The organism is Moorella sp. E306M (assembly GCF_006538385.1).
Taxonomy (GTDB): domain Bacteria; phylum Bacillota; class DSM-521; order Neomoorellales; family Neomoorellaceae; genus Neomoorella.
Map to the genome: position 1 here is coordinate 998841 of NZ_BJKO01000001.1, position 41490 is coordinate 1040330.

The following is a 41490-nucleotide window of genomic DNA, read 5'->3' on the forward strand; positions in this document are numbered from 1 at the left end:
TCTAGGACAATCAATTCCGCCTGCCACTCCTGTAGCCTGGCGGCTGCCTGCCATATGGCCTCTACAGGTCCATAGGGCGAAGCGGCTTCTACTGCCAGGGCGCTACCCATTCCGGCCCAGCGCACCCCGGCCTGCTCTACCTGGCCCGGATCAGGAACTATTATCCCCAGCCGTCGCCCGGCCGCGACGGCAGCGGTGAAATGATGCAGGATTAGCTGGGGCTGCAAAATTAACCGCCGACAGGAAAAAGGAGGAAACTCTCCTGTACACAGCAATAAAACAGCCTCGGCGCCCGCAGCAACCACCTCGTCAATCCGGGCCTGCATTAACGATAAAATACGCTGCTCGGCAAGCTTTACCGAACTGCCATCCCGCAACCTGGTCACCAGGACGTAGTCCCCCGGTCCCGGCGCCAGGGCCGCTATTTCTTCATGGCTTAAACCGTCAAGGGCTCCCGCTTCGATTATTTCTATTCTGTCCCCAAGAATTGCCTCTATTTCCGGCACGACATCAACGCGGGGCGACTGCCCGATGGTAATAGCGCCTACTTTACGTACCATTCCAGGACCCCTCCCTTGCCCTTTTTCCAGGCACAGGCCCGGTGCCGATGACACCCTGCGGCTCCGGGCGCATACTCTACCAGGCTTGCTGTACTACCACAGGTCTTTTCAACTACCCTCCGGGACGGTAACCCGTTATATACGCGGGCATACTTTAGCTTTTACCCAAAGTCTGCAGGTGGTCCATGGGACCGTAAAGGGCCTTCAACCGCTCAAATTCTTCCTCATCGTAAATGCGGCACTTACCCTGGCCGAAGGCCTTGGCCACTTCGATACAGAAGCGAACGGCAGCTTCAATATCTACCAGGTGACTGGCGCCGGTGGCGCAGCCCGGGACCGGCACTTCGGCTGTAATGGCCACCCCCACTACCGGCGCCGCCGTGGCTACGCAAGGTTGCAAAATGCTGTTCAGGTGATAAAGGCCGTTGCCGTAGGGCGTAATGTCCTGGGTAGTAACCGGGAAGACTACCGGTAACCTGCCGGTTGCAATCTGCATCAGGTCGAGCAGGTCTTCACTAACCCGCAGGATATACCCCTCTTTAACCGTCGGCGAGATAGCAAAACCGCGGTGATTGATAACCCGGTTGCCTTTGGTTGTATCAATGGAAAGAATGGCGTCCATGGCCGGGTCGACTTCATGGCGGTTCATTGCAGCAATATCCACCGGCGAATCCATGAAGGGCACGGGATCATGAGGCCTGGTCGGCGCATTGGGACAGATATGGGTAGCAATAATCACATCCCCGGCCAGTATATCCCCCTTCTTCTGCATGGTCCCCAGTTTCAAGGCGGCAGCCACCGCAGCCAGGGCGCCGTCGCCGTCGGACACAAAACCTATCCTTTCCGGCCGGGCGCCCAGGCCACCCAGCCGGCCGATTATCCCCAGGGTCGGCGCGCTGCCGCCTTTAACCTTACCACTGCTTCCCGGTACCCTGACTTTGATAAAGTCCGTAAAACCCTTGGCGCCGGCAATCCGCTTTACCTCTACGTCTTCCAGGCCGGCCTTTTTAAGTAAGCCTGCCACCTCATAGCCATCAACATAAGCGCTGTCAAGAAGTTCATAAGCTTCTATTACCTGTTTAAGAGCCATCCTGTTACACCCCTCTTCCAGCGAATACGTATTTGATTACTTCTTTTCCGGTAGCCTTTTCTACCACATGAAAAAGGTCAGGATCCTTCATGCCGCTTCCCAGAATTAACCTGTCACGATGAACGTGCAAAATGGCTATCTCCTGCCCTTCCTGGATTTCTGCCGAAGACAGGGGCAAACCGCTACTGAGGTCCATAGTTGCCAGCAGGTCTGGAAAAGTGCCTTTCCTTTCACCTTCAATTTCTAGAGTAATATATTCGTTCCAGAAGGTAAGTTCCGCCATCTGCCGTTCGCCCTGGACTACTACTTTACCAACATCAAAGCCGCCGGTGGTCTCCAGGCTAACGGCAGCCACTTTCCCGGTAAAAATTATGGCACCGCCTAAAACTTCCGCTGCCGCTTCGATTGCCGGCAGGGGGCCTTTAGCGCGATTGGTCAGGATGGCTCTGCCCACAGCGATACACTTGCCTATGGCGCCGGGGGCAGCATTTTCCTTCGCATACCCTGCCGTAACCGGATTCCTGGCTACGGCCACCAGCCCGCCGGCTTGTATTGAAGCCTGCCTTACCATACTGGCGGTTGCCTCCAGGGAACCGCTGGCAAAAACCTCAATATAGCTATTCGTTTGGGGACTGCCGCCGACTGCCACCTGCCGGGAGATATACCCGGCAACTCTATGCAGCCCCATGGAGCCCATGACCCCGGTGGGATGGGCCCTGCCGTTACAGGGGGCATCGATCACGGGTATGCCCAGGGCCGCGGCCTGCAGCCACCCGTTAACGCTGGCCAGGCCGCCACATTCATTGGTAATTAAACCGTGAATCTTTTCGCCTGTATTTTTGCTGAACAACTCCACGGTACGTATATAATGCACCGGCTTGACAAAGGCCGTCCTGGCCGCCGGCGCTCCAACGGCAGAAACGGTAAGCAGCATGGCATCGTCAGCAAGGGCATCAATTGGTATTAATACAGGGGTGCCCAGCTCTAGAGCCAGGCGGGCGGCCTGGCGTCCCAGCTCCATGGAACCACCACCGCCGCCCCCCAGAACAGCCCCGCCCAGTACGGCCGCTTCCATAACTTCGTAATCAAGCGTCATCTTCAAGCTCATTGCCGGGTCTCTCCTCATTACTTCCATTTAGCCTTGAATACCGAGTTGAAGAAGCCATAGAGGGCATCGCCGGCGATAAAACCGGCGGCCAGGATGGTCATGGGCGTTTCGGCTTCCTTGCCCATAAACTTGAGAACCAGGACGCGGATAATAATGCCGGCCAGTACGGCATAACCCGCCATGGGATTGAGGATTAAGAGACCGGTAGCTAACATTATCCCTATCTGTCTGTCGGAGCCGCCCAGGGCCTGGATCAGGGCTCCGGGAATGGCCCACAGCACCAGGTTTTTGATAATAGCAGCGTCTACGCCCGCCTTAATGGTGGCCGCATACACCCGGTCGACGGGAGGGAACAAATCCTGGCGAAAATATACATCATGGAACAAGGTGACCATTACCCAGGCCACCGCCAGCCCTACCAGGCCGGCCAGGAACTGCTGCCAGCGCCCTTCCAGCTCAAAGTCGCGGTTACGTCCTTCACCCCTTAAAATCCAGCCGGCCTTCAAGTCATAGCCGGCGTCGGCAAAGGCCGGTCCTCCCGAGGCGACAAATCCCACCAGCAGGGCCAGGGCCGGGGCCGGGAACCCCAGGGCCATACCTAGAACGAGAAAAATCAGTGCCGTAGCAAAAGCCGGGAACCAGCCGGCGTGCATGGCGGAAAGGCCAACGATGAATTCTGCCAGGATACAGGAAACGGCAGCAAAGATGGCCCAGAAAACAAGCTGCCAGGCCGGCATTTCCGTATAGAGGCCGCCCAGGAAGGCCAAAATAAGGGCGGCAGCTACATAAAGGCCAAAACCGCGGACTAAACCTTTGCTGACATGTTCTTCGCTCCGGGTGTAATCGCCGGGTGCATCAGCGCTTGCATGAATCCTTCCTTCTTTTCTTCCCCTAAGAAGAATGAAGAGGATCTGGATGCCTGCCACCAGGCCAGCACCGATCATCATCCCGTGGGGAATATAGAGCTTGTTGATATCCACGCCAAAAAGGGTGGTAGAATAACCCCTGAGCAGCAGGCCAACACCAAACATGGCCAGGGCCCAGACATTGCCGATGAAGGCTACGCCAAAAGCAGACATGGAAACCTTAAAGTAGGAGCCAATAATACCGATAATAGTCCCCCAGACCAGAAGCCAGGCCCTCCTGCCGCCTTCGTCGCCGGCGTAGATGGCTTCGGCTGCAGCCACGCCGGGCGGCCAGGCCGCTTTGCCGGGGAAAACACGGGAATCGAAGAACCAGTACAACATAGCCAGGTCAATAAGCATACCCATGGTCGCACCAATCAGCATCGGGACAACCAGGTCGGGCCGGCCAAACAGGTAAGGAATACCTATTGGAAGCAGCAAAGAATTGGCCGCCCCAAAGGTAGCGCTGGAGATATTCGACTGGACCAGATTCTGGCGGTGAATGGATCGGTATCTGGCCAGCCACCCTGCCGGAATCCGGGACAGGGCAATAGCCACCAGCACACCGATAATGGAAGTATTCGGGGTCACCCCAAGGGTTGTTAATATTTGCAGGCCGATAATTGCCCCGAGAACCGAAAGAATAATATTTAAAATAAGAACGACGGGTTCAAAAGCTCGGGGATGTTTTTCTGTTAACAATTTTTCTTCCATAATTCCCCTTCTCCCTTGCTAATTTTGTAAAGTATACCTGGCAACCACTCCGCCGGCTTCTACTGCATCCACAATCCTTACCCTCAGGCGTTCTCTGATTTCTCCGGCCAGGCCGATGGTAGAGTAACCCGTGCAGGCGAAAACAATGACGTCGGCCCCTTTACTAACCAGTTCGCCGGCAGCCTTAACGGCTTTTTCTTTTCCCGCCGGAGTCAGCAGATCCCTGGTATTTTTCACCCCCTCCGGCCTGGTTTCGGCAACCATGTGGGAGCCGAGGACGGTAGCTACCGCCGCCGGAGTAGCCTCGGTCAGGTTTAAGACGCCAATCCTCCTGCCAAGGGCCAGTGCTACGGCGGCGGCCGCTGAACCGGCACCAATGACAGGTATTTTGCATTCCGCCCGCACCTCTTGCAGGGCCGGGTCGGCCGCACAGCTAATAAAAATCGCCTTAGCCCCTTCTTCCTCCGCCTGGCGAGCCAGGCGCACTATTTTGGGAACGGCAATTCTTTCAGTTTCTTCATTATATATGCCCTCCGGCTGGTCAGGTATACAGTAGCTCCGGGTCGGCAGCCCATATTTTGCAGTGATTATGCGCCCATGGGCATTAAGTAAATTTTCGTCCTGGGTAGTGAGGACACGAATAACTGCCAGCACGTTAAAGCCTCCTTGATAATGCTCAACATAATACCTGAGATGAGATTATATAAAAATAACCGCCTGGTATCTATGGCCAAGCGGTATGAATATATCGGGTTCATTTTTATGCAACCAGCACAATTTATTTATCAGATTTGAGGAGTGCCCGGGCCTTCAGGGCCAGCCAGATGGCTAGTCTTTCGTCAGGCGAATCCAGATCGCGCCCGAGAAGTTCTTCAATTCGCTGCAGCCGGTAACGCAGGGTATTACGGTGCACGTACAGCTTTTCGGCTGCAGCCATTACGTTTCCCTCAGACTCGAGATAAACGCGTAAAGTTTCCAGCAGGACTTCACGGTTTTTGACTTCCGGACGATCCAGCGATCCCAGAATCGAGTGGTAAAACCTGGCCAGGGCCCGGCCCGATTGCCCCAAAACATGGTATAATTCTACATCCTCCCAGAACGCTACGGCGCCTCTTCCTTTGATAAGCCTGGCCGTCCTTATGGCGTTTCTAGCCTCCTGGTAGCGCTTGCTGATCTCCATAGGGTCCTGGGCTACAGAGCTTATACCCACGGATACAGTTACGCCGTTCAACTCCCTGGCAATTTGCTGTTGAATTTCCACAGCGAGTTCCTGGAGCTTAATTCTTAAGTTGCTCCAGCCCACTCTGGCTTGCCCTTCCTCCGCTGACGCCGGTAAGATGGCTACAACGCTGTCGCTGCGCTGGACCGTTAAAACCCGCCGTTCTAAGGCTGCAAGGCAGGAATTTACTGACCGGTGAAAATTGCGTTTTAGCTTTTCAGCGTTTGTTTCATAGGCTTCGGGCCGGTGCAAGAGATAACCGCTAAAATCATCTATGTCGATGGCCATGATCACCTTGGGTTCCTCTAGAAAAATACCCAGGGCTTCAGCCCGGCTGACGGCCAGTTCGCGATGGCGAAAGGCCCCGGCTATCAGGTCCTCCAGCAGATCCCGCTGCAGGCTCCGCTGGACTTCGGCCACAGCTTCTTCCTTGACCATTTGCAGGGCAGTTACCGTCACGGCATGCTCCAGGGCGATATGGTTTAATTCGCTCAAGGGCGTTTGCCCTTCTACCATTACGTAGCCATAGCGCCGGCCCCTGACGTCAACAGGAGAGGCAAAATACCGCCGCCGTGTCCCTTTGTACCAGAGGGCTACTTCTACCGCTTTCTGCGTCAAATTGAGCCTTTTGGCTTCTTCAGGCGGCAGCTGAAAGGTTTCCGAAGATGGGCCCTTACCCGCCTCTGCCAGGGGCTTGAATTCCTCATTGCAAATAACTACTTCCCGCTCCACCAGGGCGGCCAGAGCTGTGGCAACGGCCTGGAGATTGCTGGCCTCCAGGGCCACCTGGGTAAGCTTACGGTGGACTTTCTCCGAATACTCAAGCTGCCTTGCCTGTTCATTGACAATGGCCGCCATCAGTGGATTGGTGATCTCCACATACGGGACGTCATCAGGCACACTCAAGAGGGGCAGCTTTAACTCGCCGGCCAGGCGGCACATTTCCTCCGGAACAGCGCCGATAAACCGCCCGAACTTTATGGCCAGGCCGGCTCCGCCCGCCCCTGCCAGCTCCCGTAAAAGATTCAACTGCGCTTCCAGGTCGTTCTTTACCGCATATCCTGTTGTAATAATAAATTCATTGGGCCTGAGCCACCCGCGGGGATCAGGTATCTCCAGGATATCTACAAATTTTATAACATTATCTAGTCCTGCTTCGCCAGCCAGCAGGGTGGCCCTCTGCAGGCCCCCCAACTTTAAAGCCTCTCTGACGGTTATGCCCATAAAGCTTCACTCCATATTCCTCCGGGAACAGATATAAATAAGCTGCAGAGTCCGGCCAGCAATTATAATAATAACATAAACAAAAGGCGGTTCCAGGAGTAAAAAAGCGGTAAAATGGCTCTATTTTACACCAGGCAGGGTAAAAGAAAGGGTGCTCCTTTACCCCGGGTATGACCGGGCCGCCGTGACAGGCCAAGAGCTATCTTGACAAATCTGAATTCCTGGCGTATAACCAAAGCTAGACCTATATACAGACAAGCGGAGGTGGTAACAATGCCTATCTACGAATACAAATGTGCCAAATGCGGGGTATTTGAACAGGAGCAGCGCATTACCGCCCCTCCCCTGGAGAAATGCCCCACCTGCGGCGGGCCTGTACACCGGCTGATCGGGCATAATATCAGCGTCATCTACAAGGCCGGCGGTTTCTATACCACCGAAAACCGCAGCCAGGAATATAAGGATAAGGCTAAAGAGGAAACGAAGACGGAAAGCAAGGCCAGTTAAGACCGGGGCCGGCCCCCTGACGGGGACCGGCCCTTAAAACTGGCGTTATACCCGGCGACCTGTTCAGCCCGCGCCTTTTCCTCCCCTATTACATATACTGGCAGCAAAGGAGGTGTCTCCCTTGCTGCCGGAATGCCCGCTGAATACCGATGAAGTTGAGCTCCACGTAGATAATGCCGTCATCCGGATAATCCGCCGCCTGACTTACGACCTGCCCCATGAAGTCTCCGCCTTTATCCCCAGAGCCGAAATCCGCCGCCGCCGCTACGAAAACGGCCATCTTGCCTGGGAAGAAGAGGTAATCTTAAACAGCCTGACTGTCGTCCACTCCCCCCTGCGCCCCCCCACCGGCGAAAGGCCGCCGGCTGCCGGTTCCAGCCCCGGGACACCTGCTGCCACTTCTTCAGGAAATCCCCGGGAAGGTGGACCGGCCCGCGTCCGCCTGAGTTATACTTAACCGAGCTTCCTGGAGAGGTGCCGGGCCCGGGAAAGCTGCCGGTGGACAGTAGCAATAAAATTAGAATTAAAAAAAGAGAGAAAGGGTCCCGCCCTCTCTGTTTATCATCTCATTTATCACCCGGTTTTTTTGCCTTCGCCGCCTGCACTGCCATTTTGTACTCCTGGCGTAAACTCTGTAATTTTTCCTGGACCCGCCGGGCCTGTTCACTGGCTAAGATCTCGAGCAGCGTTTCGGCCACTTCGGTACACTGGAGAGCCCGGCTGTTCATATAGGGCTTCAGGCTCTGGATAACGGCCAGGAGATTGGGATCGACAATATAATCGGCCATCTTGCTCCCTCCCGTTTCAATTTAATGAGAAAAGCAATCCTCTATAGTTAAAAATATGCAACTAAAACAATGTTGGTGCAGCGCTTGATTGATTACCTCCCGCATATATTAAAGGGAAGGATTTGTGGAGGTGGCCGCAGTGGAAAAGACCAATCTGCTTGAAGTCCTGCACCAATTACTGGGCCCCCAGCAGCAGGCCCTAAACTTTAATGAGATAGCCGGACTGTTAGGCCTGGTCGATCTGCTGGGTATCTTAAATCTCCTGCACGGTAATGTCGCCATACCGGCCAAGGCGGAGGGCAGCAACGTCATCCAGGAAGCCTTAAATGCCGTCCTGGGCCAGGGAAGCGGCGGCAATGTCAAACCGCCAGCCGACCTGGCCGGCCTGCTGGGCAAAAACCCGGCCTTACTCACCAGCCTCATGAATCTGCTCATGAGTGCCAAAGAAAGTAGGGGCGTCAAAGAAAAAGAAGCCCAGGAAACAGTACCTAAGCAGGAAAATCCCCCGCCCCAGCAAACCCGCAGTAATCGCTTTCGCAGTAACTAAAAAGAGCGCTATCCAGCGCTTTTTTTACGTATAAGGCCCTGGCTGCCCATCCACACTAAAGGCGGAATAAGGAAACAAGGAGGAAAATCTATGTATCCTTCCCGCCGCCGCTTAATCATACCGGTTCTCCTGGTTGTCATCTTAATCAGTGCCGCCCTGTGGCAGTTTTATCGCCAGGGGCATGTCCCCCGAGCCCTCCCCACCCAGGCCGGGGTACCGGTTGCTGTGGGGGATGAACTTAACCTCCTGGCACGGTTAATTGCTGCCGAAGCCGGCAACGAGCCTTATGAGGGCCAGGTAGCCGTAGGGGCCGTCGTCTTGAACCGGGTGCGCAGCCCCCTCTTCCCCACCAGCATCAGCGGCGTGATTTACGAACCCTGGGCCTTTGAAAGCGTCCACAATGGCCTTATCTGGCAGGTCACCAACCTGGCTTCACCTACCGCGGCTGCCGCCGATGCCTTGAATGGGTGGGACCCCACCTACGGCGCCCTTTTCTTCTGGAACCCGGCCAAGCCCGTCAGCCCCTGGATTTGGACCAGGACCATTATTACCCAGATCGGTAACCACGTCTTTGCCCGTTAAACCCCGAAAGGATGGTGCTTTAACTTGAAACGCAGGATTTCTACCATTGTCCTGACCCTGGCCCTGTTAATGGCCGTCGGCTGGGGCCTGTGGGAGAGGGCCAACCGTTTAACCCTGGCCAACGCCGTAGAGGCCGGCGGCCAGCGCGACTTCTATAACCTCTTGAGTTACGTAGAGCAGGCCCAGGTCAGTATAGGTAAATCCCTGGCCAGCAGTTCTCCCCGCCAGCAGGCCGTCCACCTGACGGAAGCCTGGAACCAGGCGGCTGCCGCCCAGCTGTCCTTAAGCCAGCTGCCTACCCCGGGCATAAAGCCCATCAATACCAGCAAATTCCTGGCCCAGACCAGCGACTACAGCAACTACCTGGCGCAAAAGCTAGCCCGAGGCGGGGAAATAAGCCCCCAGGAGAGGGAACAGCTGGCCAGGTTACGCGATGAAATGAAGCGGCTAGCCCTGGATCTCCGCCAGACGGAAAGCCAGGTAGCCAGCAAAGGTTTGCGCTGGAGCAGTTTCTACAGCACGCGGATGCCGCAGCCCTTAAGGACCATTGCCAGGCTGGCCGTTCCCGTCCAGGCCCAGGCCGGGCCCCTGGAGGGCTTCGTTAACGCCGACCGGCGCCTGCAAACCCTGCCCAGCCTGAACTACGACGGTCCCTTTTCCGATCATCTGGAAAAGCCGCGCCCCCTGGGCCTTAAGGGCGGCGAGATCTCCCAGGCTGAGGCTGAACGCAAAGCACTTGCCTTTGCCAACGACGCCAGCAACAGCAGTTACCGCGTCCAGGCCACCCGGACCAGCAACGGCCTCCTGCCCACCTTTGCCCTTAACTTAATAGACAACCGGCGTCCCAATGTGATAGTGCACATTGATGTCAGCAAACAGGGCGGGGAAATCATTTCCCTCCTCAATACCCGGTCGGTTGGCGCTCCCACCCTCGACGCTGCCAAAGCCCTGGAGCGGGCCACGGCTTTCTTAAAGGCCCACGGCTTTGCCAATATGCAGCCCACGTATACCGTGCGCACCGGTAATAGCCAGGTGATTACCTTCGCCGCTAAAGAAGGCGATGTCCTCCTTTATCCCGACCAGGTAAAGGTCAAGGTAGCCCTGGACAACGGGGAAATTACCGGCTGGGACGCGACACCCTACTATATGGCTCATCACAACCGCCAGCTGCCCAAACCAAAGCTAACCCCAGCCGAGGCCCGGGCCAAAATTAACTCCGGCCTCAAGGTTGAAGGCGTCCGGCTGGCCCTGATACCCCTGCCCGGGGGGATAGAAAAGCTCACCTATGAAGTTAAAACCAAGCTCGATGATACCTATTACCTCTCATATATCAACGCCATCACGGGTGAAGAAGAAAAGGTGCTGCAAATAGTTGACGTGCCTGGCGGCCAGTTGACTATGTAGCATAAATTTAACCCCGACCCAGGAGCCATGGAGGCTTGAGCCGGGGAAAGCAGCGAACCGCGGAGCTAAAATTCAACATCCAGCTGCTCCAGGACATTTTGAATGCGATTGCCGACCGAAGTCTGGTCCGAACCGGCAAAAAGGAGGCCGACGGCGTAATTTTCCTTGTCCAGGATCAGAGAGCCGCTGTCCCCCGGCTGGGCAAGAGGGCCGGTAACGAACTGGTCGCTGAACATACCGGTTAACCCTTCTTCCAGGAGTACCTTGACGGTGGCCTGGAGAACCTTAATGGTGGAGCGGGTGATGCCACTGGAACGCCCGCTCTTTACTACGTCCATGCCCAGCTCGGGCTCCCGGACACCCTTCACCGGCCCCAGATCCAGGATTTCCGTTTGGATAACATCTTTACTGACCGGCCGGGCCACGGCGCAATCAACAATATTGGTGGCCGCCGTCATTTTTTGCATCCTGACCTGGTAATTGGGCCGTACCAGGTGCACCAGGCGGTTGAGGATTTCCTGGAAGCGCAAAGCTCGACTGCAGGTAACCTCCTGAACGACAGGATGAATAGGTACAAAGCGTTCCAGGTAGCCGATTACCTGATCCCTGGTGCCGCCGTCATAGGGACCGGGCTGGAGGATGGGATCGCCGATGCTGGCCCGGCCGTCGCGGCCGCTTGTAATGTTGGCCAGGATGTGGTTATTGGAAAGGATGAGGGGTTCCCCCGTCTGCCGGTCTTTCACCACCGCCCCGAAGGTACCGGCGGTAATTTTATAATGGCCGATGCTCATCCCCGGCCGGGCCGGCCGCTGGTAATCGGTACGGCCCAGGAGCCGCAGTTCCCCTACCTCCAGGACATCGGTGTCCGCTTCATCCAGTACCCGGGGTATCCTGGACCCCCGCTGTAATCTAGCAACCGGTAATTTCTCCTTGACTAAGACTACAACTGCCGGCTTCTTGGTTATCTCGCCCCGGACGCTCTTAAATCCCTTCCCTACACCCACCACGTTAGGCAAACTCAAAAGATCCTCCCGGTACCTCGATAGGGCTCTATCTACCCTTTGCATGAGCGCCACTCCTCAAAGGTGACAATTTTAATTTACAATATGCTTGCACCCCAGGAGTGGTGCCACGGGCCTTTAAGTCGCGACCATTTGTTGTATAATACTAGTGAGAAACAGCCATTGCCAAGGGAGGATTTGCCGCCTTGCAGCCAGCCATCTACCTGGATAACAGTGCTACCACACCCGTTCTGCCCGCCATCGCGGCTGTAATGCATAAAATGCTGGTGGAAAATTACGGTAACCCCTCTTCCCTCCACGGCCTGGGTATTGCCGCTGAAAAGGCCCTGGCTCACGCCCGCCGCCAGGTAGCCGGCCTGATAGGCGCCCGGCCCTCGGAAGTCTACTTTACCTCCGGCGGCACCGAAGCCAATAACTGGGCCGTATGGGGTATCAGTCGCGCCCGCCGGCGCCAGGGTAACCACATTATCACCACGGCCGTCGAGCACCCCTCCTTGCTGGCCGCCTGCCGGCGGCTGGAGACCGAAGGTTTCGAGGTTACCTATCTCCCGGTAGACTCCCGGGGCGTCATCAGTGCGGCCGATCTGGAAGCCGCCTTAAGGAAAGATACTATCCTGGTAAGCGTTATGAGCGTTAACAATGAGACGGGAGCGCTGCAGCCTGTCGAGGAGGTTGCCCGCCTGGTCCGCAGCAAAAGCCGGGCCGTCCTGCATGTCGACCACATCCAGGGGTACGGCAAAATTCCCTTGAACTGTCAGCAGCCAGGTATTGATCTTATATCCCTCAGCGCCCATAAAATCCACGGGCCCAAAGGTACCGGTGCCTTGTATATAAAGGAAGGACTGCGCCTGGAGCCTTTACTCGTTGGCGGTGACCAGGAAGCCGGCCGGCGGGCGGGAACAGAAAATACGGCGGGTATTGCCGCCTTTGGCCTGGCAGCCGAGCTTGCTGCCGCTCACATGGAGGAACGGGTGGCCAGAATGCGGGAAATAAAAATCGAGCTGGCTACGAGGCTCTTGGAATCCATCCCCGGCGCGCGAATTAACGGGCCCCCTCCGGAGGAAGGCGCCCCCCATATTTTGAATGTCTCCTTCCCCGGCGTCCGGGCGGAAGTCCTGGTCCACATGCTGGAGCAAAGGGGCATCTACGTCTCCACCGGTTCGGCCTGCCACTCCCGCAAGCAGGAGGCCAGCCACGTCCTCAAAGCCCTGCACCTGGAACGCTGGCGCCTGGAAGGGGCCATCCGCATCAGCCTGGGGGCCCTAAATACTCCTGATGAAGTAACCCCTGCTGTCGAAGCTATAAAGGAATGTGTAACGGAACTGTGGGCTTTGTAGGAAAAAAGACTGTTTACGAATAGCAAGATAGCTATGTGCGGAGGAAATTTTCATGTATACATCCTTACTGGTGCGTTATGGCGAGATCAGCTTGAAAGGCAATAACCGCCCTTATTTTGAGGACAAACTCCTGGACAACATGCGCCGGGCCCTGGGCGACCTGCCGCCCCGCCGGATGCGCAAGACCTTCGGCCGCGTCTTCGTTGACCTGCATGACGACCTGGAAGCCGTAGCCCGGCGCCTGCAGCGAGTGTTCGGCATCGTCTCCATGAGCCCGGTAGCTACAGCTCCTCTGGAGATGGAAGCCATCAAAAAAGCCGCCCTGGCCGTTTTAAAGGATTCCCCCGGCACCACCTTTAAGGTCCAGACCCAGCGGCCCAATAAACGCTTTCCCCTCGCCTCGCCGGAGGTCAACCGGCAGCTGGGAGCCTATCTCCTGACCCACAGCCAGGGCCAGAAGGTAGACGTTCACCATCCCGACCGGATTATCCATGTGGAAATCCGCGACGAAGGAGCCTACATCTACTCCCGCATCATCCCCGGACCCGGCGGCCTGCCCGTGGGGGTCACCGGTCGGGGGCTGCTCCTGATCTCCGGCGGCATCGACAGTCCGGTGGCCGGCTACATGGGTATGAAACGGGGCCTGGAGCTCACGGCCCTCCATTTCCACAGCTTCCCCTTTACCAGCGAACGCTCCAAGGAAAAGGTCATCGACCTCTGCCGGGTCCTGGCGGGCTACAGCGGACCTTTCCGCCTGGTGGTAGCCCCCTTTACCAATATCCAGAAGGCCATCCGCCAGCACTGCCCGGAGGAATTTTACGTCACCATCATGCGGCGCATAATGTTCCGCATCGCCGGGGCGGTGGCTGCCAAAGAGGAGGCCCTGGCCATCCTTACGGGAGAAAGCCTGGGCCAGGTGGCCAGCCAGACCCTCCAGAGTATGGCCGTCATCAACAAGGTGGTCGACCTGCCGGTCTTAAGGCCCCTGGTAGCCTGGGACAAAAGCGAGATCATCGAGGTAGCCCGCCGCATCGGCACTTACGACATCTCCATCCGGCCCTACGAAGACTGCTGCACCCTTTTTGTCCCCAAACACCCGGCCACCAAACCGCCCCTGGCCCGGGTGGAGGCGGCCGAAAGGAACCTGGCCGTGGCGGAGCTCGTCGAGGAGTGCCTGGCAAGCCTGGAAATCCTAACAGTAGAGCCCGAAGATACTGGATTGTAAGCCGACGTGCCGCACCAGCGGCATGGGTGTCTTGTCTCTGACTTCTAATTTACGGGGGTATACCTTTGCGGGTCCTGTTAACCACTCTCAACGCCAAGTACATCCACGTCAACCTGGCCCTGCGCTACCTGCGCGCCTGCTGCCGCGACCTGCCCCACACCTTTATCCTGGATGAGTTCACCATCAATGACCACCCGGAACATATCGCCGCCGCTATCTACCGGTACCGGCCCGACCTGGTGGCTTTTTCCTGCTATATCTGGAATATCGACCCCACCCTGGCCGTGATCCAGATTCTCAAAACCGTCCGCCCGGACCTCCCTATCCTCTGCGGCGGCCCGGAGGTTTCCTTCGACACGGCCGCCTTTCTGGCGCAAAACCCCCAGGTTGACCTGGTGATCACCGGCGAAGGGGAAATCCCCTTCCGCGCCCTCATGGAACAACTGGCCGGGCAACAGCACCTCCCGGCAGGGGGCCGGGAGGAACCCATTTCCGCCTCCATAGCCCGGCCGGCCGCGGGGAGTTCTGCCGCGGGGCCCGTACCCGACCCGGCAACCATCCCCGGCCTGGCCTGGCGGCAGGGCGGGGAGGTTGTCGTCAACCCGCCGGCGCCGCTTCCCAGCAACCTGGACGCCATCCCCTTCCCCTACCAGGAAGACCTGCACGCCGCCGGCAACGACCTCCGCCAGCGCACGGTATACTACGAAACCTCCCGCGGCTGCCCCTTCGCCTGCGGTTTCTGCCTCTCATCCGCTACGGAGGGCCTGCGCTATTTCTCCCTGGAACGCGTCCGGGACGACCTGGAACGCCTGCTCAAGGCCGGCGTCCGGGAGATCAAGTTCGTCGACCGTACCTTCAACGCCCACAAAAAACGGGCCCTGGCCATCTGGGAGTTCCTCCTCTCCCGCAGGCCCCGCGCCCGTTTTTACTTTGAAATCGCCGGCGACCGCCTGGACGAAGAGATGCTGGCCCATCTCAACCAGGTACCGCCGGGTCTGTTCCAGTTCGAAATCGGCGTCCAGACCATTGACGCCGGGGTAAACGTCCTCTGCAATCGCCGCCAGGACTGGGAGCGCCTGGCGGCCAATGTCCGCCGCTTGCGGGAAATGGAGAACATCCGCCTGCACCTGGACCTCATCGCCGGCCTGCCCGGGGAAACTTACGCCGGCGTGGGCAAAAGTTTCGACGCCGTAGCGGCCTTAAAACCCCACGAGATCCAGCTCGGCTTCCTGAAACTCCTGAAAGGCACGAGCCTGCGCGCCCGGGCCCGGGAATTCGGTTACCGTTTCATCGACCGGCCGCCCTACGAGGTACTGGCCAGCAGCACCATTACCTACGAAGAAATGCTCCGCCTCCACAGCGTGGAAACCTTGCTCCGCCATTACGGCAACAGCCACCTGGCCGACCACGCCCTGGCCTACCTGGCTGCGACCGCCTTTGACGGCAGCTGCTTCACCCTATACGAGACCCTGGCCGCCTGGTGGGAGGCCCGTGGCCTCCTGCGCCGCGGCCACCGCCAGCGGGACCTTTTTGAGCTTCTGGCCGCCTTTGCCGCCGGCCTGTCCGGCCCCGCCGGTATGGCCCGGCCCGCCGCGCCAGGAGAACCGTACCTGGAAGAACCGGGCGCGCAAAGGGAGGCGGGACACCCTACTCCACCGGGCGCGGTATGGCCGGAACGCTTTTACCCCCTTACCGCCCGCCAGTTGGACCGTTTCTACCAGCTCCTTAAATTCGACTTTCTCTGCCGCGACCGCAGCCGGAACTACCCGGGCTGGATGCCGCCCTCGCCACTGACACAGGAAGAGCGCTCAAACTGCATGGCGCAGATAACCGCTCCCCGGTCCATAGAAAAATATATGCCGGAGCTCGCGAAAGAAACCCCGGCAAACCTGCGCCGCCACGGCTTTATCGAACTCTTCCCCTGCCACCCGGAGAGACCGGAACAGGACGAATCGACCCTCGTCTTCTTTTACTACGGTCCCCCTGGAAGTGAGACAAGGGTATATTGTTTACCCCTCATTGAAATAGAGCCGCAAATTTTTTAAATCAAGTATCGCGCCTGCTTGAATAAGTAAATCAAGGCTTACTCTTCCCTATCATTGTTCACCTGGCGGTGGAAAATATCCTCCAGGCTCATTTCCTCTTCCCCTACCTTAACCTGGCTCACCACCCGGGTCACGCCCCGGGCTTTAGCTGCCGCCTCCCGGGCCGCTTCCACTTCGACCGGCTCTTCCGCCCGGCCCTTTAAAACCACCGTGCCGTGGCCGTCAACGCTTTCGGCGCCAATATGGCGCAGGTCAACGCGCGGATCTAAGTCCAGTTCTTCATGGACCTCCATGGTTACGTCCTCGTCCCTGATGGCCCCGTCGGTGCTGATAGCCACGGCATTGGCTACGCCTTTCACCCCCGGAACCTGCCGCACCAGCCTTTCGGCCCGCTCCTTCTCCTTCAGGGTATCGACGATCCCCTGGAGCTGGACCTCGCCCGCTACCACGTCGGCGTTCAGGCCGTAACCGCGCAGATCCTTATCCTCGCGCAAAATCTGCCGCACCTTTTCCCGTAAAGAAGTATCGTCCATCATGCCCACTCCCTTGCTGTCAGTCAAATCTAGTATACCCCGGCAACAGCAAGTTCATGGGTGTGGGGCACCATTTAGATCAGGCAGGGGCAGTGTCAACACGCGGGCCTATCTCCAGCCTACTTTATCCATCAGCGCGCACCGGCGCTTTTTTCAATTCTCAAAAGGGGAATCAAAAAGCACCGGCGCACCGGCACTTACTGGATCTCCATACTTTTAAGAAACCTCTCAACCAGGCCTTCTCCCAAACGGAACCCTTTATTTTTTAAAATATCAATCATTGCTGGCGCTTCTTTACGATTAATTAGACCCTTGCTTACCGCTAAGTTGATTACACCTAGCACTCCTAACACCTCAAACCCGGCTTGAACTGCAATACGCCGCGCCTTCTTTTCGTCAATTATAAGCAGGTCAGCTTCGAGCTCATTCCCCAATACCAAAACCCCGGCTTCACCTGGTCCCAATACCGTCATCAAGAAGGCCACTTCTCTATTTGACTGCACTTTATGAACTATCAACCACCCAGCCTTCACGGCGTTTTCTACTTCTTGAACACCAGGGCCTCCAGGACCTCCTTGCAAAACTTCCTCATAAACCATTTCCGGTATAAAAATCTTATTCCACAGCTTTTTTACCAAATCTAACTGTCGCAAATGGGACAAGGCTATTAGCGTGGAAGTATCAGCTATTACCTTCACGCGCCAATAGCCTCCTTACGGTTTCCAAATCATGTTCTAATTCTTCTTCATCATAATTCAATGTAATGCCCATTTCAGCAAGGACATCTAAAAAAGCGCTATAAGACACCCCGCTCATTTCAGCAGCCTTGCCCAAAGAAACCTTCCTTTCGGCGTATAATGCAGCAGCCAGCCTCTTTAATATTTCCCCTGCCAAATCTTTTTTCCATCCTAAACTTTCATAGACATCGTCAGGTATTTTCACAACAACCTCTTTCGCCATTTCAGTCACCTTCCTCTATCCCATTTTACCCCAGGACTGCCAATTTATCAATATTGCCTGTGCTACTATGCAGAAGCTGTGTTACCTGATGTTCCAGATAGGTGAGCTGGCGCGGGATATCGGTACCATCCTCAGCACCGACCCGGCCGACTACCTGGCCGACCCATACCAGCCGGGTAACGCGTCTTTAACCCTGCATAGATTTATGACCAGGGACTATCCGGAAGGAACTTTAGCCTACAATCCCGGCGCAAAACCTTTATCCATCAATCTCTTCAGCATAACTACGGCTTCGGCCCTGGTGGCGTGCTCCAGGGGCGCCAGGCCGTCATCGCGGCCGCCGATAATCCCGGCCGTTACTGTTGCCGCCATGGCCGAGCGAGCCCAGGAGGGAACAACCGCCTGATCTTTATAGTTCTGCAGGACGGCTTCCACCCGGCCGGGCTCCTGCTGCACCGCCAGGCCTTTCAAGGCCAGGGCGTTGGCCAGCATGGCCGCCATTTCCGCCCTGGTCACCGGATTGTCGGGCTTAAAGGTCTTATCCTCGTACCCGTGCACCAGCCCCGCCCGGACAGCGGCGGCAACGGAAGGAGCGTACCAGGCTTCAGGCGGCACATCGCTAAAGCCGGCTGCCGCCCCCGGCGTCGGCAGATCCAGGACCCGTTGCAGGAGGCTCGTAAATTCGGCCCGGGTAATCTCGCGGTCAGGCTCAAACCGCCCCTCCCCCACGCCGGCGGCGATATGCCTGGCCGCCATAATCTCTACATCCCTGGCCGCCCAGTGGCCCGCCAGGTCGGCAAAATCAGCCCGGTACTCCAGGACGATGTAACTCCCGTCCCCGGGGAGGGCAAATTCCAGGTAGGGATTCCCTTCCACCCCATGACCGCCGCGATAAACCAGGGAACCATCGCTTTGCACCTGGTAAACGCCCAGGAGGTCCCGGTCCAACCCCTGCCGCTCTTCATATTTTATCCTGGCAGGGATGCCGGCCGGGAGCCCCGCCTTATCCCCGGCGGTGAGGGTATAAACCATGCCTGCCGCCCTGTAGCCCGGCCCGTTGATGCCTTTTACTTGCGCCGGGTCCGGGCTCTCCTGCCGGCACGTCAGGTCTACTGCTCCGAAGTCGCTCAAAGTCGCCAGGGAGGCCGGCGGCAGGGTCAGGACCACCGGGCCGTAGTCCAGCTCCAGCTCCGCCTTTTTCTGCCCCAGGTCCCGGAGCAGATCAGACGGCAGAGAAAAGGTCCGGGTAGGAACAGTCTCCCCGGCCAGGGAAAGGACCAGCTTGTTATCCTTTATCCCGGCGGCCGCCTCCGGGCTCACCCGCCAGGTAACAACTCCCGCAGCAGCGTCGCGCTGGATCTCTTCTCCCGTACCGGCCGGAGGCACTGCCGCCCCGCCCCCGCCGGATACGGCCTGCCCGGTGCTCCCCAGCAGGGCGGCTACAATCTGCTCCCGGACGGCTTCCAGGGCCGGCGGGAAATTGCCCTTCAGGATGGATTGAATGTCAGAAGTTGCCGCCAGGGCACTGGCCAGGGTACTGTAATTACCCGTCAGCAGCACTTCCGCCGCCGTTTCCATGACCAGGGCGTTCACGTCGTCTTCATCCTTGAGGCTGCTCGTATCGGCATTAGCAAGCCGATCCTGCACATCGGCCAGGAAGGAACGGATGTCGCTGTCCATGGCCTGCTCACTGCTATTCAGCTTCCGGTACTCTTCCAGCAGTTCCTGGCGATAGGGCTGGTAGGCGGGATCATCCTTCAGCCGGTCATACAGGCCGGGGAGATCCAGCCCCGCGGCCGGGGCGGCCGGCCCTCCCACCAGGGACAGCAGCATAAGGAACAACAGCGTCCAGCAGGTAAAAACCCTCGTAGAAACCCTCCGCAGCAACCTTCTCCCCTCCGATTAAAAAATAGGGGGCATGCCCGCCTGCGGCAGGGCATCCCCCGTACCTTTTTTAGCAAGCAAGTTAGACTTAGATGCGGTCCTGCAGCCGCTTGAGCATGACCACCGTTTCCGCCCGGGTGGCATTGCCCAGAGGCACAAAGGTGGTGGCCGTCCGGCCGACAATCAGCCCGGACTCTACCGCCACAGCCGCGCTCTCCCTGGCCCAGGCCGCAATGCTGCCGCTGTCGCTGAACCTGCTCAAGATATCATCCATCCGACCGGTAACGTCCACTTTCCGGCCGGCGTAAGCCAGGGCCCTGCTCAACATGGCGGCCATCTCCTGGCGGCTGATGGCCCGATCGGGACGGAAGCTGCTGTCCTCATAGCCGGCCACCAGGCCGGTCCTGGAGGCAGTCACTACGGCGCCGTAGTACCAATCGTCGGGCTGGATATCAGTAAAGGGATTGGCAGCGGTTCTATCCTCACTGATACCCAGGGCGCGGAGCAGGAAGGCCGTAAATTCCGCCCGCGTCACCTGGCCTTCCGGATTGAATTCGCTGGTCGTGATGCCGGCCGCAACGTGGCGGGCAGCCATGATCTCGATATCCCGCTGGGCCCAGTGTCCCTGAATGTCGCTGAAGGTTTTATCGTAGGCCAGCACCGTGTACTTCGAGAAGGAATTGAGGACGGCGCTGATAGTATTGGTGGTCTTATCGACCCGGCCGCCCCTGTATTCCCAGGCGCCGGCAGCTACATTGTAACGATAGATGCCCAGCTTGTCGGCGTCCACACCCTGCGGGCGATAGGTCAAGGTAAGGGTTACCGGTTTGGCCGGGGTTACCGCCTGCTGGTCGTCGCCCTTAACACTATACAGGTCGATCTCGATAACGTCCGCCGCCTGGCGCATGCCGGCCGGGAGGCCGCCGGTAAACGCCCGGGCCTCTGCTTCATCCAGGACCTGGAAGGCGAAATTAATTTTTGTTTCCGGGTCGGCCAGGATCTCCGGCGGTATCACTCCTGCCGGGAGAAGCGCCTTGACGCCGGCCACTTCCAGGGAAAGGGCCTTACCGGCTTCCGCGGCTTTGGTAAAGACGGCGGCCGGCAGTTCCACCGTAGCGGTCTTGACGGTCACGTCGGCCGGGATGTCGGCCTTAAAGACCACCGGGCCGGAAGTCTGGGCGATCAGCTCGGCCGCTTTGGCCGCATCGATTGTGGTCGTCACGCTGCCCGTCGATTTGTCGACCGTTACCTGGCCGAAGTCGGTGGTAGTGGTGGATTTCCCGGTCTGGGAGGTGCCGCCGCCACCACCGCCTCCGCCGCCGGAAGCAGCGCTAGTGGTTACAATAAGTTCAGGGCTTGCGGCCGTATTCTCCAGATTATCATAGGCTATTACTTTATAAGTATAGGTTGTTGACGCGCTAAGGCCGGTGTCAGTATAAGTGTTGCCTGTTATCAGCTGGGCGTTAATTTTATTGTTGTTGCGAATAATGTCGTAACCCTTGATCCCCGAAATGTCAGTAGCGGAAAAATTCAATACCACACTGGAACTGGTGACATTCCCCTTGGTCAGGGTAACATTAGCCGGCGGGGTGGTATCCTGCAGAACTGCGTAAGTCGAGAAGTGTTCAACTTCCGCTTTAACGATATCCCCATCCAGCCAGCTCGGCTGATATTCCCATTTGTTGTTATTTAGGTAGAAAATGGCAACTTTATCTGTATCGGTTTTTCTTTTTAGGCCGATGGTCACCTTTTGGCCTGCCGGCATTTTGGGAAAGGAAATATCAACAACCTCGCCGCTGATTGCAACGCCAGACGGTGGTGGTTGTACGCTATTAGCATCTTTTTTCTCAACTGTTAGTTTGGCATCGGCTGGCAATTTAAACCCTGCTGGCAGAACAATCTGGATGCTAGCATCATCGCCGAAAGTCAAGGTAGCAGGTTCCTTGAGTTCGCCAGAAGATGGATCGACAAGGTCACTTAACTGAGTTCCTAAATTAACTTCTACCGGTGTTCCAATTGTTACAGGTATAGGTGGCTGAACTGTCACGGTAAATTCAGCCAGCCAGGCATTGTCGGCCATGTTGCCAGGGTGGAACGCCCGTACCTTGACCGTTCCCCCTGCTTTGGCCCGGAGGATATTACTATAATTATCAAAATCGGCAATACTGGTATCTAATGATTTCCATTTCAACACGCTGCCTGGAATATTGAAGGTCGTGCTCCCGCCAGGTACCTGCACCTTAAGGTTGTAGGCCTTGGTGCTGCCGGCATAAATAGGCACGCTAGTATTCTCCTGCGGTACCGTCACCGAGCGTATGTAGCCTTTCAACAGGGCCTGCTCGGCGGCTTTACCATCTACTGTATCACGCAGGGCGTCCTTTACATTGACCAGCTTTTCGACGCTCCAGCCGAGCTGCTCAATACTGTACCGGAAGGGCGACTGGACGCTGAGGGCTGCCTGCCGCAGGTACTGCTCGAAGGCTTCTAAAACCTCGTTGTAGTTTTTATCCCGGATGAATCCAGACAGGTCAGTCAGATTGTTTTTAAGCACCCCCGGCATCGCCCGCTCCGTATCTATTACAAACTGCCAAGCGTCGTCCAGGGTGACACCTTCTCCCAGAAGATTGCTCACCGTCGAACCCCATGTACTGCGAAAAGCCTGTAGTCTATTTTGAAGTTCGCCTGCATCTGTGGAATATTGAATGGCTGCTGCTTCCTTAAGCATTTCAGCTAGAGTAGAGACGGCATTATCACCAAGGCGCGAAGTCACTGCCTGGGTTATTAGCCCATTGCTAGCTATAATACCCTCAATGACGTTTTTATCAAGCCCCGCAATCTCATTCTTCGCCTCCTGGATAACAGCCTTATCCCCGTCATCCAGGCAGTTATACACCGGCTGGAGCCTCTCAACCAGCTCGCCTACCGGGTCGCTAGACGACGCCGCGGCATGAGGCACGGCCGGGATGCCGGCCAGCACCAGGCTCAGGCAAACAACAACGGCCAGGTACGACCATAAACCCTTGATGCGCACATCTAACCCTCCTAACGCCCCCTCCGGACCCGCCCGTAACGAGCCTTTCAGAGGCAAATTTTGTTAACTCCCTCCAGTTCACTTGCTATATTCGCCATTTTTGGTAATTCCTCCTAAAAAACCAAAACCAATAAGAAAAGTTTACCATCAAACCACTACAAACACTCAAGCCTGTCTATTACAACCTGCCCCGCCTCAAAAACGCCATCACCCCTCCCCGGCAGATAAGCTGTCCAAAAATGAACAAAAGAACGATACCGCCGGCTGCTTCCGGCACATACACAGAAGGGTCGTGCAGGAGCCCCGCCAGCCACTGCCAGAACCACTCTTCCGGGCGGCCCCGGGGAAAGCCCCAGCCGTACAGGGGCCAGAGGAAAGTAGCCGGGTAGCGCCACATCCCGTCCAGCAGGTGGTGCATGAGGCTACCCCCGGCCAGGATCAGGCCCCCCGGCCGCCGGCAACGCCGCCACCACAGCAGGCCGGCGGCCCAGGCAAATAATAAAAAAACCAGGGTGTGGGCGTAGATACGGCCGTTACCCAGGGTTTCCTTAAGAATCACCCCGCCCAGGGGCTTGTCGATAATATCCGGCAGCATAGAACCGATAAGGAACAGGCGGTAATCTATCGGCCCCGGCGGCCGCATCCTGCCGCCCGGCCTCTGCCTGCCGCCTGAACCCATCACCTTTTCTATCACCCTGGCTGCCGCCAGGGTCAAACCCGCGTGACCTAAAAACAGCATCAGCTATGCCCACGTGCTTCCTTTCTAAAGAAAATCAACCTCACGGTAGCGTAAAAAATGGACCGCGCCGTGCATCTAGGGCTGCCGGCTTTTAAAGCATCAAATTTCAAGGCCAAGCGTCTCCTTTAAATAGCGTTTCCGAAACGGGGCAAAATCAAAATACCTATCCAGCGTGTATTCCTCAAAATCAACTCTGATATTGGGGACATTCTCTATTAACAGGTAACCGTTTTTTAGAACGGTATATTTGAAGGATAAAGGAGCTCTATTAATAACCCTGACATCGATTGGGAAAGGAATGAGCTGCCGGAGGGAATCTTCCAACTGCATCTCATAAAGGAAGTAATCTGAATCTATCCTCTCATCATTGATATAAACGGCCAGATCAATATCCCTGAAAGGACCTTCACAGAGAAAAGAACCGTGAAGATAGGCAAAGGCTATCTCCTCTCTTCCTTTTAAGCAGGCAGCAATTCTTTGAAGCAGGCTATGCTTCTCCTCATCAGTCAAGGAATAGAACTTAAACCGTTCCAAACTCCTACCTTCCTTCACTTTGGGCGTCCTAATTTTTCTAAAGCGCTCGCCGGTATGCGCAGTTGCCGTCCATAGCGCAAGGCCGGCAACTCCCCCTTTTGCACTCTCCTCAAGACCGGGATTAAGGCACATCGGCAAAGAAGCTGTAAATCTGGGCCGCTGTAAGCGGCTGCAATTTTTCTTGCAAATCAGCAGATTGCTTAGTCCAGATGGAACGGGTTTAAAACCACTATCCCTTCGTAACGCTGGCCGGTATTAAGGTCTTCGGTCCAGATAACATCGCAGCCCAACTTTTTGGCGCTGCAGATAATAAGCGAATCCCAAAATGATAATTCATTCCGCTGCTGGATTTCAATAGCTTCCAGAACATCCTCGACATCAGGCACATGCAGTGTCCACTGGCCTAAATCGGCAATTATCCTTGCGGCCGTTTCCGGCGCAACCGGTTTTGCTACCTTTTGAACTATCGTCACGTAAAACTCTTGCAGCACCTGCAGACTAATACAGCCCTGACGGGAGTCCCACAAACTTAATATAAGATCCCTGGCCTTCTCATGTTTTTTACCCGCCGAGATATCATGAGCATAAACGAGGACATTAGTATCGACGAACTGGCGCCTTAAATTATCGTTCATGGATATCTGCTCTCCGCCAGGTAATTCTACCCTCGGTACCAAGGCAAAAACCATTTCTTAACAAAGCAGTATGGCGTTCGCGAGCCTTGGCGTAGCTATCTTCTTGCCGGACGAGTTCCTCAAGGGTTCGAGCCAAAAGGCCCGACACAGAGGTTTGCCTCTCTATAGCTATATGCTTAACCTTTTGCAGTACCTGCTTAGGTAGGGATAAAGTAATATTTTGATATTCCATTTTAAACACCTCCACGTAAATAAGTGTAACCCATATTTACGTGATATACAAGGCCTTTCAGCTTCTTGCTACCCACGCCCGGCTAGAAAACCTGCCCATCCTTACCGCTGATCCCCAAATTGCCCGTTAGGCGTACTCCGGAGCCGGCAGCGCAGTTGTTTGGAGCCTAAAAGCACCTACTGGAGGTCCCCGGCGATCTTTCCTAAAATAACTGCCCGCGCTTCTTCTATAGTTCCGGCAGTAAACAGCTCATCCAGAATGCGGTCCAGGATTTGGAGGTCGCTTATTTTCTGCACCTTTTCCTCCAGGTCAGCCGGCTGTTCACCAAACCTGCGCGAGAGATATTTAAGAATCGTTTCTTTTTGGGCTTCTATCCGGCCTTCCTTCAGGCCTTCCATTCTACCTTCCATTCTACCTTCCATTCTGCCTTCCATCCGGCCTTTTTCATGCCAACTGGTAGTAATCTGCATGATTGTCTCAGCCTCCTTCTTATCAATTCTACCCAGTTCACAGTTGAGTCTTTCTTCTTCCTCCTGGCTTAGCTTCAGGTAGCTCTCGAAGAATCCGGCCAACATCTCCATCCGCGCCGGGTCCAGTTTTAACCTGGTCAGCATGCGCAGGAATTCTAACTTTACCTGCACCCTCTCTTCATCTTTAAAACCCATTTTACTAAGAAGCGCGGCTGCTACCGGATTGTTGCTGTGAATATATTCCCGCCACGGTAGCTTCTTTAGTTCCAGTTTATAGAAACGAAAGCGCAATACGTCTAGAAAAGTAAATCCACTTGTGAATGTATCGGGTTCGTCCCGTACCTGGTCGTAAGTAAAGATGGCTATCGGCAGGATCTTGCAGCGGTATTGCTCGTAAAGGCGACTGAAGTAGATAAACATCCTCTCGTTGAATTCTTTTTGCACATAACTTTGCGGCTCGATGTGAACCATAATCAGGCCTTCTTCGCCTTTAAGGCGGGTCTCTACCAGAATATCGACCTCGTGTTTTTCGCCGGCAGTGACGTCGGTAAAGACTTCCTGCTGTAGGAATCTTACATGGGTAAAATCAATGGCTTCATATGCCCGGGGGAAAAAGGCTTGCATGAATTCAGCAAAAAAGGTCTCGATTAGTTCCTTAAAAAGCCGGTCGTGATCGATGTTCATTCGTTACAGTTCCCCCATGACCGTTGCAGGAATTTGGACCAAACGTTTGATCGGGAGATCGATTGAGGGCTTCAGGGATAATTCTCCTTTTTTTATTTTACCATAGAACAACCTGGAGCCACAGGCGTATTCCATCCCGTTCACCAGTCTTTTTCCATACAGAGTTGCTGCCAGTTCATAGCACTATCATCTCCAAGAGAATAAATTTACCCCAGCAGACCGGTGCAGAGGCAAATAACAGGGTAATCATGCCTTCACCTTAAAAACATTCTGCAAGGCTATGTACCCTGATCTTGCCTGCTTACATTCATAAAACCTTAGTTCTGGTCCTGTTTCTGGCCGGAAAGAAGTAAATTCAATCACTTTAAGTCTAAATCCACTAGGTGGCAATAGTAAGGGCAAAAGTCGTGAAGTGATAATATCATGATGGCTGGTAATAAAAACTTGGCGCCTCTGATTGTTACCATAAGCCAACATGCGAATTAGATGGGCATCGGCTGCAAGATTATTTAAATCAAATGCGCTAGATACATCATCCAGGCAAATAAAACCTAATGGATGATTTTTAACCCCACAATTAAGGGCAAGCATGTAGGCAATTGCCAATTGATTTATTTGGGCTGTCGAGAAAGTAGGAAAAATATTTGTTTCTCTTATTATATTATCTTCAGACCACCTCTGTATATATAACTTACCATTACTACGTTTAAAATGAACATTTTTGGCCAGATCTTTACCCATACCGAATTGAAAAAGAATATACTCAAGGGCTTGGTTTAATTGAGAAATATAATTTTCCCTTAAAGCATTCCCTTTTATTGCCTCGATCCATTTATCTAAATTTCTCTTAGTGGCCCAGCTAATAAAATCTGAAAGCTTTTTATCGGCTTCTCTTGCTGCTGGGGTCCAATTTAATTTAATTGTTTCTAGCTTTTGTCCAATCTGTTGCCATTTATGTAGATACTCCAATACTTTATTCCAAGCTGTCATTGTTTCAGCAGCATTTATATTCACGAATTTTTCTTTTAGCATCATACGGGCCTTTTTAAGATCATATCCAGTACCATCTTCCAAGTTTACTTTTTCTAAAGGAGCTCCAAAAATGGCACTCCATAATTTGAGGGCTTGCAAAAGATTATCAAAATCCGCCTCTTTTTTCTTTATACCAGTAATTTCTTTTCTAATCTCAAATATCTTTTGGGTAATTGCCGTGGCTTCGTCATGGAGTTGTTTATATTGAAGCCACTTACTTTTTAATTTATCGCTCCAATCACAACCATGCTTTTCCAACATCGACCATATCTCATCAACTACTACTTCCGGGGAACTAGCCTTTACCTTTAACATATAATCGATTGAAGCAATAAGGGGGATTTCCCCCATCCAGGTTGAAATATTTGTACCTGGAATAGGTAGTTGTTCTTCACTTAAAAGAAGCCCCATCTGCGTCTTGATCCTGGCGAGCTCTAGTTCAAGGGCTTTTTCCTTCTCAGTAAGCTCTTTTAAGGCAATATCTTCCTTCGGGGAAGTTTCAGTTACAGGAAAAAAATCAGGAAGGTTATCCAATAATTCTTTTAACCTGGCAACTCCTTCATTTATATCAGCTTGTGGTGGTATATCAGCTAAAGCTTGCTTCCTTATACTTTCAATTGCTTTAATTGCTTCCTCAAGTAATTTACATACAGGCTGGTCTCCCTGTTCATGCCCGGTTAAAGCTGCAACCCATTTTTGTAAATTTTCCTTATACCGGGCGGCAAATTTTCTGCCCGTGATAACCAACTTTGCTGGGAATGGAATTAGCTGTTTTAGATACTCATTTGATTCTATGATTGCTTGTAAATTCCCAGCCTGCTCAGCCGCTTCATTTTTTAAAATATCCTCATTGCCTAAATTGGCTCGAAAGCTACTTCGAATATTCTCGACCTCAGCGGCCGCTTTTACCAGCGCATCCAGCAGGATTTCCCTATTAGGAAAATCGCCTACGAAAGCATCAGCTATTCCTTGAATTCCTTCCTGGGACCTGCCAAATGTACTCTCTATCCCATCCTGATAAAAAAAACAACTACTGCGTACAAATGAAGTTGAAAAACCATTGAGTGGAAATAGAGTACTTTCTTCATCTAATCTTTCCGGTAATAGCGTTGCTTGAAAAACTCGCCCGTCTTGACATTTGACCTCTATCCTGGCTTTGGCTTCGCCTGATAACAAATTCTTATTGATATAGTTCTCGAAAGGCCTCTTAGTGCTATTTTCACCTATCCGCGGCTCAATTTTCCCTGTAGCCATAAGTTCGAGGGCCTCAATAAATGAAGTTTTACCAAAACCATTATTTCCGGTAAGAATTATGACATCGGCATCACAATTAATTGACTGCTTTTTAAAAAAACACTTAAAGCCCTCAGTGTAATCTCTTTTATCCTGATCGTTTCTTCCATTGCGAGAACCTCCCTCTATTTGCCGAACTATTTCTTCTGCTTTTTGGCGAATTGAATCTATAATTACCTGACGTAAATCAAGGGCTATCTCTTTTTTTAACAATTCCTCTAAAAAATCCTGCAACCATTCTTTAACGAGTTTGTTGTCCTGAATTTTCAAGACAGCCTCTAACCATTCTTCAAAGGTTATTTTTTCGATTCGCCATTGGATATTTTCAAATAACGAAAGTATTTTGTCTACTTTTTTTATATCTTCCTCACGAAATAAATAAAGAACATATTCCCCCTCAGTAAACGATGGGTTAACAAAATCTCTTTCAGCATTTTTATAGTGTTCTTTATCAGGTGCCACATATATTACAACGAGGTTTTGATGAGTATCATGGTATTGAATAACGTAATTAATCATTCTGACTGCCTTTTTAAATGAAGCAGCATGTTGCTCATTCCATGTTTTATTTGCATCAGGAGCAAAAATGGCAACTACCATAACCGGAGAGGTTATTAATAAAGAAGGTGGTAATGCTCCATCATTTTCAAAGTACTCCCTTTGACATTTAATAGGTATCCCATTTATCTTGGTTGAAAGTTCCTTGAAATGCTCTATCATTGATAGATTTCCTCCACCCATTTCTTCCAATGAACTGCTTCTTTTTTTATTTTAGCAGGGTCTGTAATAAGATTTCTTATACCCTCTAATATATCCTCGCTTCCAAAACCTGAAAATAATATCGACCGCGTACGGCATCGGTCACGGAACATGTCCTGGGCCCATTTATTTTCGCGCCAGTTCTGCAATTGGCGTTCTGTAAGAACAATATTAGCAGCTTCGTTTTGGGGATCTTCTTTAAACTTTTTAGCGCAACCATTAATTTTATAAATATGTAGAAGTGGGTATTTGGGATTACTATCATCGATAAAATGACGGTATTCAGATAAATTCGTTACCACTCTTACCTGTCGACTAGTAAAATTTCTATTAAAGCTTTTTTCATATGCCTTTTCCATGCAGGTATCGTAATTCGTAGTAATAATCTCGTTTATATAGCCTTCCCGTGCTATATAGGCAATATAGCAATGCGTCGGGGTAGGTTCTAAATCACAAAACTCGGCAACCCTTAAAATATTACAGGCTTTAACTTCATTATGTAGATGTATATAAACTTCTGCAAGAACAGCCATACCGGCATTACATAACTTATCTATGCAAAGATCATCTTCTGTCCCATCTTGTTTGCCACAGATGCATAATAAAAACTTTGCTAGTTCGGTAGATTTTTCAGCTTCTAATATTAATTCTTGTGCCAAACGTCTAATCATATCTGGCGTTCTAGTTAGTCCATCTGGATCGGCATTGTAACTAACGCCAGCACCAAGGAAAGGTACAATCATTTTTCTAAATAAGCGGTCTATAAGTCGCCTTAACTTGTCATGCATGGTTTAATCCTCCAAACAACAGGGTTCCCACACCGACCTGATGACGGGGTTCGGGGCCGCCTGGCGGCTTACGTAATGGGACTTTATTATCCAGACAACTTATACTCATCCCCAATCTCAGCCGGCGACTCCAACTAGAATTAAGTGTTTCCGCTCCTACAAGCACCTACTGGAGGCTCCCGGCGATCTTTCCTAAAATAACTGCCCGCGCTTCTTCTATAGTCCCGGCAGTAAACAGCTCATCTAGAATGCGATCCAGGATTTGGAGGTCACCTATTTTCTGCACCTTTTCTTCCAGGTCAGCCGGCTGATCCCCAAACCTGCGCGAGAGATATTTAAGAATCGTTTCTTTTTGAGCTTCCATCCTGCCTTTAGTTTCCGCTTCTGCCCGCTCTTCCCTTACCCATTCCTGGTAAATTGGCGACTGCATTACCATTTCCCTCCTTATAAAGAGCCTGATCCACTCTTCCCGGCATGACAGTTGCAGAAATCTTACCCAATCACCAGCTCTTCGCTGGACCAAATGCCATCAGCTTTGCAACTGCGATATACAACTATAGAAATGAGTTTTATTCATTCACTCAATCTATCCCATTCTTCTTTGCTAATATCTGTTTATTTTAAAATTCCGATTAATAATGAAACACTTATATCATCACCATGGTAATTGGATATGCAAAGTTTATGCCGACCCCGCTGCGTAAAATTGTGCTTAGAGCTTTACTTGCCATTTATGATTTAGGTCCGCTCCACCTAAAATAGGAATATAAGCCCAAAAACCAGGGCATAGAGGTATTTGCCCTTTCCTCTTTGAGCCCCTTTTGGGGAGGATGAGAAACTTTCAAGAGTGGAATTTTTGCGGGCAAATTTATTAAATGTCGGCCAGGTCTACTTAAATAATAGCGGCCTCCAGAGGAAGCTCATTTATATTAACATTAGATGTAAAAAAATTAAGCTTTTCAAAGCCGATTACTTTTCCATTTTTGTCTTTGATTAAAATAACCTCTTCACCGGTTTCCTCACAAATATACTCTTTTTCAGGATCGTCAAACCACACATTTAATGTGTTTGCTTCTTTGTCGTAATATAGCCTAATCTTTTCCATACAAGCTCACCTTCTTTAATTCCTGAACCTCTTTTTCCCTTCCCTTCATCGAGGGATGTTTTTCATTAATTAACTTTTCCCAGTACGTTTTCGTCGTCCTGATCCTTTTGCCCATTTTGCTGATGACTTCAAAATATAGATTATCCATTGTCCACTATTTATACCCCGGTAATTCTCCTTCTTTTATATTTTACCATATTACACCTCGGAGTAACAGGCACAAAAATACAGGTCTATTTCACCAGCTCCGCATCATCCCCCAAAAACATACGCAGGGCGCGGCGATTGTCCCCGGCGTGGCAGACCCGGGCGCTTTTGCCCGGAAGGCCGTCCTTAAGTGCACCGAAGATTTTTATCTAACCGGCAACTAGCCATCTGGAAAGAAAACCAAAGCATTGTCTCAAGGAGAACTGTTTAACAGTTTCTTTATAAACTCTATTACATAGCCCCTGTTCAGTTTATCATGGCAATACTGGTTGGTATAATTGCGCAGGCAACCGTAGCAACTTGTGTTGGCCAGACTGCCACCGCATTCGCATCTGGAGAGTATCGCCAACGTCCGCTGCAAAGTTCGCATCAGATTATCTTTTTCTGCAATCCGCTTAACATGGCCTGCGCCACCCGGCACATCATCAAATAATACCAGGGCAGGGCTGTAAGGATTGCCTGCATAGGGGTATAAAGTACCATCGACATCCTGGCGCTCAATGTCCAGGGCACTGCAGGCTCCCTCTAAAATGCCGTATAAGACAGACTCCCAGAAACCCTCACGTTGATCATGGTATTCCGGAAACCATATTCTTAAAACGTCGGTGTAAAACTCGTAACCCAAGGAATAACGGGCAGTTCTGCCTTTACATTTTTTCCCCCAGGGCGTCTCGTGGGGACCCAGGGGCTCCCCGGTATTAACCTCAGCATAGCCGCAAGACTGGCAGATTTTAAACCCCCTCTTCCCGGCACTATTAATTACGGCCAGCCTGCCGGCGCCGGCTTGCAAATTGAGCTTGAAACCGTTTAAACTCAAGGTAATTTCCTGTTCGATATTTTCTTCCTGAGCAAAGAATTTCCTGGTGGTATACGTCTTTTGTGGTTTGGTCATGGTAGGCCTTTCAGGTTGCCCGGCAATAAAACCATAGTCTGGCTTAATAAAAATACCGCGATTATTGCCGACTTTATGACCACAAATGCAGGTATCCATAGGCGTATTTTTTTCAGCTATATCGCTCTGGTAATACCCGCAATAATCACAGATCGCATAGGCGTATTCCACAGGATTCCGGTCTGGAAGTTTTTTAATATACTTGCTGGTCCATAATTTGCCTCCTGCTATCACCTGACTCCCAGGTGCATATTCAGACAAAGCAACTTTGAGATCCCTATCCAGCTCCAGACCCCTGGCTTCTTCACCGTGATGGTAAATCTGTAATTCCACCACATCTACCGGAAAGCCATACTTGGGAATTACATTTTGTTGCGCCAGAAAATCTAGAATATAACGCTTTTCAATGGTATTAATGGTTTTATGGACGGCCTGGGCTTTCAAGTGGTTTTTGGTCCTGCTATACTCTGCTTCAATGGCTTTCAATTCGCGCAAATCCGCCATTACCTTCGCCTCTGCCTTGCTCAGTACGCCATCGGTTTCATCTAAAAGCCCGTCCAGCCAGCTCCAGTCATGAACCCCCAGCCTTTCCTGCATCTCGTTGGGAATAATCCTACTAAGACTTTTTTGTAATTCCCCGGGTTTATCACGCAACAATTTTCCTAACGCCTGGGAGGCCGTCTCACCGGATTCAGGGAAAAAGGTTTTGACCTGCCCGAAATACTCCGGCCTTAACTTCCAAAACATTGCCAGGGCGACGGCATACATATGCCGCTTTATAATTTTGTCATTGCTAATCTTTATATGGGGCGGCCGGATTTCGCCTTTAATAATTCGCAGGGGTTCATTATAATGAGCAAAGTCATGGGAATGACGTTGAGCAAAGGTAAGGACAAAGGCCGTAGAATCTGTTCTCCTCCCTGCCCTGCCGGCCCGCTGGATGTAATTGGTAGCCGAAGGTGGTACATTACGCATAAAAACGGTTTCCAGTTCTCCCACGTCAACACCCAGCTCAAAGGTAGTAGAACAACTTAAAACATTAATCTGCCCCTCATTAAATTTTTGCTGTATTTCAGCAGCTTTTTCTGTAGTAAGCTGGGCTGTATGTTCACTGGTTTGCATGACCAGGGGCAATATATCCAGATACAATTTTCGGTAGTGATTGCCGGCCAGTTCCTGAGCCGGATTGCAGGCGACTAATTGGCCATCACACCGGTAAGTCGGGCAAACACCTTTAATGTTATATAAAGTCAGGCGCCGGCACCTGCTGCAGCGATACCAGGTAACAGTATCATCAACTATTGCCGGCAGCACCCGCCAGTATTCCGGTTTCAGGCAGTATACTTCCCCCAGGCCCTGGGACTCATGATGGCTGGAAAAATGGCCCTTCCACGGCGCCCTTTCACCCGTTAACAACCGGTTCCAAATTTGCATCAGCAGATCTTCGATTTTTTCGCGGTCAATCCCGCCCTGCACAGCAGCCAGGCGTAATAAATAATCCATACGGGAGTTATTGCCACCCTTGCGGGTAGGAGTCCAACTGTAAACCCGTCCGGGGTAAGACATGCTTTCTTTAAAATAAAACTCTTTATTTCTAGGTGCAAAGAAAGGATCCCGGGGATCCACAACATCCGGAAAACGAACGGCGCCGCTTTTTCGGACCGTGTCCAGCAAAATCATGATTAAATCAGTAGCCTCTGCAGCCGTAAAATTCCACGGTTCTTTACGCAAAGCCCTGGGTGGGTTCCAACCCGGCGGTAATACCGGCACAAAACCAACTAAACCCAGCCCTTCCAAGCCGATAATGCGATCGCTGACAATGAATTCATGCAGCACCCATTTCCATGCTTCTATTTCCAACTGCTGCATACTCATTTGCGGGAACAATTGCAGATCATACAACATCCTTTTAACAAAGTTTGCCAGATCGTTTACCCGCCATTCATTGGCCACCACCTGGCTTTTATACTTCTCCAGCGTCATGATAATTAGGCGGCGCTGCAAAATTTGATTGTATGAAGCCTGCAAATAAGTAGAAAAATAAGCGGCATCCTGGCGGCTGTCGGAAAAAATAAGCAGGCGACGATTACTTTTGTGAAAGCTTATATTGTCGGGAACCTCCCAGTCGTCTGTTTCAGTATCATCATCTTGCAATACTTCCACCTGCTCCGGTATCTGCTGGTAAAGGGCAGTCGCCAGAACGCTGGTAACCGCCTCCGCACCGAGGACAAACCGCCGCACCACGGAACCGAGAGAATTAATGCTCCCGCAGGCCGGGCACTTATATACATTACCGTTTTTAGCGGAGACTTTAATTACCAAAAATAAGCTTTTCTCACCACAACTACAAGGGGTTGCAGCATCAGTTTTAGGCCTGACGGCCCCGCACCCACCACATAAAAGATATTCCTCTCCTGGCGGTATATCCTCACCGCTTGCCACTATTTCATCTTCATTCTCTGGAACCGGCATTTTATCGTCAAGGAGCAAAAAATAGACAAGGTTGTTATTGTCTTCATAGAAACGCCTGCCCGGCTGTTTAAGAATATCGTGTTCCCCTCCACGTACCACTTCGCCTACAAGATACAGTGCATCACATTGACGGCAGGTAGCCGCTTCAAATACGGGAAACATTCTGCCATCTGCACCTTTAATCTGTTCCCTTCGTTCCAGATAAAGCCTCTTTTCAGGGAGCAAAGAAACATATGCACCTTCTAGTGCCCGGATAAATAAATGGTATCTGGCCGGCAGCAGGGATTGGCTTCCGGGTTCCAGCCTGGCCTTATTGGCCAAATAAACCAATGCCACCAGGCGGTTTTGACCGTCCTGGACCCCGGGAAATAATTCCCGGGCAACATCCTGCAGAAAACAAGGCCCCTGTTCCAGTCTCTGTTGCAGGGTAATAACCCTGCTGTCTCCCGAAAGTACCAGATAAAGAAATCTGGACCATTCCCCCCGGCAATCTTTTTGCGCCAGGGTTAAAATATTTTGGGGAATACCTGATTCCAACCCGGCGGCTATTAACCCTTCAATCTTGTCTGGCTCATCGCCATCAATAACTTCCGACCATTTGCCGTAAAGCTCACTCCCGGGTTTACCCCAACTGCTCTCAGCAACCTTTAAATGTTTTTTAAAGGCCACTACCACATCCTGCCGGGCAGGATTATCTTCGATCCATTCAAACTTTTCGCCAAAAAGCTTGGTTCCAAACTCAGTCACTTCCCGGAACCCTTTTTCATCTACACCTAATGTAGCACTAGTACCTATTTATCGCCAAGCATTACATCTATACAATTTTCGCTACCCGGCTCTGGCAGTAAAACTTCATCTTCTTCCCAGGGATCATCGATAGTAAACTGCAGCCTGTAGCTGCCCGCCGGTAACCGCCTGTAATGTTCCCTAATCTCCACCCTGGATACGCCGTCAGGGACACGGCGTTCAAGCATATCTGCCCCTGGCAACCCTAACGGCCACAAACGTACAATTCTATTGGTAACTACCCCGAAATCTTGCCAGGTCAGAACAACGATACGTCTTTCGCCCTCTAACCTCTGCACTATAGAAATATCGGCAACCTGCCAGCGCATCCGCACGCGCACCAAAAGACACGCCGGAATAGTATTATCCTGAAAACTTAGATATAAATCGTGAACCGGCAGGTTATCACTCCCACTCCACAGGGTGTCACTGAGCTGGCGCAAATTAAAGACAGCAACTCCTTTTCTTATCTGGCGGGAGATAACCTGCCGCCCATTGTCTAATGCCAATTTAACCATTCCCGAAATACACGCCGGCAATTTAACCTCGATTTCACCCAGTTCTTCATGCCAAATCTCTTCGACTTCCGCTTTCCAGGGAATATCGGCACTACCCCGCCAACGAACAGCGGGAATATCTATATAAACTTCCACCCGGAAGTCGTTATCTTGATCTATAGAATAACCCAATTGTCCAACAATCTGGTTTTGGCGGGTATCAAACTCAACCAGGGTCCTGCCGGGTGAGCTTTCGACCAGTTGCGCCGGGGGCCGGACGAAGAAAGTAAAATAATGCCGCGAACTTAATTCCAATCGCCCTGTTTCTCTTTTTCCATCTTGAGGGCTGTATATTCCCCGATCAAACTCTAATGTCAAATCGGGCACCACGACACACTTTAGATGCCACAGGACGCTCTCCCGGTAAATCAAAGTAATCCCGCATACTCCATATACATCGCCGAAGAGAACGGCAAGGGGTACAAAAATAATATCATCCTTACAGATAACCGCCCCCGGGGTATCTAAAGAAACATATTTAGCAACCCCGGCCCAGTCCAGGCGCACACCATAAGAGCGCAGTTCTTCCTGTTCATTTTTTGAGAACACCAGCCCCGGCAGTTTACCCCGGTAGACCGGTCCCTCCCCTGTTTTTACGATAGCTATTTCTTCTCCTCCAAGTAACCTTGGTTCCAGTTGTTCCGGGCGCTTTTTAAAAACCGTTGCATCAGTTTCAGTCCTGACCAGCACTGCATCAATTCCATCCAGATCCAGATACCAGTATTCATAATCCGACCAGGAACCTGTTAATCTTTCCTGTTCTTTTACCGCCTCGACAGGCATCACCATGCTTCCGGCAGGAGCAACCAGATAAGCACCGTCTTCCGGCAGCCGTTCATCCTCTATTAGCTTTCTTTGCGAACTAAAAAGCAAGCAAGCATTATTGCCGCCGATACCGTTAATCTTCCAGGAGCGAAAAATTTCCCCGGCGCGAAACTCAAAGTGATAAACAGGTTCCGGCGGCTCGAAATTAACGTCGATAATTCCGGTCCTATACTGCCCTTCTCCCACTTTATGTACCGGGATATTGACCTCGCTGGCAATATCGCTTTCTCCCCGTATCACCAATGTTGCCCTTACCGATCCCCCCACCGTTTGTTCGGGAAATTCAACCTTGATGGTTCTTACGACAGTATCCAATTTGATAACCGGCCGCCGTAAAGTCACTCCGTACGGCTCCCTGTCCTCACCCCTTGAGGAACGCATTTTATCAAGCATGTCTTTACCCTGCTGGTACCACCACTTTTCCATAGCCCGAATAATCCGTGAGGGTAAGACAACATCACCAATGGGTTCCTCACCTTTGTCGAGTTTTTGCATTAATAACAGGGAATGAAATACGAATTTTTCCGCCAGGTTCCCACCCTGCAATATAAATATACGGGTTGATTCATTAAGGAAATATAACGGTTCTTTAATTGTTTTAAGTTTTTTCAAGATATTATTTTCCTTCTCCCGGATAGCAATCAAGTCATTGAACAGGGAAGTTTCGTCAGGGTACTTTTCTATCAATGGCAATATAGCCACCAAGGAATCAATATCATCACGATTGAGTTCCGCCACAATAGTCTCAATTTCGCAGCGAATACTCCTCTGTTCAGACAGCTTCCTCAACCCTTCTTCTAAATCGCCTTTGCCCAGCCGGACCAGATTCATTTTATATTCGGCTATTTTTTTGTTCAGTTTAGTTAACCTCTCCTGCCAGAGGGCGATTTCTGTTTCGGAAATTCTATCAAGTGCAGGGCCGGTCGCAAAAATTCCCTGCTCTGCTTTACGAAGGTTCTCTAAAAGTGTTTCTAACTTATGATAATCCCGTAAAAGCTGCTGTAGTTCCCGTAAAACCTTGGGCAAAGCCGGCCATGGATTAGCCATCAGCTCACTTCGCACAGGCAGGCCGTCAAGCTTTTCTATAAGCATCTGCCGGCACTGCTTTACCTGCCGGTACCGGCGACGTAAAAGCAAACGTAATAGCCATACCCAAAAGCGGCCTGATCCTGCGAATACCCGATTGCCTTCAGTGTATTCCCAAGCCAGCTTATTAATCTCATCGACCGGCAGGCCCTCTATCTTGCCTGCAAAACTATCATCCCAGCGGCCCATTATTTCTTTGCCGGCGTCTTCTATCGCCCTGTTTAACGCGTTAATCTCGACATGCCCGGCGTCTTGGACGGCTACAATCTCCTGCAAATGCTTCAATGAACTATAGTAGGCGTCGATCTGCTGCTGCAAGCGGCTCCGTTCAGCTTCAGCCTGTTCCAACCAACCTTCAGGAACAGCCAAAGCGGCCTTTAACTCTACGGAATCTTCAACCCCGGCCCGCAGGTCCTGCAACCGCTCCAACTTTTCTTTGTTTTTCCACATATCCATGGCCAGGGCCAAAGAACTTTCATAGCCTTTTACTTCGGCAAGTTCTCTTTCCAGTTCATTACGGGTATGATGATCCTGGCGCCAGTTGGTCACCAGATGGGCTATCTCGGCCTCCATCACCGGCAGTCCTGCTCTTTCCCTTTCGTAATATACGGCCAGCACCACATCGCTAAAATAGTCGTTCAGGTATGCATTTGGTACGATACCGTGGGCTAGGATAGGCATAATATAACGCAACTCATCCGAAAATGCGGGCAAATTATATTTCTCAACGGTTGCCAGAAAAGCCTCCCCTAACAGCCGCTGCCATTTAATCTGTCCGGGAGGCAGCCCGAGGGCGGCATATACAGGGGCCCAGAAGTTGTCATGATAATAATTCACACCCATGCCAACAAGAAAGACGGCGACACTTAAAGAGCCTCTTTGAGCAAAATCAAGTTTCCCTAATTCCCCGGCAATCAACTTCGCCAGGTGATCGAGTTCCTCAGGATTCAACTCGATATTCCCCAAAAGGGGATCTGGAGAGCCCGTTAATAGTTCCTCAAAGTACCTGTCACTATCGCTCAAATGGCAACATTGCAACAGGTTCATTCTTACACCTTCTTCAACAATGGCCCAAGCGTCACCTAAGAACAAGCGAAGGGTTGTTCTCTTGTGCCAAAATCCGTACCCCGGAGCCGGCAGCGCAGTTGTTCGGAGCCTAAAAGCACCTACTGGAGGTTCCCGGCGATCTTTCCTAAAATAATTGCCCGCGCTTCCTCTATAGTATCAGCAGTAAACAGCTCATCCAGAATGCGGTCCAGGATTTGGAGGTCGCTTATTTTCTGCACCTTTTCCTCCAGGTCAGCCGGTTGTTCCCCAAACCTACGCGAGAGATATTTAAGGATCGTTTCTTTTTGGGCTTCCATTCGGCCTTCCTTCAGGCCTTCCATCCTGCCTTCCATTCTGCCTTCCATTCTACCTTCCATTCTACCTTCCATTCTGCCTTCCATCCGGCCTTTTTCATGCCAGCTGGTAGTAATCTGCATGATTGTCTCAGCCTCCTTCTTATCAATTCTACCCAGTTCACAGTTGAGTCTTTCTTCTTCCTCCTGGCTTAGCTTCAGGTAGCTTTCGAAGAATCCGGCCAGCATCTCCATCCGCGCCGGGTCCAGTTTTAACCTCGTCAGCATGCGCAGAAATTCTAACTTTACCTGCACCCTCTCTTCGTATTTAAAACCCATTTTACTTAATAGCGCGGCTGCTACCGGATTGTTGCTGTGAATATATTCCCGCCACGGCAGCTTCTTTAGTTCCAGTTTATAGAAACGAAAGCGCAATACGTCTAGAAAAGTAAATCCTGTCGTGAATGTATCGGGTTCGTCCCGTACCTGGTCGTAAGTAAAAATGGCTATCGGCAGGATCTTGCAGCGGTATTGCTCGTAAAGGCGACTGAAGTAGATAAACATCCTCTCGTTGAATTCTTTTTGCACATAACTTTGCGGCTCGATGTGAACCATAATCAGGCCTTCTTCGCCTTTAAGGCGGGTCTCTACCAGAATATCGACCTCGTGTTTTTCGCCGGCAGTGACGTCGGTAAAGACTTCCTGCTGTAGGAATCTTACATGGGTAAAATCAATGGCTTCATATGCCCGGGGGAAAAAGGCTTGCATGAATTCAGCAAAAAAGGTCTCGATTAGTTCCTTAAAAAGCCGGTCGTGATCGATGTTCATTCGTTACAGTTCCCCCATGACCGTTGCAGGAATTTGGACCAAACGTTTGATCGGGAGATCGATTGAGGGCTTCAGGGATAATTCTCCTTTTTTTATTTTACCATAGAACATCCCAGGGCAATAGGCGCATCTCCATCACGTTCACTGAACAAATTAAATTATACTTAACTACACAGCGGCAACCATCGCCGTACCATCTCCGTCCCCACTCCGTATTATGGACATAAGGCTTATAAAGTGAAATTTAAATTAAACGCCAACCAGCACGGGCCATCAGTTTTACCACTTCGATATATAACTATAGAAGTGAGTTTTATTCATTCACTCAAGCTATCCCATTCTTCCTTGCTAACATTTGCTTATTTAAAATTCTGATTAATAACGAAACACTTATGTCATCACCATGGGGATTAGGTATGCGAAGTTTATACCGACCCCAGCGCATAAAATCGTGCTTAGAGCTTTTCCTGCCATTTATGATTTAAATCCGCGCCGCCTAAAACAGGAATATCGTTATCCCCATCCCGCAGTTTAAAGAGAAGCCATTCTTCCAGAACTTCCTGCAAAGTGGCTAGGCATTCCTTTTCATCTTTTCCGTCAGCCCAAACGCCAGGGCACGGAGGTATTTCGGCATATAATGTACCATCTTCTAGCCGTTCGATGACAGCTTCTTTCATTGCTGCCTGTATAAAAGTAGTGAATGCCCCTCTTCCCATTTTTGCCCTTTCCTCCTTTGATCCCTTTTGGGGAGGATAAACACTTTCAAGGGTGGAATTCCGGGCAGACAAATTTATCGGTCTATATCACCAGCTCCGCATCGTCACCCAAAAACATGCGCAGCGCCCGGCGATTGTCCCCGGCGTGGCAGACCCGGGCGCTCTTTCCCAGCAGGCTGTCCTCAATGCGCTGGACGTCCTTGATCTCGCAGTCTTCCAGGATCACCGAATGCTCAATACCCACATTGTGAACCTCCGCCAGGACAAACCCAGCGGCTTCTTTAAAGCAACCGGGGTATCCCGGACGGTCCTCAGCACCTCATCGGAAGACGCCTGCCGGAAAGAACAGGTCTTACTCCCCCTCCTTGCGCTACATCCAGACACCCAGGTTAGCCCCAAATGCCGGATGGCCCGGTCCATGGGCATCTACTACTCAGCGTAGATACATCTTTATGCGGCCTTTTTCTTTTTATGGCACGGCATCGGCGTTAACACTGCAGGCCGCGCATAAAACACCGTTTCCGGCAACTTGCGCCCAGGGGTGAACCGACCGTTTACGACTAAATCCAGTATGCCCGTAGCGCCTATTACATCGCGGTGAACCCCACCGAAGCCACAATCCCTGTCACCACACCGGTAAATGCGGCCGGTTTGCTTTGTATACTTGCTGCATGTTGGGCAGGTGCCGGAAGTGCCCCGTTCTTCGATTTTCTCCAGGGTGATGCCGTGCCGCTTGAGTTTATATTCCAGGAGATCCCGTAGCCGGCCGAAGGTCCACTGGCTCATCCGCTGGTTGTGATGCCGCCCGCAGTCCTGTTCCCTTAC

Annotated in this window: 38 protein-coding genes (1 of these 38 cut by a window edge); 9 read left to right on the plus strand and 29 right to left on the minus strand. The window is 52.0% G+C overall.

Annotation, left to right across the window (positions count from 1 at the left end; genetic code table 11):
* The 6 genes from FLZ89_RS05300 to FLZ89_RS05325 all read right to left on the minus strand — a co-directional run.
* Nucleotides 1–560: the 5' portion of an AroM family protein gene (locus tag FLZ89_RS05300; RefSeq protein WP_141304569.1), read on the minus strand. 112 nt of this gene lie to the left of the window's left edge; the window shows 560 of its 672 coding nt (coding positions 1–560); its start codon is at nt 558–560; its stop codon lies off the left edge, out of view.
* Between the two features lie 154 nt (nt 561–714).
* Complete coding sequence (locus tag FLZ89_RS05305) at nt 715–1650, minus strand: DUF1177 domain-containing protein (RefSeq protein WP_141304570.1); 936 nt, start codon at nt 1648–1650, stop codon at nt 715–717.
* Nucleotides 1651–1654: 4 nt separating this feature from the next.
* Nucleotides 1655–2758 carry a DUF917 domain-containing protein gene (locus tag FLZ89_RS05310; protein WP_141304571.1) on the minus strand — a complete coding sequence of 368 codons (1104 nt, stop codon included), beginning with the start codon at nt 2756–2758 and terminating at the stop codon, nt 1655–1657.
* A gap of 17 nt (nt 2759–2775) precedes the next feature.
* Nucleotides 2776–4377 (minus strand): OPT/YSL family transporter, encoded by a 1602-nt coding sequence (locus FLZ89_RS05315; protein ID WP_141263776.1) that lies wholly within the window; start codon nt 4375–4377, stop codon nt 2776–2778.
* 18 nt (nt 4378–4395) lie between these two features.
* On the minus strand, nt 4396–5031 hold the full coding sequence (locus FLZ89_RS05320) for an aspartate/glutamate racemase family protein (protein ID WP_141304572.1): 636 nt from the start codon (nt 5029–5031) through the stop codon (nt 4396–4398).
* 124 nt (nt 5032–5155) lie between these two features.
* A complete protein-coding gene (locus tag FLZ89_RS05325) occupies nt 5156–6820 on the minus strand; it encodes a PucR family transcriptional regulator (protein WP_141304573.1) in 1665 nt (554 codons plus the stop codon).
* A gap of 273 nt (nt 6821–7093) precedes the next feature.
* On the opposite strand from FLZ89_RS05325, the gene FLZ89_RS05330 reads away from it, so the two are divergent.
* Nucleotides 7094–7327, plus strand: coding sequence for an FmdB family zinc ribbon protein (locus FLZ89_RS05330; protein WP_054935597.1), 234 nt, complete (start codon nt 7094–7096; stop codon nt 7325–7327).
* Between the two features lie 121 nt (nt 7328–7448).
* Nucleotides 7449–7784 carry a hypothetical protein gene (locus FLZ89_RS05335; protein WP_141263773.1) on the plus strand — a complete coding sequence of 112 codons (336 nt, stop codon included), beginning with the start codon at nt 7449–7451 and terminating at the stop codon, nt 7782–7784.
* A gap of 109 nt (nt 7785–7893) precedes the next feature.
* Here FLZ89_RS05335 and FLZ89_RS05340 read toward each other — a convergent pair whose 3' ends face one another.
* Nucleotides 7894–8115: a hypothetical protein gene (locus FLZ89_RS05340; RefSeq protein ID WP_141263772.1), complete on the minus strand. Its 222-nt coding sequence runs from the start codon at nt 8113–8115 to the stop codon at nt 7894–7896.
* Nucleotides 8116–8254: 139 nt separating this feature from the next.
* On the opposite strand from FLZ89_RS05340, the gene FLZ89_RS05345 reads away from it, so the two are divergent.
* From FLZ89_RS05345 to ypeB, 3 genes are all read left to right on the plus strand, one after another.
* Nucleotides 8255–8662, plus strand: a complete 408-nt coding sequence (locus tag FLZ89_RS05345; RefSeq protein ID WP_141304574.1) for a hypothetical protein — start codon at nt 8255–8257, stop codon at nt 8660–8662.
* A gap of 90 nt (nt 8663–8752) precedes the next feature.
* Entirely contained in the window at nt 8753–9244 is a 492-nt protein-coding gene (locus FLZ89_RS05350) for a cell wall hydrolase (protein ID WP_141263770.1), read from the plus strand.
* Nucleotides 9245–9268: 24 nt separating this feature from the next.
* Nucleotides 9269–10648, plus strand: a complete 1380-nt coding sequence (gene ypeB, locus FLZ89_RS05355; protein WP_141304575.1) for a germination protein YpeB — start codon at nt 9269–9271, stop codon at nt 10646–10648.
* Between the two features lie 65 nt (nt 10649–10713).
* Here ypeB and FLZ89_RS05360 read toward each other — a convergent pair whose 3' ends face one another.
* Nucleotides 10714–11715, minus strand: coding sequence for a hypothetical protein (locus FLZ89_RS05360; RefSeq protein ID WP_141263768.1), 1002 nt, complete (start codon nt 11713–11715; stop codon nt 10714–10716).
* A gap of 140 nt (nt 11716–11855) precedes the next feature.
* Between FLZ89_RS05360 and FLZ89_RS05365 the strand changes: the two genes are divergently transcribed.
* From FLZ89_RS05365 to FLZ89_RS05375, 3 genes are all read left to right on the plus strand, one after another.
* Nucleotides 11856–13007, plus strand: a complete 1152-nt coding sequence (locus tag FLZ89_RS05365) for a cysteine desulfurase family protein (RefSeq protein ID WP_141263767.1) — start codon at nt 11856–11858, stop codon at nt 13005–13007.
* A 52-nt stretch (nt 13008–13059) separates the two neighbouring features.
* Nucleotides 13060–14232: a tRNA uracil 4-sulfurtransferase ThiI gene (gene thiI, locus FLZ89_RS05370; protein ID WP_141263766.1), complete on the plus strand. Its 1173-nt coding sequence runs from the start codon at nt 13060–13062 to the stop codon at nt 14230–14232.
* 65 nt (nt 14233–14297) lie between these two features.
* Nucleotides 14298–16277 carry a B12-binding domain-containing radical SAM protein gene (locus FLZ89_RS05375; protein WP_141304576.1) on the plus strand — a complete coding sequence of 660 codons (1980 nt, stop codon included), beginning with the start codon at nt 14298–14300 and terminating at the stop codon, nt 16275–16277.
* A 38-nt stretch (nt 16278–16315) separates the two neighbouring features.
* Here the strand turns inward: FLZ89_RS05375 and FLZ89_RS05380 are convergent, their stop codons facing one another.
* From FLZ89_RS05380 to FLZ89_RS15650, 20 genes are all read right to left on the minus strand, one after another.
* Nucleotides 16316–16837 carry a BON domain-containing protein gene (locus FLZ89_RS05380; RefSeq protein ID WP_141263764.1) on the minus strand — a complete coding sequence of 174 codons (522 nt, stop codon included), beginning with the start codon at nt 16835–16837 and terminating at the stop codon, nt 16316–16318.
* A gap of 170 nt (nt 16838–17007) precedes the next feature.
* The gene (locus FLZ89_RS05385) at nt 17008–17508 is read right to left on the minus strand and encodes a DUF3368 domain-containing protein (protein ID WP_141304577.1); all 501 of its coding nucleotides are present in this window, start codon (nt 17506–17508) and stop codon (nt 17008–17010) included.
* A complete protein-coding gene (locus FLZ89_RS05390; protein ID WP_141304578.1) occupies nt 17492–17770 on the minus strand; it encodes a UPF0175 family protein in 279 nt (92 codons plus the stop codon). Before FLZ89_RS05390 ends, FLZ89_RS05385 begins: the two co-directional genes overlap by 17 nt.
* A 237-nt stretch (nt 17771–18007) precedes the next feature.
* Nucleotides 18008–19657 carry an S-layer homology domain-containing protein gene (locus tag FLZ89_RS05395; protein WP_141263762.1) on the minus strand — a complete coding sequence of 550 codons (1650 nt, stop codon included), beginning with the start codon at nt 19655–19657 and terminating at the stop codon, nt 18008–18010.
* A gap of 85 nt (nt 19658–19742) precedes the next feature.
* Entirely contained in the window at nt 19743–22685 is a 2943-nt protein-coding gene (locus FLZ89_RS15640; protein ID WP_172613455.1) for an S-layer homology domain-containing protein, read from the minus strand.
* Nucleotides 22686–22863: 178 nt separating this feature from the next.
* Nucleotides 22864–23424 (minus strand): metal-dependent hydrolase, encoded by a 561-nt coding sequence (locus FLZ89_RS05405; RefSeq protein ID WP_141304579.1) that lies wholly within the window; start codon nt 23422–23424, stop codon nt 22864–22866.
* A 99-nt stretch (nt 23425–23523) separates the two neighbouring features.
* The gene (locus FLZ89_RS05410; RefSeq protein WP_172613456.1) at nt 23524–24090 is read right to left on the minus strand and encodes a nucleotidyltransferase domain-containing protein; all 567 of its coding nucleotides are present in this window, start codon (nt 24088–24090) and stop codon (nt 23524–23526) included.
* A 68-nt stretch (nt 24091–24158) separates the two neighbouring features.
* Nucleotides 24159–24593: a PIN domain-containing protein gene (locus tag FLZ89_RS05420; protein ID WP_141304580.1), complete on the minus strand. Its 435-nt coding sequence runs from the start codon at nt 24591–24593 to the stop codon at nt 24159–24161.
* On the minus strand, nt 24583–24825 hold the full coding sequence (locus FLZ89_RS16545; protein WP_141304581.1) for a CopG family transcriptional regulator: 243 nt from the start codon (nt 24823–24825) through the stop codon (nt 24583–24585). The genes FLZ89_RS05420 and FLZ89_RS16545 overlap by 11 nt, the downstream gene beginning before the upstream one ends.
* 176 nt (nt 24826–25001) lie before the next feature.
* Nucleotides 25002–25979 carry an Rpn family recombination-promoting nuclease/putative transposase gene (locus tag FLZ89_RS05430; RefSeq protein ID WP_141304582.1) on the minus strand — a complete coding sequence of 326 codons (978 nt, stop codon included), beginning with the start codon at nt 25977–25979 and terminating at the stop codon, nt 25002–25004.
* A 3-nt stretch (nt 25980–25982) separates the two neighbouring features.
* Nucleotides 25983–26123, minus strand: a complete 141-nt coding sequence (locus FLZ89_RS15645; RefSeq protein WP_172613457.1) for a hypothetical protein — start codon at nt 26121–26123, stop codon at nt 25983–25985.
* 102 nt (nt 26124–26225) lie between these two features.
* On the minus strand, nt 26226–29045 hold the full coding sequence (locus FLZ89_RS05435; protein WP_253256534.1) for an AAA family ATPase: 2820 nt from the start codon (nt 29043–29045) through the stop codon (nt 26226–26228).
* Nucleotides 29021–29851: an SIR2 family NAD-dependent protein deacylase gene (locus tag FLZ89_RS05440; protein WP_172613458.1), complete on the minus strand. Its 831-nt coding sequence runs from the start codon at nt 29849–29851 to the stop codon at nt 29021–29023. The genes FLZ89_RS05435 and FLZ89_RS05440 overlap by 25 nt, the downstream gene beginning before the upstream one ends.
* Nucleotides 29852–30017: 166 nt before the next feature.
* The gene (locus FLZ89_RS05445) at nt 30018–30281 is read right to left on the minus strand and encodes a hypothetical protein (RefSeq protein ID WP_253256413.1); all 264 of its coding nucleotides are present in this window, start codon (nt 30279–30281) and stop codon (nt 30018–30020) included.
* 462 nt (nt 30282–30743) lie between these two features.
* Nucleotides 30744–30956, minus strand: coding sequence for a DUF2283 domain-containing protein (locus FLZ89_RS05450; protein ID WP_141304584.1), 213 nt, complete (start codon nt 30954–30956; stop codon nt 30744–30746).
* Nucleotides 30957–31356: 400 nt separating this feature from the next.
* Complete coding sequence (locus tag FLZ89_RS05455) at nt 31357–35274, minus strand: helicase-related protein (protein WP_141304585.1); 3918 nt, start codon at nt 35272–35274, stop codon at nt 31357–31359.
* A gap of 44 nt (nt 35275–35318) precedes the next feature.
* Nucleotides 35319–38828, minus strand: a complete 3510-nt coding sequence (locus FLZ89_RS05460) for a hypothetical protein (RefSeq protein ID WP_141304586.1) — start codon at nt 38826–38828, stop codon at nt 35319–35321.
* 119 nt (nt 38829–38947) lie between these two features.
* Nucleotides 38948–39949 carry an Rpn family recombination-promoting nuclease/putative transposase gene (locus tag FLZ89_RS05465; RefSeq protein ID WP_141304587.1) on the minus strand — a complete coding sequence of 334 codons (1002 nt, stop codon included), beginning with the start codon at nt 39947–39949 and terminating at the stop codon, nt 38948–38950.
* Nucleotides 39950–40404: 455 nt separating this feature from the next.
* Nucleotides 40405–40665: a type II toxin-antitoxin system HicB family antitoxin gene (locus FLZ89_RS05470; protein ID WP_141305290.1), complete on the minus strand. Its 261-nt coding sequence runs from the start codon at nt 40663–40665 to the stop codon at nt 40405–40407.
* Between the two features lie 82 nt (nt 40666–40747).
* Complete coding sequence (locus tag FLZ89_RS15650; protein WP_172613459.1) at nt 40748–40909, minus strand: hypothetical protein; 162 nt, start codon at nt 40907–40909, stop codon at nt 40748–40750.
* A gap of 3 nt (nt 40910–40912) precedes the next feature.
* Between FLZ89_RS15650 and FLZ89_RS05475 the strand changes: the two genes are divergently transcribed.
* Nucleotides 40913–41107 carry a hypothetical protein gene (locus tag FLZ89_RS05475; protein ID WP_141304588.1) on the plus strand — a complete coding sequence of 65 codons (195 nt, stop codon included), beginning with the start codon at nt 40913–40915 and terminating at the stop codon, nt 41105–41107.
* An 8-nt stretch (nt 41108–41115) separates the two neighbouring features.
* On the opposite strand, the gene FLZ89_RS15910 is transcribed toward FLZ89_RS05475, so the two are convergent.
* Nucleotides 41116–41490 (minus strand): zinc ribbon domain-containing protein (locus tag FLZ89_RS15910; protein ID WP_216363848.1); only part of this gene is annotated, 375 nt, incomplete at its 5' end.

Coding starts and splice junctions, on each gene's coding strand:
- FLZ89_RS05350 (WP_141263770.1), top strand. CDS start 8,753: ATGTATCCTTCCCGCCGCCGCTTAATCATACCGGTTCTCCTGGTTGTC.
- FLZ89_RS05305 (WP_141304570.1), bottom strand. CDS start 1,650: ATGGCTCTTAAACAGGTAATAGAAGCTTATGAACTTCTTGACAGCGCT.
- FLZ89_RS05360 (WP_141263768.1), bottom strand. CDS start 11,715: ATGCAAAGGGTAGATAGAGCCCTATCGAGGTACCGGGAGGATCTTTTG.
- FLZ89_RS05325 (WP_141304573.1), bottom strand. CDS start 6,820: ATGGGCATAACCGTCAGAGAGGCTTTAAAGTTGGGGGGCCTGCAGAGG.
- FLZ89_RS05435 (WP_253256534.1), bottom strand. CDS start 29,045: ATGGGTGGAGGAAATCTATCAATGATAGAGCATTTCAAGGAACTTTCA.
- FLZ89_RS05405 (WP_141304579.1), bottom strand. CDS start 23,424: ATGCTGTTTTTAGGTCACGCGGGTTTGACCCTGGCGGCAGCCAGGGTG.
- FLZ89_RS05440 (WP_172613458.1), bottom strand. CDS start 29,851: ATGCATGACAAGTTAAGGCGACTTATAGACCGCTTATTTAGAAAAATG.
- FLZ89_RS05310 (WP_141304571.1), bottom strand. CDS start 2,758: ATGAGCTTGAAGATGACGCTTGATTACGAAGTTATGGAAGCGGCCGTA.
- FLZ89_RS05460 (WP_141304586.1), bottom strand. CDS start 38,828: ATGAACCTGTTGCAATGTTGCCATTTGAGCGATAGTGACAGGTACTTT.
- FLZ89_RS05470 (WP_141305290.1), bottom strand. CDS start 40,665: ATGGGAAGAGGGGCATTCACTACTTTTATACAGGCAGCAATGAAAGAA.
- FLZ89_RS05430 (WP_141304582.1), bottom strand. CDS start 25,979: ATGAACATCGATCACGACCGGCTTTTTAAGGAACTAATCGAGACCTTT.
- FLZ89_RS05410 (WP_172613456.1), bottom strand. CDS start 24,090: ATGTGCCTTAATCCCGGTCTTGAGGAGAGTGCAAAAGGGGGAGTTGCC.
- FLZ89_RS05465 (WP_141304587.1), bottom strand. CDS start 39,949: ATGAACATCGATCACGACCGGCTTTTTAAGGAACTAATCGAGACCTTT.
- FLZ89_RS05445 (WP_253256413.1), bottom strand. CDS start 30,281: ATGCAGTCGCCAATTTACCAGGAATGGGTAAGGGAAGAGCGGGCAGAA.
- FLZ89_RS16545 (WP_141304581.1), bottom strand. CDS start 24,825: ATGGAATATCAAAATATTACTTTATCCCTACCTAAGCAGGTACTGCAA.
- FLZ89_RS05315 (WP_141263776.1), bottom strand. CDS start 4,377: ATGGAAGAAAAATTGTTAACAGAAAAACATCCCCGAGCTTTTGAACCC.
- FLZ89_RS05330 (WP_054935597.1), top strand. CDS start 7,094: ATGCCTATCTACGAATACAAATGTGCCAAATGCGGGGTATTTGAACAG.
- thiI (WP_141263766.1), top strand. CDS start 13,060: ATGTATACATCCTTACTGGTGCGTTATGGCGAGATCAGCTTGAAAGGC.
- FLZ89_RS05450 (WP_141304584.1), bottom strand. CDS start 30,956: ATGGAAAAGATTAGGCTATATTACGACAAAGAAGCAAACACATTAAAT.
- FLZ89_RS05340 (WP_141263772.1), bottom strand. CDS start 8,115: ATGGCCGATTATATTGTCGATCCCAATCTCCTGGCCGTTATCCAGAGC.
- FLZ89_RS05390 (WP_141304578.1), bottom strand. CDS start 17,770: ATGGCGAAAGAGGTTGTTGTGAAAATACCTGACGATGTCTATGAAAGT.
- FLZ89_RS05420 (WP_141304580.1), bottom strand. CDS start 24,593: ATGAACGATAATTTAAGGCGCCAGTTCGTCGATACTAATGTCCTCGTT.